The sequence below is a fragment of the Actinoplanes sp. NPDC051494 genome (genome assembly GCF_044454705.1).
GTDB lineage: Bacteria > Actinomycetota > Actinomycetes > Mycobacteriales > Micromonosporaceae > Actinoplanes.
In genome coordinates, this window is the sequence record NZ_JBITDZ010000003.1 from 771427 (window position 1) to 827550 (window position 56124).

The 56124-nt window shown below is 69.7% G+C and carries 53 protein-coding genes and 1 tRNA gene (1 of these 54 only partly in view); 22 read left to right on the plus strand and 32 right to left on the minus strand.

The features are described 5' to 3' along the window. Nucleotides 1–165 precede the first annotated feature (165 nt). Together ACIA6A_RS16070 and ACIA6A_RS16075 are read left to right on the plus strand one after the other, a co-directional pair. On the plus strand, nt 166–819 hold the full coding sequence (locus tag ACIA6A_RS16070) for a class I SAM-dependent methyltransferase (RefSeq protein WP_396098388.1): 654 nt from the start codon (nt 166–168) through the stop codon (nt 817–819). Between the two features lie 6 nt (nt 820–825). Beyond that, nucleotides 826–1986, plus strand: coding sequence for a PP2C family protein-serine/threonine phosphatase (locus ACIA6A_RS16075; RefSeq protein ID WP_396098389.1), 1161 nt, complete (start codon nt 826–828; stop codon nt 1984–1986). Here the strand turns inward: ACIA6A_RS16075 and ACIA6A_RS16080 are convergent. Next, nucleotides 1983–2444, minus strand: a complete 462-nt coding sequence (locus ACIA6A_RS16080) for an Lrp/AsnC family transcriptional regulator (RefSeq protein ID WP_396098390.1) — start codon at nt 2442–2444, stop codon at nt 1983–1985. The two genes, ACIA6A_RS16075 and ACIA6A_RS16080, sit on opposite strands and share 4 nt — an antisense overlap. Before the next feature lie 70 nt (nt 2445–2514). Here ACIA6A_RS16080 and ACIA6A_RS16085 point away from each other — a divergent pair, with 70 nt between their 5' ends. Continuing rightward, a complete protein-coding gene (locus ACIA6A_RS16085) occupies nt 2515–3489 on the plus strand; it encodes a DMT family transporter (protein ID WP_396098391.1) in 975 nt (324 codons plus the stop codon). On the opposite strand, the gene ACIA6A_RS16090 is transcribed toward ACIA6A_RS16085, so the two are convergent. Together ACIA6A_RS16090 and ACIA6A_RS16095 are read right to left on the minus strand one after the other, a co-directional pair. Then, nucleotides 3472–4158 (minus strand): phosphatase PAP2 family protein, encoded by a 687-nt coding sequence (locus tag ACIA6A_RS16090; protein ID WP_396098392.1) that lies wholly within the window; start codon nt 4156–4158, stop codon nt 3472–3474. The genes ACIA6A_RS16085 and ACIA6A_RS16090 overlap by 18 nt on opposite strands. Nucleotides 4159–4188: 30 nt before the next feature. Further along, entirely contained in the window at nt 4189–4878 is a 690-nt protein-coding gene (locus ACIA6A_RS16095) for a phosphatase PAP2 family protein (protein ID WP_396098393.1), read from the minus strand. A 331-nt stretch (nt 4879–5209) separates the two neighbouring features. Between ACIA6A_RS16095 and ACIA6A_RS16100 the strand changes: the two genes are divergently transcribed. Continuing rightward, the gene (locus tag ACIA6A_RS16100) at nt 5210–8281 is read left to right on the plus strand and encodes a hypothetical protein (RefSeq protein ID WP_396098394.1); all 3072 of its coding nucleotides are present in this window, start codon (nt 5210–5212) and stop codon (nt 8279–8281) included. A gap of 75 nt (nt 8282–8356) precedes the next feature. Here ACIA6A_RS16100 and ACIA6A_RS16105 read toward each other — a convergent pair whose 3' ends face one another. The 3 genes from ACIA6A_RS16105 to ACIA6A_RS16115 all read right to left on the minus strand — a co-directional run bounded on the left by ACIA6A_RS16105 (nt 8357) and on the right by ACIA6A_RS16115 (nt 10220). Further along, nucleotides 8357–9034 (minus strand): NADPH-dependent F420 reductase, encoded by a 678-nt coding sequence (locus ACIA6A_RS16105; RefSeq protein ID WP_396098395.1) that lies wholly within the window; start codon nt 9032–9034, stop codon nt 8357–8359. Between the two features lie 90 nt (nt 9035–9124). Then, complete coding sequence (locus ACIA6A_RS16110) at nt 9125–9844, minus strand: alpha/beta hydrolase (protein WP_396098396.1); 720 nt, start codon at nt 9842–9844, stop codon at nt 9125–9127. 25 nt (nt 9845–9869) lie between these two features. After that, nucleotides 9870–10220 carry a DoxX family protein gene (locus tag ACIA6A_RS16115; RefSeq protein ID WP_396098397.1) on the minus strand — a complete coding sequence of 117 codons (351 nt, stop codon included), beginning with the start codon at nt 10218–10220 and terminating at the stop codon, nt 9870–9872. Nucleotides 10221–10313: 93 nt separating this feature from the next. Here ACIA6A_RS16115 and ACIA6A_RS16120 point away from each other — a divergent pair, with 93 nt between their 5' ends. Further along, nucleotides 10314–10763 (plus strand): MarR family winged helix-turn-helix transcriptional regulator, encoded by a 450-nt coding sequence (locus ACIA6A_RS16120; RefSeq protein WP_396098398.1) that lies wholly within the window; start codon nt 10314–10316, stop codon nt 10761–10763. Between the two features lie 98 nt (nt 10764–10861). On the opposite strand, the gene ACIA6A_RS16125 is transcribed toward ACIA6A_RS16120, so the two are convergent. Further along, nucleotides 10862–11467, minus strand: a complete 606-nt coding sequence (locus ACIA6A_RS16125) for a TetR/AcrR family transcriptional regulator (protein ID WP_396098399.1) — start codon at nt 11465–11467, stop codon at nt 10862–10864. 99 nt (nt 11468–11566) lie between these two features. Here ACIA6A_RS16125 and ACIA6A_RS16130 point away from each other — a divergent pair, with 99 nt between their 5' ends. After that, the gene (locus ACIA6A_RS16130) at nt 11567–13000 is read left to right on the plus strand and encodes an MFS transporter (protein ID WP_396098400.1); all 1434 of its coding nucleotides are present in this window, start codon (nt 11567–11569) and stop codon (nt 12998–13000) included. Next, nucleotides 12993–13964 carry an alpha/beta hydrolase gene (locus ACIA6A_RS16135; RefSeq protein ID WP_396098401.1) on the plus strand — a complete coding sequence of 324 codons (972 nt, stop codon included), beginning with the start codon at nt 12993–12995 and terminating at the stop codon, nt 13962–13964. The genes ACIA6A_RS16130 and ACIA6A_RS16135 overlap by 8 nt, the downstream gene beginning before the upstream one ends. Before the next feature lie 43 nt (nt 13965–14007). Here ACIA6A_RS16135 and ACIA6A_RS16140 read toward each other — a convergent pair whose 3' ends face one another. Then, nucleotides 14008–14148, minus strand: a complete 141-nt coding sequence (locus ACIA6A_RS16140; protein WP_396098402.1) for a hypothetical protein — start codon at nt 14146–14148, stop codon at nt 14008–14010. Here ACIA6A_RS16140 and ACIA6A_RS16145 point away from each other — a divergent pair. Continuing rightward, nucleotides 14147–14275, plus strand: a complete 129-nt coding sequence (locus ACIA6A_RS16145) for a hypothetical protein (protein WP_396098403.1) — start codon at nt 14147–14149, stop codon at nt 14273–14275. The genes ACIA6A_RS16140 and ACIA6A_RS16145 overlap by 2 nt on opposite strands. 9 nt (nt 14276–14284) lie before the next feature. On the opposite strand, the gene ACIA6A_RS16150 is transcribed toward ACIA6A_RS16145, so the two are convergent. From ACIA6A_RS16150 to ACIA6A_RS16180, 7 genes are all read right to left on the minus strand, one after another. Next, nucleotides 14285–14992 carry a nucleotidyl transferase AbiEii/AbiGii toxin family protein gene (locus ACIA6A_RS16150; protein ID WP_396098404.1) on the minus strand — a complete coding sequence of 236 codons (708 nt, stop codon included), beginning with the start codon at nt 14990–14992 and terminating at the stop codon, nt 14285–14287. 10 nt (nt 14993–15002) lie between these two features. Further along, nucleotides 15003–15326 carry a hypothetical protein gene (locus ACIA6A_RS16155; protein WP_396098405.1) on the minus strand — a complete coding sequence of 108 codons (324 nt, stop codon included), beginning with the start codon at nt 15324–15326 and terminating at the stop codon, nt 15003–15005. Between the two features lie 74 nt (nt 15327–15400). Continuing rightward, nucleotides 15401–17599, minus strand: coding sequence for a DUF3488 and transglutaminase-like domain-containing protein (locus tag ACIA6A_RS16160; protein WP_396098406.1), 2199 nt, complete (start codon nt 17597–17599; stop codon nt 15401–15403). Further along, entirely contained in the window at nt 17593–18729 is a 1137-nt protein-coding gene (locus tag ACIA6A_RS16165; RefSeq protein WP_396098407.1) for a DUF58 domain-containing protein, read from the minus strand. Before ACIA6A_RS16165 ends, ACIA6A_RS16160 begins: the two co-directional genes overlap by 7 nt. Then, nucleotides 18726–19718 carry an AAA family ATPase gene (locus ACIA6A_RS16170; protein ID WP_396098408.1) on the minus strand — a complete coding sequence of 331 codons (993 nt, stop codon included), beginning with the start codon at nt 19716–19718 and terminating at the stop codon, nt 18726–18728. The genes ACIA6A_RS16165 and ACIA6A_RS16170 overlap by 4 nt, the downstream gene beginning before the upstream one ends. 4 nt (nt 19719–19722) lie before the next feature. After that, nucleotides 19723–22377: a fibronectin type III domain-containing protein gene (locus tag ACIA6A_RS16175; RefSeq protein ID WP_396098410.1), complete on the minus strand. Its 2655-nt coding sequence runs from the start codon at nt 22375–22377 to the stop codon at nt 19723–19725. Nucleotides 22378–22507: 130 nt separating this feature from the next. Next, nucleotides 22508–23614: a tetratricopeptide repeat protein gene (locus ACIA6A_RS16180; RefSeq protein WP_396098411.1), complete on the minus strand. Its 1107-nt coding sequence runs from the start codon at nt 23612–23614 to the stop codon at nt 22508–22510. A 182-nt stretch (nt 23615–23796) separates the two neighbouring features. On the opposite strand from ACIA6A_RS16180, the gene ACIA6A_RS16185 reads away from it, so the two are divergent. After that, entirely contained in the window at nt 23797–25659 is a 1863-nt protein-coding gene (locus tag ACIA6A_RS16185) for an adenylyl cyclase (RefSeq protein ID WP_396098412.1), read from the plus strand. Nucleotides 25660–25709: 50 nt separating this feature from the next. On the opposite strand, the gene ACIA6A_RS16190 is transcribed toward ACIA6A_RS16185, so the two are convergent. Then, on the minus strand, nt 25710–26336 hold the full coding sequence (locus ACIA6A_RS16190) for an HNH endonuclease family protein (RefSeq protein ID WP_396098413.1): 627 nt from the start codon (nt 26334–26336) through the stop codon (nt 25710–25712). 125 nt (nt 26337–26461) lie between these two features. Further along, the gene (locus ACIA6A_RS16195) at nt 26462–27109 is read right to left on the minus strand and encodes a TetR/AcrR family transcriptional regulator (protein ID WP_396098414.1); all 648 of its coding nucleotides are present in this window, start codon (nt 27107–27109) and stop codon (nt 26462–26464) included. Between the two features lie 115 nt (nt 27110–27224). Between ACIA6A_RS16195 and ACIA6A_RS16200 the strand changes: the two genes are divergently transcribed. Together ACIA6A_RS16200 and ACIA6A_RS16205 are read left to right on the plus strand one after the other, a co-directional pair. Further along, nucleotides 27225–28352 carry a sensor histidine kinase gene (locus ACIA6A_RS16200; protein WP_396098415.1) on the plus strand — a complete coding sequence of 376 codons (1128 nt, stop codon included), beginning with the start codon at nt 27225–27227 and terminating at the stop codon, nt 28350–28352. After that, complete coding sequence (locus ACIA6A_RS16205; RefSeq protein WP_396098416.1) at nt 28349–29029, plus strand: response regulator; 681 nt, start codon at nt 28349–28351, stop codon at nt 29027–29029. The genes ACIA6A_RS16200 and ACIA6A_RS16205 overlap by 4 nt, the downstream gene beginning before the upstream one ends. 47 nt (nt 29030–29076) lie before the next feature. On the opposite strand, the gene ACIA6A_RS16210 is transcribed toward ACIA6A_RS16205, so the two are convergent. Together ACIA6A_RS16210 and ACIA6A_RS16215 are read right to left on the minus strand one after the other, a co-directional pair. After that, entirely contained in the window at nt 29077–31020 is a 1944-nt protein-coding gene (locus ACIA6A_RS16210; protein ID WP_396098417.1) for a putative bifunctional diguanylate cyclase/phosphodiesterase, read from the minus strand. A gap of 76 nt (nt 31021–31096) precedes the next feature. Continuing rightward, nucleotides 31097–32380, minus strand: a complete 1284-nt coding sequence (locus ACIA6A_RS16215; protein WP_396098418.1) for an extracellular solute-binding protein — start codon at nt 32378–32380, stop codon at nt 31097–31099. A gap of 87 nt (nt 32381–32467) precedes the next feature. Between ACIA6A_RS16215 and ACIA6A_RS16220 the strand changes: the two genes are divergently transcribed. Next, nucleotides 32468–33319 carry a helix-turn-helix transcriptional regulator gene (locus ACIA6A_RS16220; RefSeq protein ID WP_396098419.1) on the plus strand — a complete coding sequence of 284 codons (852 nt, stop codon included), beginning with the start codon at nt 32468–32470 and terminating at the stop codon, nt 33317–33319. 31 nt (nt 33320–33350) lie between these two features. On the opposite strand, the gene ACIA6A_RS16225 is transcribed toward ACIA6A_RS16220, so the two are convergent. After that, nucleotides 33351–34964 (minus strand): methyl-accepting chemotaxis protein, encoded by a 1614-nt coding sequence (locus ACIA6A_RS16225; protein ID WP_396098420.1) that lies wholly within the window; start codon nt 34962–34964, stop codon nt 33351–33353. Nucleotides 34965–35110: 146 nt separating this feature from the next. On the opposite strand from ACIA6A_RS16225, the gene lhgO reads away from it, so the two are divergent. After that, nucleotides 35111–36286, plus strand: a complete 1176-nt coding sequence (lhgO, locus tag ACIA6A_RS16230; protein WP_396098421.1) for an L-2-hydroxyglutarate oxidase — start codon at nt 35111–35113, stop codon at nt 36284–36286. Here lhgO and ACIA6A_RS16235 read toward each other — a convergent pair. From ACIA6A_RS16235 to ACIA6A_RS16250, 4 genes are all read right to left on the minus strand, one after another. Then, on the minus strand, nt 36272–37270 hold the full coding sequence (locus ACIA6A_RS16235; RefSeq protein WP_396098422.1) for a tryptophan 2,3-dioxygenase family protein: 999 nt from the start codon (nt 37268–37270) through the stop codon (nt 36272–36274). The two genes, lhgO and ACIA6A_RS16235, sit on opposite strands and share 15 nt — an antisense overlap. Next, nucleotides 37267–37929 carry a tryptophan 2,3-dioxygenase family protein gene (locus ACIA6A_RS16240; RefSeq protein ID WP_396098423.1) on the minus strand — a complete coding sequence of 221 codons (663 nt, stop codon included), beginning with the start codon at nt 37927–37929 and terminating at the stop codon, nt 37267–37269. Before ACIA6A_RS16240 ends, ACIA6A_RS16235 begins: the two co-directional genes overlap by 4 nt. 70 nt (nt 37930–37999) lie before the next feature. Next, nucleotides 38000–39025, minus strand: a complete 1026-nt coding sequence (locus ACIA6A_RS16245) for a polysaccharide deacetylase family protein (protein ID WP_396098424.1) — start codon at nt 39023–39025, stop codon at nt 38000–38002. Between the two features lie 176 nt (nt 39026–39201). Further along, entirely contained in the window at nt 39202–39747 is a 546-nt protein-coding gene (locus ACIA6A_RS16250; RefSeq protein ID WP_396098426.1) for a hypothetical protein, read from the minus strand. A gap of 413 nt (nt 39748–40160) precedes the next feature. Between ACIA6A_RS16250 and ACIA6A_RS16255 the strand changes: the two genes are divergently transcribed. Next, nucleotides 40161–40248, plus strand: a tRNA-Leu gene (locus ACIA6A_RS16255). On the opposite strand, the gene ACIA6A_RS16260 is transcribed toward ACIA6A_RS16255, so the two are convergent. The 4 genes from ACIA6A_RS16260 to ACIA6A_RS16275 form a co-directional block, all read right to left on the minus strand. Then, nucleotides 40210–40434 (minus strand): hypothetical protein, encoded by a 225-nt coding sequence (locus ACIA6A_RS16260; RefSeq protein ID WP_396098427.1) that lies wholly within the window; start codon nt 40432–40434, stop codon nt 40210–40212. The genes ACIA6A_RS16255 and ACIA6A_RS16260 overlap by 39 nt on opposite strands. A gap of 345 nt (nt 40435–40779) precedes the next feature. Then, entirely contained in the window at nt 40780–41748 is a 969-nt protein-coding gene (locus ACIA6A_RS16265) for an FtsK/SpoIIIE domain-containing protein (RefSeq protein ID WP_396098428.1), read from the minus strand. A 755-nt stretch (nt 41749–42503) separates the two neighbouring features. Next, nucleotides 42504–42821: a hypothetical protein gene (locus ACIA6A_RS16270; RefSeq protein ID WP_396098429.1), complete on the minus strand. Its 318-nt coding sequence runs from the start codon at nt 42819–42821 to the stop codon at nt 42504–42506. 65 nt (nt 42822–42886) lie between these two features. Continuing rightward, a complete protein-coding gene (locus ACIA6A_RS16275; protein ID WP_396098430.1) occupies nt 42887–43081 on the minus strand; it encodes a hypothetical protein in 195 nt (64 codons plus the stop codon). 355 nt (nt 43082–43436) lie between these two features. On the opposite strand from ACIA6A_RS16275, the gene ACIA6A_RS16280 reads away from it, so the two are divergent. Genes ACIA6A_RS16280 through ACIA6A_RS16290 form a run of 3 tightly spaced genes read left to right on the plus strand, consistent with a single transcriptional unit; the run spans nt 43437 to nt 45102 of the window. After that, nucleotides 43437–44171, plus strand: coding sequence for a helix-turn-helix domain-containing protein (locus ACIA6A_RS16280; protein ID WP_396098431.1), 735 nt, complete (start codon nt 43437–43439; stop codon nt 44169–44171). Between the two features lie 9 nt (nt 44172–44180). Beyond that, a complete protein-coding gene (locus ACIA6A_RS16285) occupies nt 44181–44657 on the plus strand; it encodes an NUDIX hydrolase (protein ID WP_396098432.1) in 477 nt (158 codons plus the stop codon). Further along, nucleotides 44650–45102, plus strand: a complete 453-nt coding sequence (locus ACIA6A_RS16290) for a hypothetical protein (protein ID WP_396098433.1) — start codon at nt 44650–44652, stop codon at nt 45100–45102. The genes ACIA6A_RS16285 and ACIA6A_RS16290 overlap by 8 nt, the downstream gene beginning before the upstream one ends. On the opposite strand, the gene ACIA6A_RS16295 is transcribed toward ACIA6A_RS16290, so the two are convergent. Next, the gene (locus ACIA6A_RS16295) at nt 45103–45651 is read right to left on the minus strand and encodes an HD domain-containing protein (protein ID WP_396098434.1); all 549 of its coding nucleotides are present in this window, start codon (nt 45649–45651) and stop codon (nt 45103–45105) included. It lies immediately after the preceding gene. A 408-nt stretch (nt 45652–46059) separates the two neighbouring features. Between ACIA6A_RS16295 and ACIA6A_RS16300 the strand changes: the two genes are divergently transcribed. Both ACIA6A_RS16300 and ACIA6A_RS16305 read left to right on the plus strand, forming a co-directional pair. Next, nucleotides 46060–46791 (plus strand): XRE family transcriptional regulator, encoded by a 732-nt coding sequence (locus ACIA6A_RS16300; protein WP_396098435.1) that lies wholly within the window; start codon nt 46060–46062, stop codon nt 46789–46791. 1214 nt (nt 46792–48005) lie between these two features. Next, complete coding sequence (locus tag ACIA6A_RS16305) at nt 48006–48308, plus strand: STAS domain-containing protein (protein WP_396098436.1); 303 nt, start codon at nt 48006–48008, stop codon at nt 48306–48308. Between the two features lie 212 nt (nt 48309–48520). On the opposite strand, the gene ACIA6A_RS16310 is transcribed toward ACIA6A_RS16305, so the two are convergent. Then, a complete protein-coding gene (locus ACIA6A_RS16310; RefSeq protein WP_396098437.1) occupies nt 48521–49051 on the minus strand; it encodes a MarR family winged helix-turn-helix transcriptional regulator in 531 nt (176 codons plus the stop codon). 100 nt (nt 49052–49151) lie between these two features. On the opposite strand from ACIA6A_RS16310, the gene ACIA6A_RS16315 reads away from it, so the two are divergent. Continuing rightward, the gene (locus ACIA6A_RS16315; protein ID WP_396098438.1) at nt 49152–51314 is read left to right on the plus strand and encodes an MMPL family transporter; all 2163 of its coding nucleotides are present in this window, start codon (nt 49152–49154) and stop codon (nt 51312–51314) included. Nucleotides 51315–51714: 400 nt separating this feature from the next. On the opposite strand, the gene ACIA6A_RS16320 is transcribed toward ACIA6A_RS16315, so the two are convergent. Next, nucleotides 51715–52875 carry a cobalamin biosynthesis protein CobQ gene (locus tag ACIA6A_RS16320; protein WP_396098439.1) on the minus strand — a complete coding sequence of 387 codons (1161 nt, stop codon included), beginning with the start codon at nt 52873–52875 and terminating at the stop codon, nt 51715–51717. A 455-nt stretch (nt 52876–53330) separates the two neighbouring features. Further along, the gene (locus ACIA6A_RS16325; protein WP_396098440.1) at nt 53331–53492 is read right to left on the minus strand and encodes a hypothetical protein; all 162 of its coding nucleotides are present in this window, start codon (nt 53490–53492) and stop codon (nt 53331–53333) included. A 584-nt stretch (nt 53493–54076) separates the two neighbouring features. On the opposite strand from ACIA6A_RS16325, the gene ACIA6A_RS16330 reads away from it, so the two are divergent. Continuing rightward, a complete protein-coding gene (locus ACIA6A_RS16330; RefSeq protein WP_396098441.1) occupies nt 54077–55561 on the plus strand; it encodes a hypothetical protein in 1485 nt (494 codons plus the stop codon). 85 nt (nt 55562–55646) lie between these two features. Next, nucleotides 55647–56124: the start of a glucosaminidase domain-containing protein gene (locus ACIA6A_RS16335; protein ID WP_396098442.1), read on the plus strand. It continues 914 nt past the right edge of the window; 478 of the gene's 1392 nt are visible here — the first part of the coding sequence; the start codon lies at nt 55647–55649; its stop codon lies off the right edge, out of view.

Genomic DNA, 56124 nt, shown 5'->3' on the forward strand with positions numbered 1-56124 from the left:
CGCCAGGCCCCGCCGCGGGGGGCCCGCTCCCCCCCCCCCCCCCCCCCCCCCCCCCCCCCCCCCCCCCCCCCCCCCCCCCCCCCCCCCCCCCCCCCCCCCCCCCCCCCCCCCCCCCCCCCCGGTCCTGCACAGGATCTCCACACGTCCTGCCTAGGCTCTGCGCTTGTGGATCCGAAGACCGAGGAATTGCGGGCGGCGCATGACGCTCTCGCCGAGTTCTATGCCGCAAACCTGACCGACACGCTGGCGGAATTTCCGGTCGACCGGGCCGTGCTCGGGTTGTTCGCCGAGTTCGTCCTGGCCGCGGGTCTCGGCACCGACGTCCTGGACGTGGGGTGCGGGACGGGTCGTCTCGAGCCGTTCCTCGCGTCGCGGGGGCTGACTCCCCGGGGGGTGGATCTCTCGCCCGGGATGATCGAGGTGGCGCGGCGGGACCGGCCCGATTTCACGTTCGAGGTCGCCGACGTACGGGAGCTGCCGTTCGCGGACGCGTCGCTGGCCGGGGTCGTCGGCTGGTATTCGCTGATGTACCTCGCTCCCGGTGACCGGGCCGTGGCGTTCGCCGAGCTGGCGCGGGTCGTCAGGCCGGGTGGTTTCCTGGCGACCGCGTTCAAGGCCGGGGACAGTACGTTGCGGCGGGGCGGCAAGGGTGCCAACCTCGGTGTGGAGTTCGACGTCTACTGGATGTCACCGGCCGACATGGAGAGTCAGGTGAACGCGGCCGGCTTCACCACCGTGCACTGGGCGGGCCGTCCGGCGGGCAACGGATTGGGCGACAACCAGCCGCAGGGATACCTCCTGGCGGTTCGGGGAAGGTAGCTGTATATGGCTGATTCGATGGAAGCGGTGCGGCGGCTCCTGGATCTTCGCCACCGCAGTCGCCCGGAGGATCTACCCCCGGCCCTGGCCGCCGTGGCGTCGCTGATCGGTGCCACGAACGTCGTGGCCCTGATGATCGACTACGAGCAGATCTCGTTGTGGCCGCTGCAGGGCACCCCCGGTGACGACGCCGCGCGCAAGGTGAACGACACGCTCGCCGGGCATGCTTTCCGCACCGCGGAGACCACCCAGGAGGATTCCTGCCTGTTCCTGCCGCTGCTGCACGGCGCCGAGCGGCTGGGCGTGCTCGAGGTGTGGCTCGAGGAACAGCCCGACGAGCGGCTGCGGCGCGACCTGGTGGTCATCGCCGCGCTGGTGGCCGAGCTGATCGCGAGCCGGCGCTTCTACGGCGACGCGGTGGAACGGACCCGGCGCCGGATGCCGATGCAGCTGGCCGCCGAGATCATCTGGAACCAGCTGCCGCCGTTGACGTTCGCGGCCAACGACGCGCTGGTCACCGCCGTGCTGGAACCGTGCTACGACGTGGGCGGGGACGCGTTCGACTACGCGGCGAACGGCGACATCATCCATGTGGCCCTGTTCGACACCGTGGGGCACGGGATCAGTGCGAGTGCGCTGACCACGCTGGCCCTCAACACGTACCGTAACGCCCGGCGGTCGGGGCTGGACCTGGTGGACACGTACCGGTCGATCGACAAATGGATCCGGGCCCAGTACCCGGGTTCGTTCGTGACCGCGGTGCTGGCCGAGCTCGACACCACCACCGGCTGTTACCGCCGGATCGCCGCCGGGCACCCGGCCGAGCTGCACCTGCGCGGCGACCAGCCGCAGGAGGCGCTGCCGACACCGACCGCCCTGCCGCTCGGTCTCGGGCACATGGTGCGGCGCGGCCCCGGGGTGACCGAGCTGATGCTGGCGCCCGGCGACACGCTGGTGCTGTACACCGACGGGATCACCGAGGCACGATCGGCGGACGGGGAGCTGTTCGGCCTCGACCGGCTGGCCGCGTTCGTGCGCGACGAGCAGCGGGCACGGACCCCGGCGGCGGAGATGATGCGGCGGCTGATCCACACCATCGTCTCGTACGAGAACGGGGAGCTGCGGGACGACGCGACCGCTGCCGTCGTACAGTGGCGTCCGCTCTAGATCGGTAGTGGGCTCGTCGGTTTGATCTCCTGCAGGCGCAGCAGGGTGGTCAGGCGCTGGGCGCCGCCCTTGAGGGACAGCTGCATCAGCACGCTCTGCAGCTCGGCCACGTCACGGGCCACGATCAGCATCATCACGTCGATCTCGCCGGCCACCCAGTCGGCGGCGATCACCTGCGGGATGGACAGCACGGTCTGCTCGAAGACCTTGCTGCTGCGCGCCCCGTTGCGGGTGAGCGTGGCCGAGACGTACACCTGCAGGGGGAAGCCGGCCTGACCCGGGTCGAGCCGCGCGCAGATGGTGCGGATCACCCCGGACTGCTTGAGCCGGCGCACCCGGTTGAGGGTGGCGGCGGGGGAGAGGCCGACGATCCGGGCCAGGTCGAGGTTCGACCGGTCGGCGTCCTGCTGCAGTTCGTTGAGCAGTTGGACGTCGATTTCATCAAGTTGAACCGCCATGTGACCAAATATAGTTTCGTCCTGAGCCCAAGTCGACGAATTCTGTCTCCCCGCGTGGACGATCGGGATCATGCGTAACGACCGTCGCCTCACCCTGCTCGCCCTCGCCACCGCCGGCCTGCTCTGGGGCACCACCATTCCCCTGACCAAGGTCGCGCTGGCCGGTGTCGGCCCGGGCTGGCTCACGGTCGTCCGGTTCACCCTCGCCGCCCTGCCGATCGCGATCATCGCGCGCCACAAGCTGCGGGCGGCGATCTCACCGCGCGTCGTGGCCTGGGGGATCATCGGGTACGGCGGGGTGCTCACCCTGCAGAACGCCGGTATCGCGCGGACCAGCGTCAGCCACGCGGCGCTGATCGTCGGGGCGGTGCCGGTGCTGGTCGCCCTCATGGGCCTGGCGACCGGCCGCGGTGTGACCGGGGCCGGCAACTGGGCCGGGCTGGCGATCTCGCTGCTCGGCATCGGGGTCATCGCCGGGCACGGCGGCGGCGAGGCGACCCTGACCGGGGACGCGCTCGTCGGGGCGTCGGCGGTGCTGTCCGCGGCGTTCCTGGTGGCCCAGCCCAAGCTGCTCGCCGGGCGCAGCCCGCTCGCGGTCACCGGCGTCCAGTTCGCCGCCGGCGCTGTCGCGGTGCTGCCGATGGCGCTGGCCGGTGGCGCGCCTCCGGTGCCCGGCATGATGCCGGCGGTGGCCACGCTGATCCTCACCTTCGCCGGGACGCTGGCCCCGTTCGCGCTGTTCGCCTACGGCCAGTCCCGGGTCTCGCCGTCGGCCGCCGGCGCGTTCCTCAACCTCGAACCGCTGGTCGGCTTCCTCATCGGCGTGGCCCTGTTCGGCGACGCGTTCGGGTCCGCCCAGGCCGCCGGCGGGATCGCGGTCCTGGCCGGGATCGCGCTGACCTCGGTCTCGCTGTTCGGCGTGGCCCGTCCGGCCCGTCCGGCCCGCCGCACCGCCGTCCGGCAGCCGGAACTCCACGTCGAGGCCGGGATGCTCGCGGCGGACGCGGGGCATCCGGTCCTCGAGCCGTCAGTGGGCGTGCGCTAGTTTGTGCGGCCGCCGGGTCCAGGCGACGCTCCGGTCGAGGATCGCCCGCGCCATGATCCAGACACACAACCCGCCGTTGAGGAACGACGCGGTCACGTCGGTCGGGTGGTGCATGCCGCGGTACAACCGGCCCACCGCCACGCCGACCGGCACCAGGATCAGCAGCCAGCACAGCGCCTTGAGCCAGGTGCGGTTCGTCAGGGTCGCCAGCACCACGGCCATCCCGAGGTACAGCGCGACCGCGGCCGAGGTGTGCCCGGACGGGAAGCTGGACGTCGGCGGGGAGGCGTCCATGTGGCTGACCTCCGGGCGCATCCGGTCGATCACCAGAGTGGTGAAGAAGAAGATGAGCGCCTGGGCGGTGACACCCGCGCACAGGAACAGCGGCTCGCGCCACCGCTTCAGGGTCAGCCGCAGGATGATCGCCACCACCGCGGTCACCCCGATGATCACCGGGGTGCTGCCGATCGTGCTGAAGATGAACGAGAGCGTGTTGCCCACCGACTCCCGGTCACGTTCGAAGTCCCGGTTGACGGCGTCCTCGACCGTGAACGGCCAGGTGTTCTCCAGGACCTTCGTGATGAGCAGGCCCAGACCCACCATCACCACGAAGAGTACGGCGACAGGTGCGAAGATCCGCTTGAGGAACTGAACCGCTGCATCGGGCATGGACGCGCCAGTACCCGATCGGAACTCGTGTTACGCCTGTGCCTTCTCGGTGTGCAGGCTCGGGTCCACGCCCCGCTCCACCACCGGCAGCAGACCCCGGTGCGTGAAAGCCATCGTGGTGGCCGCGATGACCGCGACACCGAGCAGGATCCCGGCCGTCACATCACTGGTCCAGTGCACACCGAGGACGACCCGCGACAGCGCGGTCAGCAGGGTCACCGCCACCCCGGCCGTCCACAACAGCCAGCGCCGCCGCACGACCGGGAGCAGCACGAGCACGAAGACCCCGGCGGCGAGCGTGGCGTTCAGCGCGTGACCGGACGGGAACGAGTAGCCCGCCGCCCGCGCGACCGGGTCGAGGAACGAGGGGCGGTGCCGTTCGATGAGCAGCTTGATCACGATGCCGAGCAGGCCGCCGGCCGCCATCGTGGTGACCACCCACATGCCGGCGCCCCGGTGCCCGCGCCGCCACAGCCAGATCACCAGGCCCAGCGCGGCCACCCGCAACGGGTTCGGGTCGAAGATGTTCGTCCACCACACCGTGACGTCGACCCACTCCGGATTCCGCAGCGCCCAGTCGTGCACCGCCGCCGTGATCGACGCGTCCGCGTCGTGCAGTGGCGGCCATCCGCCGACCACCATGATCGAGAGCAGGGCGAACGGCACCAGCACCGCGACCGCGATCACGGCCACGGTGGTCAGCCGTCTCCCAAGGTTCATGAACCAGTCGTACCCCGGACACCTGCTTGTTACTCAGCTCGGAGTCCGCGCGCTGCGCCGTGCACGACGGCGCTGCTCAAGGCATAGTGATCCGGCAGGCGCGGCGCCAGGCCCCGCCAGGCCCGGCGCCGCGTCTGTGCCCCTTACCCGTCGTCTCGTCCGCGGTGCGAGCGGATCCGACTGCCCCTTTTGAGTAGCCGCAGCAGGGAAACACACGTATCCGGACGGTTCCGTCCGCCGGTACCGTCTCGGTCATGCCCTCTCCCTCGACCGCCCCGAAGCCTTCCAGAGCAACCTTGCACGGACCTTGCGCGGCGCACCGGCCCGTCGCGTGAGCATGGGCGCCCTCGACATCCGGGTGCTCGGTGACGTGCAGATCCTCGTCGGCGGAGAACCCCAGCTCCGGCGCACCCAGGAGAAGAAAGCGCTCGCCGTGCTCGTCGCGGCCCGCGCACCCCAGCGCCCCGAGGCGTTCCTCGACGCGATCTGGGACTCCGGCCACCCCACCGCCCGCGACGCGCTGCTCGCCCCGGTCATCGCCCGGCTGCGCCGCATCCTGCGCGAACACGGCCTCGACATCACCTCGGCCCGCCAGTCCCCCGGCTACCACCTGGTCGCCGGCCCGGACGCCGACCTCGTCGCCGCCGTCGACGCCTACCGCTTCGAACACGCCGCGCTCGCCGTCCTCGACCTGCTCGACGCCGGCGACCACGACGGGGCCGAGCAGCAGTACACCACCGCGGCCGGGCTCTGGACCGCCGGCCCGTTCGCCGAGTTCGGCCCCGAGTGGTCGGCCGGCGAACCGATGCGCGGCCTGCGCGGCGAGCTCGACCGGGTCCGCGAACGCGTCGTCGAACGGATGGCCCGGGCCGCCCTGACCCGCGGGCACTACGACCGCGCGGCCGCGTGGTCCACCCAGCCGATGGCCGCCGGCCTCGACCGGCGCGACGCGTTGTGGCTGCTCCACACGCTCGACACGCTGCGCCGCCACGGCGTGACCGCCGCCGAGGAACTCGTCGAGGACGGCAACAAGGACGGCCTCGACCCGGCGACCACGGCCCGCGCCTTCGACCTGATCAGCCTGCACGAGTACGGCATCGACGTGCACCGCCCGCTGACCGCGCCGCCCGGAGACCCCGGTCAGGCCGCCGCCTTCGACCCGTTCTTCGCCGACATGGGAACCCCTTTCGCCGTACGCCATGGTGGCTCCTCGCCCGATGGTCTGCTCTCCGGTCTGTTCGCGGGAGCGTCGGCGCGCGGCGCGGGGGTGCTGGTCGTCCGGTGCCGCAACCTCGACGACCTCTCCCCGTGGCGCACCATGGCCGGGCTGCTGTGGGCCCACGGCCGGCGCGACCTCGCGCTCGGCACACTCTCCCCGGCCCAGCGCAAACTCGTCATGGACTTCGTGGCCGCCGCCGAACCGGGCGGCACCCGGCCCGGCACCGACCACGACCTCGGGCAGCTCATCGCTCTGCTCGAGGCTCTGCTGCGCCCGGTGCTGCGGACCACGCCGCTGATCCTGGTCTTCGACGACGCCCACCTGATCAGCCCGGTCGCCCACCAGGTGCTGATTGAGCTCTCCACCCGGCTCAGCGACTGGCCCCTCGGCATCGTGACGATCAGCGCCGCGCCGGCCGCTTCCGCCGCGTCCCTCGCTCCCATCGCTCCCGCGGTGTCGTCGCCGTCCGCCCGGATGCCGGCCCCCGACGGGCCTTCGGCTTCTGACGCGGCGGAGGCCTACGCGGCCATGGCGGCGCGGATCGCCGGCGGTGAGCGGCTCACGACACCCGTGGCGGTGCTCATGGCCCGGCAGGCCCGGGCGGCGCGGCGACTGCTGCCCGCCGAGACGGTGGCCGCGGCGATGCTCGCCGCCGCGCGGGCCGAACGGCAGGGATACTCGGCGCGGGCCGCGATCGACTGGGCCCGGGCCGGCCTGGAACTCGGCGGCCCCGCCACGGTGACCGCCGACCTGTTCATGACACTGGGCGACGCCCACGGTGACCTCGGGGAAGCCGCCGAGTCCTCCCGGCAGTACCGGCACGCGTTCGAGGCCGCCGACGGCCTGCCCCTGCTGCAGGCGACCGCGGCGGTCCGGCTCGCCCGGCAGTGGTCCGACCCCGGCCTGGTCGACGAACAGATGGTCTTCGAACTCCGCCGGGCGCTGCGAGCGTTGCAGCCGGTGCCGGGTCCGGAAGCCGATTCGGTACGCCTGCAGCTGCAGGCCCACCTCGCCCACAAGTCCACGATGGCGGTGACCGCCGAGGTCCGGCCCCCCGGTTCCGACCCCGAGGCCGGGCCCGAACTCGCCCGCAGGACCCTGCGCCTGCTCACCGCCGACCACGATCCGGCGGTGCGCTGCGAGGTGCTCAACGAATGCCGTTGGGGCCTCTACGACCACGCGTCCCCACGCGAACTCGTCGAGGTCTCGGAACGGCTCCGGGAAGCCAGCATCGCGGCCCGCTCCCCGTACTTCGAGAGTGAGGCCCTGCTCGCCCTGATCATCGACCACATCCGCCTCGGCGGCCTGCCCTACGTGCACGCGGCTCTGAAGGACCACCGCAAACTCGTCGCCGAACACCCCCGCCCGCAGGGAGAATGGCTGCAGGGCGTCCTCGACACGACGATGCATCTGTGGCGCGGCACGTTCGACGGCGCGGCGGCCTGGTTGTTCGGCCCCGGCCGGCAGGCGGTCGACGAGCTGCGCGACCGCCCGGTGGTGCCCGCCGACAACTTCCGGCAGACCTGGCAGGGGCAGTCCTTCTGGCTGCTGCGCGAACTCGGCCGCTCCGAGGACCTGTTCGCCCAGGAGCTGACCGGCGACATCGAACTCGACGCCCACTTCCCGATCTGGCCGGCCAGCCTCATCATGGCCTGCTGCGACACCGGCCGGTACGAGGAAGCCTCCGACCGGCTGGCCGCTTTCCTCATTGCCCACCGCGACCTGGCCGGCTGGCCCCCACACGGCTGGGCCGTCCCGACCGCGGCCCTGCTCGCCGAGTCGGTGTCGGCCCTGCGGGCGGCCCGTCCCGGCGACCCGGTGACCGCGACGATCAGCCCGGTCCTGCGCCGCATGCTCGCCACCCACCGCGACGAACTCGTCCTGGCCGGCTGGCCGGTCGCGGTGATCGGCCCGGCGGCCCGCTTCAGCGGCCTGCTGGCCCTGGCCGACAACGACCTGCCGGCCGCCCTCGACGACCTGGCCCGGGCGGCAACCCTGGCCCAGGACTCCCCACCCACCCTGGCCCGGATCCGTTACGACCAGGCCCAGGCCCTGCTCCGGCGCGGCACCCCGGAGGACCGCACCGAGGCCACCATCCTGGCCGAACGCAGCCGTGCCGCGGCCCAACGCCTCGGCATGGCCAAACTGGCAGCCGACGTCGTAGCCCTGCAAGCCGAACTCTGAGCCGGCCCGCCTGAAAGTGGAGCCGGCCTCTGGTTCGGGCCGGCCCCACTTTCGGCTTCGTGCCTGTCCCGGCGGTTACTGCCCGGGGCGGACCGCCTCGGCCAGGGCGGCGCGGATCTTGTCGGCGCCGGCCGGGGTCGCGGCGGGGTCGCCGTAGGTGCCGTAGGGCGGACCGTAGACCGGCTGCCCCGGCTCGAAACGCCAGCTGTCGGCGAGCGTGCCGACGTCCACCGCGTCGTAGCCGATCGCGTTCAGGAAGGCCGACGCGGTCTGCTTCGCGTCGACATCGTCGCCGGCGATGGGCAGCGCGGTGCGGTCCGCGGCGCCTTCCGGCCGGTTGAGTACAGCGAGGTGCACGTAGTTGATGTTGTTGAACACCTTCACCACCCGCGCTTCGCCGAGGAACTTCTGCTCCAGGGCGGCGCTGGTCACCGACCCGTTGTCGAGCTCGGCGAAGTGCCCGTCCCGCTGCGGGTAGTAGTTGTTCGTGTCGAGCACGACCTTCCCGGCCAGCTCTTTCACGGGCAGGTCCTTGAACGCCTTGAACGGCACGCTCACCACCACGATGTCCCCGGCCTCGGCGGCCTCGACCGCGGTGCCCGCCTTCGCGCGGGAGCCGAGCTCGGTGACCAGCTCGGCCAGCGTCTCCGGCCCGCGCGAGTTGCTCACCACCACGTCGTAGCCGGCCGCGACCGCGAGGCGCGCGACAGCGCTGCCGATGTAACCACTCCCGATGAATCCAACAGTCGTCATATCCGGAGCAACCGCTCCGCTCTGCGGGTATTCCCGGGGCTGCCCGAAATGTCACCCTGGCCACACCCGCCGGGCGCGCCGTGGGCCGGGTCAGCCGAGCTTGAGCAGCAGATCGGTGAGTTCGGCCGGCATCGTGATCATGCAATCGTGGCCGGTGGGCAGCTCCCAGACCTGCGTCGGGTCGCCGTTGGGCTGCACCGGGGCCACCGGGCGCCGGTTCGGCGGGGCTCCGGTCGTGCACTCGATGTGCGTACGGGGAATCCTCGCCGTCGCCGGGTTGTCCAGCCGGACCGGCTGCTGGAAGCAGCGGACCGCGTCGTCGGAGAGCATGCTGCGCAGCCAGGCCTGGTCCGTGGGGTCGGTGACGCCGAACAGGCCGGCGGGTGGCGGCATCTCCGGCAGCGGCGGGATGCGCCACGGGGTGCCGGTCAGCGCGGCCCGGTCGATCAGGAATTGCGTCATGGGGATGACGTCGACCGCGGACTCGCCGTCCTCGGGGACCATCGCGTCCAGGTAGACCAGCTGCCCGATCCGCTCGGGGATCTCGTTGGCCACGGAGCTGATCACCAGCCCGGCGTAACTGTGCCCGACCAGCACCACGTCGCTCAGGTCCGACCCGGTGATCAGCCGTACGACGTCCGCCACGTGGGTGTCGAGGCCGACGTCCGGGCCGAGCAGGTGGGCCCGGTCGCCGTGGCCGGTCAGTGACGGGGCGAGGGCCCGGTGCCCGGCGTCGGTCAGCAGCGGGATGACGCGCTTCCAGGCTTCCCCGGTGTGCCATGCGCCGTGCACCAGGACATAGGTGGACATGTCTTCTCCTCGGTGAGGGTGAGGTTCAGGCGGAGGCGACGGCGAGTGCGAGCGTGATCACCGCGAGGGCCAGGAGCAGGGCGGGCATCGGCAGGCCCTTGACGTCCTTGACCCGCACGTGCGTGATCACCGCGCCGGCGAAGTAGAGGACGAGGCCGGCCGCCGCGGCGATGCCCAGCGGCCGCCACGCGATGCCGATCCACAGGCCGATCGCGCCGGCCAGGTTGAGCAGGCCGAGAGGCACGAACCACGACGTGGGTACGCCCGCCGTGGCCAGGCCGGCGACCACCCGGTCCACCCCTCGGATCTTGGCGACGGCGGAGCCGGTGACTGCCAGCCCGTACCCGGCGGCGGCTATGACGTAGGCGACGAACATGGGGCACTCCCGATGGTGGTGGTCTAGTAATCGTTTGAAGCGTACAACGATTATTTGGTTCCAACAATCTTGCCCCCGGGTATGGTGGGACACATGGCATCGACTGCGCGCACCGCGCTCCCGCCCCAGCTGGGCGTGCTCCTGGCCGGCCGCGGCGCGGTCGCCGGTGCCCGCGTCCGCACCGCCCTCGCGGCCCGGGGCCTGACCATGCGGTCCGTCTTCACGCTGACCCACCTGGCCGACGGGCCGGTCAACCAGCAGGCGCTGATCGACCTGCTCGGCGTCGACCCGAGCGCGCTGGTCGCGGTCCTCAACGAGCTGGAGGCGCTGGGCCTGCTCAACCGGCAGCGCGACACGGCGGACCGCCGGCGGCACATCGTCACGATCACGCCCGAGGGCATCAGGACACTCGCGGACGTCGACGCGATCCTGGGCGGCGCGGACGACGACCTGTTCGCCGCACTGTCCACCGAGGAGCGGCGGCAACTCGAGCGGTTGCTGGAAAAGGTCGCCGACACGGACTCCTGCGGCGACAAGTACTGACCGGGCGGCTCGGCCGTCGAGGTGGTCGTCCCGGTTCGTGGCGTTCTCGGCCGGCCCGCGCTCCGAATCCTGGTGCGGTCGCGAGCCGTTCTCGTCGTTCAGCGAATGGCGTTGCGCAATGTGCGGAACAGTTGTCCTAGGCGCTGACGATGGTGCAGGGCTGTCTCGGCGAGGGCTTCGCCGGCCATGAGGCGGCGCGCGTTGTCGGTGAGCACGGTGGTGTAGCCCGATATGAAGAAGGCGGCTAACAGCGTGCTGTCACCGTCGAAGTCCGGATCGCGTTCGAGTTCGTCGGTCAGCAGGTTCTGCAGGTCAGCGGCGATTTCTCGGGCCCGGGCGATGAGGGGGGTGGAGCCGGCCACGGTGCGGAAGAACGGGGTGGACTCGGCGGCGATGCCCGACAGCCCGTGGTGGTCCTCGGTCAGCCGCAGCATCAGGGCCTCCAGTGAGTCCAGCACGTCGGTTCCCGCGGGACGATCGCGGACCGCCGAGCGCAGCATCTGCATGGCGTCCTCGGCCCGGTCCAGCAAGAGGTCTTCCTTGCGCGGGAAGTGCTTGAACACGGTGACGGTGGAGACTCCGGCCGCGCGGGCGACGGCGGCCACGGTGACGGCGTCGAACCCCTGGTCAAGGAACAGCTGGGTGGCGATCTGCGAGATTCGCGCCCGTGTCTGCGGTCCCCCGCGGGCATCGGTACGTGGCATGTGGCCCCCTCCTTGGCTGCCGCCAGCATAGTGGTTGTGCAACTAACCTTAGTGAGTTAACTTAGTGGCATGTCCACCGCTGAGGTTAGCCCCACCGATATGGCTCGATCCGAATCTCTGGGTGACAGATGGGTCGCCCTGACCGGGCTGTCCGCGGTGTTCCTGTTCGAGATGCTCGACAACTCCATCCTCAACGTCGCGCTGCCCACCATCGGCCGTGAGCTGCAGGCGACGACGACCGCGCTGCAATGGGTGACCGGCGCCTACTCGGTCGCCTTCGGCGGGCTGATGCTGCTGTTCGGGGCGATCGCCGACCGGTTCGGGCGGCGCCGGGTCATGCTGACCGGATTGATCCTGCTGGGCGCCGCGAGTCTCGCGACCATGGTCGTGTCGACCGCCGGGCAGCTCATCGCGGTACGGGCGTGCATGGGAGTCGCGGCGGCGATGACCACCCCGGGCTCCATGGCGCTGGCCTTCCGGTTGTTCCGGGCCGACGACCTGCGGGTGCGGGCCATCACGGTCATCTCGACGGCCGGGCTGGTGGGTCTGGCGATCGGCCCGACGGTAGGCGGTTTCGTGCTCGCCGTCGCCCCATGGCAGGCCCTGCTCCTTGTCAATGTGCCGATCGCGGCACTCGCGTTCGCCGGGATCCGCCTCGGCGTCGCCGCGGACGACCCGAGCAGCCTGCACGCCGACCCACTCGACATCCCGGGCGCGGTGCTGGGCACGGCGACGATCATCCTGGCCCTGGTCACGCCGACTTTGTTCGTGGACGAGGGCGCCGGCTCGTGGGCGCCTCGGGCCACCGCGGCGGCAACGATCGCCGCGGCCGCGGCCTTCGTCCGGCGCGAGCGGACGGCCCGTCACCCCCTGCTCGACCTGCGGCTGCTGGCAGTACCGCTGGTCTCGAGCGGCCTGGCCTACAAGGCCGCCGCCGGTCTGGCCGTCGCCGGCCTCGGCTACCTGGTGACACTGCTGCTGCAGTTCGCCTGGGGCTGGTCCCCCGCGATGGCGGCCGTCGGCATGCTGCCGCAGGTCATCGTGTTGCTCGCCGGCGGTCGGCTCGTGGCCCCCTTCGTGCGGCGCGTCGGCCTGGAACGGGCGGCCTGGCTGAGTGCCGCCGCGGTCGTCACCGGACTCGCCGCCTTCGCCGCACTGAACAGGTTCGGCTATCCCGGGGTGCTGGTCGCGCTTGTGCTCGTCGCCGCCGGTATGCGCGTCGTCGGGGTCGTGGCCGGCAACAACGTGCTGCGTGGCCTGCCGGAGAACCGCACCTCGATCGGCGCGGCCCTCGTCGACATCTCCAGCGAACTCGCCACCGGCGTCGGCATCGCCGCCACCGGCACCATCCTGGCCGCCCTGTTCACCGGCAGCCTCACCGCCTCGAGCTGGAGCACCGCACAAGCCGGGCAGTTCCAGCAGGCGATGACCATCGCGGCCGGCACCCTCACCGCCGTCGCGGCCGCACTCGTCACCTACGGCCTCATCCGCTCGCACACCACCATTTCCGCCAAGGAGACCCACCATGTCTGACGTCCTGCCGCGCCCACCGTTCGACCCCGAACTCGACGTGTTCCTCACCGCCATGCACGAACGCGGCCCCTTCACCCTGACCACCGACATGCTGCCGCGCATGCGGATGCTCGACACCACCGAACAAGCCCTCGACCAGCGGCTGCAGGCCCGCGGTTGGGAACGCCGCACCCTCACCATCGCCGGCTACCAGGATGCCCCCATCAACCTGGCGGTCATCAGCCGTGCCGGGCGCACCGGTCCGGCCACGTGCTTCTACACCATGCACGGCGGCGGCATGATGTTCGGCCACTACCTCGGCAACCTCGACTCCTACGACGACTGGCTGCTCACCCACGACGATGTCGTCCTGGTCAGCGTCGACTACCGCCTCGCCCCGGAGCACCCCGACCCCTATCCGGTCGAGGACTGCTACGCCGGCCTGCTGTGGACCGCCGCCCACGCCGACGAGCTGGGCATCGACCCCGCGCGCATCGTGCTGGCCGGGCAGAGCGCCGGCGGCGGCCTCGCCGCGGGCACCGCACTCCTGGCCCGCGACCGGCAGGGACCACCACTGTTCGGCCAGATCCTGATCTCCCCGATGCTCGACGACAGCGACTCGACCGTCTCGACCCACCAGATCGACGGCGTCGGTGTCGCCGACCGCGCCATGACCCGCTTCGGCTGGACCGCCTACCTCGGCGACCGGCGCGGTGGCGACGACGTGTCCCCCTACGCCGCCCCGGCCCGGGCCACCGACCTGACCGGCATGCCACCGACCTACCTCGACTGCGCGAGCGCCGAGGTGTTCCGCGACGAGACCGTGGCCTATGCCAGCAGGCTCTGGCAGGCCGGCATCAACGCCGAACTGCACGTCTGGCCCGGCGGATTCCACGGCTTCACCAGCATGATGCCCCAAGCGGCACTGTCCCGGACCGCTACCGCCGCACTGACAACCTGGACCAACCGACTGCTCGCTGGATGACCTGTCGACGACACGTCGACCCCGGTCGGCCGTTGGTCATCCGTTACCGCTTGCGGTGCCGGCGCAGCGGGCCGGGGCGGATGCTCCACCAGAGCTTCCGCCACCAGGAACGGTCGGACCGGAGCGCTTCCGCGTACGCGACGGCCTGCTCGCCGGCCCGCCGGCGGCACATTGTCACGATCATGGCCGAGGGCACCAGGACGCTCGCGGACGACGACCTGTTCGCCGTACTGTCCACCGAGGAGCGGCTGCGACTCGAGCGGTTGCTGGAAAAGGTCGCCGACACGGACTCCTGCGGTGACAAGTACTGACCGGACGGCTCAGCTGTCGAGGTAGTCGTCCCAGTTCGTGGCGTTCTCGGCCGGCCCGCGCTCCGATTCCTGGTGCAGTCGCGAGTCGATGTCGGCGGCCCACTGCTGCGCCCACCAGACAACAGCGTTCGCCTCGTCGTAGGTCAAGCCGTAGTCCAAGAAACGTCGCGCACCACGTAGCTCGATCGACGCCAGGCGGCTCTGGAGGGCGGCGGGAGACCACGCCGGCTGGTGGATGCGACCGAGTCGTTCCAGGTCGAGCAGTGTATATCCGCCTCGAACCGCTGCGGCATGCACATCGACGAAGTCTCGGTGCGCTGCGCGGTCATGAAGTGCCGCGACCTTCATCCCGACCGCATCGTCCAGGTCCAGGACCGGCCCGACGGCCAAGAGGGCGGGTGGTCCGATCGCTTCCTTGAGCACATCCACCGCGCAGGACCGGGTGCTGTCGGTGACCGACAGTCGGGCCATGCGCGGGGTGACTTCGACAACGGAAACGGTGAAGCCGGCAGCGTGGAAAGCGTTGAAGAGCCGGTCGACGATCTCCGGCATCGGCATCGGCATCGGGATCGCGGTCGCGGTGGCGAAGTCGACGTCCTCCGACGGGCGAGTGGTGAGCTCGTGCGCGCTGATCGCGTATCCCCCGGCGAGAACCAGACCGAGATCGTGACCGGCGCGGAACACGATATCGGTCAATGTCCGGTGAAAGTCCTCCATCGCGATGCGGTCACCCCTGAAGAAGCTGCGGCATCTTCTGTTCCCAGACGTCGGTCAGCTCCCAGGTGGTCAGCCTCTTCACCTTCCACCAGTCGAGGCGCAGGAGATCTCCGTTGATGTAGAAGGCGTTGTCGTCGCGGAGACCGCAGCTCAGCAGCAGGGTGTACAGGTTCAGCCGTTCCGGCGGGTCGGTGACATCGAAGTCGGGCGGCCCGGACCAGCACAACCGGTTGGGCAGGACGATGACGCCGGTTGTGGGCCCGCGCAGCTCATCCCAGCGAGGGACGCGGTCCGCCGCGGTGCTGAACCGGGAGGGAAGGACTTCGCTGGTCATGCAGGTCATCGTATCCCCGCGGACGATGGCACGGCACCGGCAGCGTCACGGGATCCGCCGGCGTGCTCTGATCCCTACTTCCGGACGTGCCAGCGCAGCGGGCCGGGGCGGATGCTCCACCAGAGCTTGCGCCACCAGGAACGGTCGGACCGGAGCGCTTCCGCGTACGCGACGGCCTGCTCGCCGGCCCGCCGGGCCTGGTCGTCGTCGGCCGCTTCCGGGGCGAAACCGACCGTGTTCACGGCCGCCACCAGGTCGTCGAGCGGGGCGGCCAGGCGGATGGCGAACGCCGCGGCCTCGGTCGCCGCCAGGTGCCGGGGGACCGGCCGGCCGGCCAGGCGCAGCGCGTCGGTGAACTCCAGCCAGGCCCCGGTGACGCGCTGGGCCGGCGCGCCGGTGGTCAGCCGTCGGCGGCGCAGGCCGCGGCGCAGCATCAGCATCGTCAGAGCCACCGCGCCCGCCAGCAGCACCAGCGTGCCCGACGAGCCGGAGGCGACCAGCACGGTCGAGACACCGCCGGGCGCCGCTGCCGGGGGTTCGGCCAGGGCCGGTGGGGCCGACGCGCTCGGGGTGTCGGTGGCCTTCGGCGGGTCGGACGTCGGCGGGGGCTCGGACGGCTTCGGGGTGAAGTCGTCCTCGACCGGGCGGGGCGCCTCGTCGCTCTTGGGCATCGGGTCGAACGCGACCCAGCCCAGGTCGTCGAAGAGGACCTCCGGCCAGGCGACCGCGTCGGCGCCGGTGACCTCACCGCCGGCCCGGGGGGTGTCGAAACCGACCACGACCCGCGACGGCAGGCCAGTGAGCCGGGCCAGCAGCGCGAACGACGCCGCGAACTGCTCCGACGTGCCGGTCTGGCCGCCCTGGTTGCGTGGTCCGAACAGGAAGAAGTTCAGGTTCGGGTACGCGTGCCCGCTCGGCGCGTCCGCGACCCGCTTGTAGTGCTCGGCGAGGAACTCCTCGATGGCGACCGCCCGGTCGTACGCGGCGCCGTTGCCGTCGGCCAGCTGGTTCGCGAGACGCTGGATCTCCTCGGGCGCCCCGGTCGCGACCCTCAGATACCGTGCCACCGCGTCACCGTTGGGGACGTCCGCGGTCGGCAGCAGGTTGACGTCGGGCTCCGGGGTGTCCGACGTGACGGTGTACGTCAGGCCCGGCACGAGCGATTCCGGGCGGATCACCGTGCCGGTCGTGGCGTCGTACGCGATCCGGGTCCCGTCGACACCGGTGGGCGTGGGCAGCACCGGCAGCAGCCGCCCGGTCAGCCCGTCGACGGTGATCCGCTGCGTGACCCGGGTGACCTCGACCCCGGGCAGCGTGGCCGGCGCGGGCAGCACCCGGCCGGCGTTGCGGTAGGTGGCGCCCACCCGCCACGTGATGCCGTCGTAGTCGGGCAGCACCGCCAGCCGCAACCGGGCGGTGCCCTTGCCGGTGCCGCTCGCGTCGACGTCCAGCAGCTTCTGCTCCGGCGCCAGCGCCCAGCCCGAGATCCGGTTCAGGGGACTCTCGTCGAGGCTGTCGACCTGCGGCGGTTCGACGTACCGGCGGGGGTCGACCGGGGTGGCGGACACCCGCGCACCGACCCACGGGCCGACCGCCGCGACCAGAGTGAGCAGGACCACCAGGCCGAGAGCCGCGCCGGCGAGCGTGCGGGCCCGCACCGCCGCGCGGGCCGGGGCGGGCACGGCGTCCAGCCCGGTCGCGGACGCGGGACGGGCGGTCACCGCGAGCGCGAGCACGACCAGCCCGGCGAAGACCAGCGTCGGCCATCCGGCACTGCCCGCGTTCGGCCCGACGACGTAGAGGGCGCCACCGTAGAGCGCGGCGGCGGGCACACACCCGAGCAGCACCCGGCGGGCCCGCAGCGCGACCTCACCGCCGGCGAGACCGGCCAGCCAGGCGGCGATGACGGGGACGACCACGGTGTCCGGCGTCGACTCGACCGGGATCATCGCGGTCAGCAGCCGGGGGATCCCGTTGCGCAGGGCGTCGGTGACGATCCCGGAGAGCGGCCCGGCGACCTCGGCGTGGTCCGCCGCCAGCTTCAGGGCCCCCGCCGTGTACGCGGCGAGCAGCACCACCGACAGCGGAGCGACACTCCACGACGGCAACCGCCGGGCGGCCACCCCCACCGCGACCGAGCCCAGCGCGGCGCCGGCGACGAGCCGCAGCAGCAGGTCGTCGGCATAGATCCGGCCCAGCACGACCCCGGAGAGCGAGATCGACACCACCAGCACGATGGGTACGACGGCAGCCCGCGCCCACCGCGTCACCATCCCCGCACCCCGTCCCACGCGGCGGCGAACCGGTCGCCGTCCTCGGCCTCGATGACGATCACCCCGCCGCCGGGGGAGACCGGGGCCGCGTCCGGATCCCCGAGCAGACCCACGATCACCACCGGGTACGGCCCCCGCAGAGCACTGACCGCGCCCAGGTCACCACGTCCTCCCGGGCCGGTCAGATAGACGAGGGTGTCGCCGAGCCTGTTCTGCCGAAGGCTGCGCACGGTCGTGGTGAGGTCCCCGTCGGACAGCGATGCCTCGGTGAGCACGTCGAGGAACGGCCCCCGCGCGGGCCCGGAGACCAGGTGCAGCTCGATCGGCAGATCCTCGCGCACCGCGGCGGCGACGATCGACGCGGCGGCCTCACAGGCGGCCTCGAACGACTCCGGGTCACGGCCGGGATGGGCGCTGCGACGGTCGTCGAGCAGCACGACGATGGTGGGCTCACTGGTGTCGAGCTGCTCGCGCACCATCAGCTCCCCGACCTTCGCCGAGCTGCGCCAGTGCACCCGCTTCAACTCGTCACCGATCACGTACTCGCGGAGCGCGTCGAACGTGATCGTCCCGTGCGGCACCTTGTCGATCCGGCCGTCCAGGCTCCGGGCCATCCCCGCCGGGACGGCACGCAACAGGTGGATGCGGGGGTGCACCCAGACCGTGGTGCTGCCACCGTAGGTCCGCGACAGCGTGAGCAGCCCGAGCGGATCGGCCCGGGTCACCCGCAGCGGCCCCACCTGGACGACACCACGCCGGCTGGTGGGCACCGGATACTCGACGGTGGTGTCCTTGCCGGGCCGCAACCGCAGCAGTGGTACGGGCACGGTGGCGCTGCCGCACCGGTCGGCGGCGACCAGGTTCGCGGCCCGGAGCCTGCTGGTGTTCCGCACGGTCAGCGTCATCCGGGCGGCCTCGCCCCGGGCCACCCGGTCGGGATCGGCGGCCCGCTCGACCCCGAGCCGGGGCCGCCACACCGCGAAGACCACCCCGCACACGACGGCGACGCAGGCGGCTGCCCCGAGCAGCGCAAGATCGGGATACCCGAACCGGAACCCGAGCAGCAACAGCCCGCCGGCGGCCGCGATCACCCCGAGCCCCCGGGAGGTGATCCCCCGCAGGGCGGTCACGCTCCGACGTGGGGGTTGTCGGGGAGCGGGACGGCGACCGAGTGGACGGCGTCGTCGAGGACCTCGGCCGCTGTCACACCGCGGAGCTGGGCGTCGGGGGAGAGCAGGACCCGGTGGGCGAAGACCGGGCCGATGAGGGCCTTGAAGTCCTCGGGCAGGACGTAACCGCGGGCGTTGATGAGGGCGTACGCCGACGCGGCCCGGGTCAGGGCGATGACGCCCCGGGGGCTGACGCCGACGCGGACCTGGGGGTGGTTGCGGGTGGCGGCGGCCAGGCGCACCGCGTACGTGTAGAGGGCGTCGGCGATGTGGACGCGCTGGGCCATCCGGACCATCTCGCCGACGGTGGCGGTGTCGGTGACCGGTTCGAGGGTGTCGGGGGAGCGGCCCGCGGCGCCGCGGAGGACCTCGACCTCGACCTCCTCGGAGGGGTAGCCGACGGACAGTTTGACCAGGAACCGGTCGAGCTGGGCCTCGGGCAGCCGGTAGGTGCCGTCCATCTCGACCGGGTTCTGGGTGGCGACGACGAGGAACGGCTGCGGCACCGGGTGCGGGACGCCGTCGACGGTGACCCGGCGTTCCTCCATGACCTCGAGCAGCGAGGACTGGGTCTTGGGGGAGGCCCGGTTGATCTCGTCGGCGATGACAATGTTGGCGAAGACCGGGCCGGGGTGGAACTCGAAGCCGCGGGTCGCCTGGTTGAAGATGGTGACGCCGGAGACGTCCGAGGGCAGCAGGTCGGGCGTGAACTGGATGCGCCGCCACTGGCCGCGTACCGCCGAGGCGAGCGCGCGGGCCAGCGTGGTCTTGCCGACGCCGGGCACGTCCTCGAGCAGGACGTGCCCCTGGGCGAAGAACGCGGTCAGCGCGAGGCGTACGACCTCCGGCTTGCCCAGCACCACCGTGCCGATCCGGTCGGCGAGCTGCGCGGCGATGCCGGCGAAGCCCTGGATGTGCTGGGGCGGGAGCATCTCGGGTGTCACGGGCATGTCCTCAGCAGGTGGGCAGGTCGTTCACATCGTCGCCACCATCGAGGTTGAGCCACGCGAACGGGATGTAGTTCTTGCCTTTGTAGTTGATCTGGATCCACCAGGTCGACTTCTTGTTGTCGTTGTAGACGTAGGAGTCGATCGAGGTGCCCTTCTTCTTGCAGTAGGCCTCGAACCGGGTGCCGTCGGCGGCCCAGCCGACCTGCTTGTCGTTGTCCTGCTCGGCGACGCTGAAGATCTCGTTGCCGTTGCGCTCGCCGGCGATCTCCTTGTTGCAGTAGGTCTTCTGGTCGCCGGAATCGCCGTTCTTGCAGGTCGCGGTGCCGTACAGCGCGGCGGTCTTCTGGGCCTTCGCCTTGGTGGCCGTCCCGGCGGCGTTCTTCGCCGAGACCGTGAATGTGTAGGACGTGCTCGGCTTCAGACCGGTCACCTTCAGGCTGGTGCAGCTGCCCGCGGCGGTGCCGCCACCGGCCGAGGCCGCCACCGAGCAGGTCGCGGTGCCACCGCCGGCGTCGACGGTGAACGTGACCGTGCCGCTGTCGTAGGTCGCGGAGGAGCCGGTGATCGTCACGATCGGCACGGCCACCGTCTTGGCGGTCGCGGTGCCGGCCTCGCTCTCGCCGGCCTCGTTGACGGCCTTGACCTCGACGGCGACGGTCTCCCCGGCGCCGAAGCCGGTCAGCGTGGTGTTCGTCGCACCGGTCACCTCGGACGTCTTGCCACCGGCGGTGACCAGGTATTTCGTGATCGGGCGGCCGTTGTCCACCGGGGCGGTCCAGGTGACCTGGACGGTGCCGGGCTGGTCGCCCACGGTCGCGGCGTCCACGCCCTCGACCCGGCCGGGCGTGCGGAACGGCACGACGCTCGCGCTGACCGGGGAGGCCTTCGAGCCGGCACCACGCTCGTTGATCGCGACGACCGTGAACGCGTACTGCTTGCCGTACTCCAGGTCGCCGTCCTTGGTGGTCAGCGACGTGGCGTCCTTGACGTCGCCGAGTGGCGCGCTGCCGCCCTCGCTAATCGCGGTCACCGAGTAGTGGTCGATCGTGAGGCCCTGGCCGTTGGCCTCGGGCCAGCTGACGACGATGGTGCCGTCCGGTTTGGCCTCGGCGGTGGCCGCGGTGGGGGCGTCCGGCACCTCGGCGGTCGGCTTGACCGCGTTGCTCTTCTTGGCCGGGCCGTCGCCCTTCTTGTTGACCGCGTGCACGGCGAACTCGTAGGTCTCGCCGTTGACGAGGTCCGGCACGTTCAGCGAGCGCTGGTCGGCACCGACCTGGAACGTCTCGCCGGCGCCCTCGACCACGTAGCGGGTGATGGCGGCACCACCGTTGGACGCGGCCTGCCAGGTGACCCGGGCCTCCGCGTTGCCGGCGGCGGCCCGCACGTTCTTCGGGGCGCCGGGTGCCTTGATGGTCGGCTTCCTCGGCTTCGGCGGGGCGGGCGGCGGCGACGGCGGGGCCGGCGGGACCGGCGGCGGGTCGCCACCGAGCACGTCGTCGGCGTACTTGTCGACCGAGCGGGCCTGGTGGGTGGTGTCCACGACCTGGGCCTTGTCGGAGCCGGGCGCGTTGATGAAGAGGTAGTTCTCCCGGACCTCGAGCTCCAGCGGGCCGCCCGGCTTGGTGAAGTCGATGGCCTTCTTCTCCGCGCCGGAGCGGTCGAAGACGTGCACCGAGCCGGTGGCCGTGTCGGCGACGTAGAAGTAGCCCTCGTAGGCGACGGCGGGCTGCAGCTCGTCGCCGTCACCGGGCACCGGGAAGCTTGCCGTGGTGGTCTCCCCGGTGACGCCGAAGACGCGCCGGGTGTCGGGGACAGTGACCGCCACGACGTCGCCGTCGGTGTGCTCGGGCAGCGTGCCCGGGCCGTCCAGCGGCAGGGTGACCTTGTGCGTGACGGTCTCGTGGATCGTGACGAGGTCGTTGGTGGTGCGGTCGAGCACGGCGACGCCGTCCTCGAGCGTGGAGATCGTCAGGTCGTGGCTCGCGGCGGCGACCGACTCGGTGCGGACCTGGGTCGGCCCGGTGGCGGCGGCCTCACCGGAGCCGTCGGTGCCGTCGTCGTCCAGCACGGCGGGGGTGATCGCCGAGACGGTGCCCTCGCTGGGCACCGCGATCCACAGCCGGCCCTTGCCGTCGAAGGAACCGCCGGTGATGCCGGGCGGGTAGCGCAGGGACTCACCGACCGGGGCGAGCGAGCGCGGGTCGAGCTGCCGGATCTCGCCCTGCACGGAGTCGATGACGAACGCGGCGTCCTTGTCGAGCGCGATGTGCACGCCGATGCCGGCGGAGGTGTCGAACCTCGCCGCTTCCTGCAGCGACGTGAGGTCCATCGTGCTGACGAGACCGGTCTGCACGTCGCGCAGGATGACGAAGCGGTCGTTCTGCGCGACCTGCATCTGGTGCCCGCGCGCCCGGCCGACGTCGGCCCGGGTGTCCACCCGCGCGGTCACGCCGTTGATCCGGGAGACCTCGCCCTTGCCCTTGCTCCAGGCCCAGGACGCGGCGTCGAAGCTGGCGACGGCCTGATCGGCGGAGCCGAGACCCAGCACGGTGAGGCCGAGCCCGGCGACGAGCGCGGCGACGGTGCCGATGGTGACCAGCCCGCCCCGGCTGCGCCAGGGGCGCCTGGACCGTGGTGTCACGGCGTCTGCACTGCTCACGGCCTGCGTACCTCCCCGTATTCGCCGGCTGCGTCCCCGCAAGGACGTGGGCCATCATAGGGGGATCCGGGTGGCTGCGGACACCCGGCGAGTCACACCTGTGGATAACTCTGATCGCCCAGAGTGATCATCATCTCGTCGGAACGGAACTGGGCTCCCCACTCGCGCGGGTGGTGCACGCCTGTTCCGAGGGCGAGAACTTCGTGGTGCTGTACACAGCCACGATCACGAAGCAATAGTCCAGGTCAGCGTTGAGACCCTTGAGGTTGAACGTGGTCGTGGAGGGCCCGACCGTACCCATCGGCTTGAGCTGTTCGCCGGAATGGGCGCCGGTGACGATGAAGTTGACACGGCCGCTCGCGGGGTCCGCCCAGGACAGCTTGATCGACGATCCGTAGTCGCTTAGTTGCAGATTCGTAGGCGCCGGGCCGTCCAGAGTTGGCACATCCGACGCGTCGTCCTTGTCACCCGGTTTGGCGAGGACGGTCACCAGGGCGACGACGGCGATGACCACACCGAGGACCGCCGCGATGGCCGCGAACAGCGCCGGGGCCCGCACCCCGAACCCCGACTTCGTGGGAGCCACCGGGCCGGGCGCCGCGAAAGGCGATTCAGAAAAAGAAGGCTGCCGCTGTACGGGCACCGGGCTCGCGAAAGCGGGCGGCGCAACCGGCGGGGGCGCGGAGAAGGGGGGCGCGGGTGCCGGGGGCGTGGAAAAAGCGGGCGTCGGCGGTGAGGCGGGGGTCGGGGGGAAGTGGACGACCGGGCGCTCGGCGGGCGGATCCGGCAGCTCTATCCGTACCGTGGCGGGGTCCTCGCCCAGATAGGCCCGCGCCCGGGTGACCTGCCAATGGTCCGGGCCGAGGACCGCTGGGCCGTTCGCGGCCACGCGGCCGAACGCCCGGCGCGCCTCGTGCCGGTTCTCCATCTCCTCGGCGACCACGCCCAGCTCGTAGGAGATGCCCAGCATCAGCGGGTCGCTCTCGCCGAGGCGCCACTGACCGGCCGCGTACGCCTCCTCGAGCACCCGTCGCGCGGCCGGCGCGTCCCCGCCGCCGTGCATGATCACGGCCAGCTGGTGGGCGGTGCCGAGCACCTCGGGGTCGTCCTCGCCCAGATTGACCTTCCCGAGCTCGACGGCGTGCTCGAGCAGGGCGCGGGCCTGGGCGGGGTCGCCGGAGTCGACGAGGGCCTGGGCGCGCTGACGGGTGGCGTGGAGGGGGAACGGCTGGGACACCCAGCCATGCTGCCTGGAACGGCGCCATCCTGCCAGTACGCAAAGTGATCACAACGGGCATGGACCGTTCGGGCAGGGCTTGTTCCGGAACCGTGGCGTGGTGTTGACATCCGGGCCGGTCTATCGCTTGCTGTGATCCAGTGCATTGCAGCACTGTTTCGTTCACGAAAGGACCACCCCGCATGACGACACGCCCTTCCGGGCGCCGGCGCCTCGGCCGGATTCTCGCGGTAGGACTCGCGGTGCTGACCACCGGCTCGCTGACCGCCAATCCCGCGTCCGCGGCCCCCGCCACGGCCGCGGCCGCACCCAGTCTCGGCTCGAACGTCACCGTTTTCGACCCCGCCATGCCGGTGGAGCAGATCCAGGCCACCCTTGACGCCACGTACGCCCAGCAGGTCGACAACGAGATGGGCACCGCCCGGTTCGCGTACCTGTTCAAGCCGGGCACGTACGGCACCACCGAGAAGCCGCTGCAGATCAAGGTGGGCTACTACACCGAGATCTCCGGGCTCGGGGCGGCTCCCACCGACGTGGTCATCAACGGCAAGGTCGAGGTCTACAACCGCTGCCTCGCCGACGGTGGCACCAGCAACTGTCTCGCGCTGGTGAACTTCTGGCGGACCCTGTCCAACCTCACGATCAACATCAACGGCGCGGGCCAGGACGGCTGCCGGGCCGGGGCCAACTTCTGGGCGGTGTCGCAGGCGGTCTCGCTGCGCCGGCTCAACGTCACCGGCGGCAACTTCTCGCTGATGGACTACTGCACCGCCGGCCCGCAGTACGCCAGCGGTGGTTTCATCGCGAACTCGAAGTTCCCGACCGTCATCAACGGGTCGCAGCAGCAGTGGCTGACCCGCGACAGCGAGGTCGAGAGCTGGTCCAACGGCGTGTGGAACCAGGTCTTCTCCGGTGTCGTCGGCGCTCCGGACGACGCGGCGTTCCCCGACCCGCCGTACACGACGGTCGAGAAGACGCCGGTGAGCCGGGAGAAGCCGTTCCTGTTCGTCGACGCCAAGGGTAAGTACAACGTCCAGGTGCCGGCCGCGAAGCGCAACACCAGCGGCACGTCGTGGACCGGCGGACGCACGCTCCCGCTGAGCGATTTCTTCGTCGCCAAGCCCTCCGACCCGGTGTGGCTGATCAACGCGAACCTCGCTCTCGGTCGCAACCTGCTGCTCACCCCCGGCGTGTACGACGTCGCGCAGAGCCTCGCCGTGCGCTACCCGAACCAGGTCGTGCTCGGCATCGGGCATGCGACGCTGACCGCGGTGAACGGCGCGACGCCGCTGACCGTGGCCGACGTGCCCGGTGTGGTCGTCGCGGGCGTCACCGTCGATGCCGGCACCAGGGAATCGAAGACGCTGCTGCGCGTGGGCGTCAAGAACGGTTTCGGGATCAGCTCGCCGAACAACCCGACCACGCTGTCCGACGTGTACTTCCGCGTCGGTGGCCCGCACATCGGCAAGACCGACACCGCGCTGGAGGTCAACAGCGACAACGTGCTCATCGACCACACCTGGGTGTGGCGTGGTGACCACGGCGTCGAGGGCTTCACCGAGGGCGTGAACGGTGACACCCAGCGCTGGCGCACCAACACCGGTCGTTACGGCGCTGTCATCAACGGCGACAACGTCACCGCGACGGGCCTGTTCGTCGAGCACTTCCAGAAGTACAACACCGTCTGGAACGGCGACAAGGGCACGACGATCCTCTACCAGAACGAGCTCCCGTACGACCCGCCGACGCAGGCTGACTGGATGAACGGCACGGTCGAGGGATACGCCGGTTACAAGGTCGGGGACAGGGTCCGCAACCACACGCTGTACGGCGCGGGCGTCTACGTCTTCAACCAGAACAACCCGTCCATCCACACCGAGAACGGCTTCGAGGTCCCGAACCGTCCCGGCGTGAAGCTGCACCACATCATGACGGTCAACCTCAGCGCCGGCACCATCGACCACGTCGTCAACGGCGTGGGCGCGGCCGCCGACCCGCCGAGCAGCGGGGTCCCGGTCTACCTGACCGAGTACCCCGCACCGTGAGCGGATAGTTCGGGTGGGCCGGAGCGATCGTGCTCCGGCCCACCCGAGCTTCAGCAGGTGGCGAGCATCGAGGTGAGCGCGGTCTTCTCGGCGCTGGTGACGGTCAGGGCCCAGACATACTTCACCTTGACCCACATCCGGGCGTACGTGCAGTGGTAGCTGGACAGCGGCGGCTTCCAGGAGTCCGGCGACTGGTCGCTCTTGGACTGGTTCACGTTGTCGGTGACAGCCATCAGCTGCGGGTTGGTCAGGTCGTTGGCGAAGCTCTGGCGCTTCGTGGTGGTCCACGCCCAGGCACCGGAGATCCAGGCATTCTTGAGCGGCACCATGTGGTCGATGTCGACGTCCGAGGCGGCGGTCCAGGTCGCCCCGTCGTACGGGCTGTACCAGCTGCCCGAGCTCGACGCGCAGGCCGAGTCGACGACGACGCCGCTGCCGTCACGCTTGAGGACGGTCTCGCGGGTGTTACAGGTGCCCGAGATCGTGATCCAGTGCGGGAACAGATCCCGGTCGTACGTCGTGGTGTGGGTCGAGGCGGCGACGGTCAGGGAGGTGAGATAGGTCTTCGCGGTCGCTGCCGTCGGAATGCCCGGCGGGGTGGCGCCCGCCGGGGAGACGAAAGCGAACTGCAGGAAGACCGACAGCAGTACGGCGACTGTGATGCGACGTCTCGTCATGAAAAGAAGTTTCAGAGTACGGACGCGGTCGCGAAACATGTCAGTTTGGGTATTCCACCGGGGTGTGGCCGTGGCACCAGCCATGACGGCACCGGAGCGGCCCGCGGCGGCCGTCGCCCGGCCGGTCAGTCGCCTGAGGTGACCGGCGCGGTGAGCAGACCGGTGATCGCGTCGGTCAGGGCGGCGGCGGTGCCGGCCCAGGCGGCCACCGGGTCGCCGTTGCCCTCGGCCAGAGCGCGTTCCTGCTCGGCGCAGGTGTGCACGATGAGGTTGCGCATCATGTGCTGCCGGGCCGCCAGGGCGTCCGGTGGGAGTTCCGGCAGGCAGCGGGCCAGGCCCTCGGCCACGGCCTGCATGGTCGGGGCCTCCAGCGCCTCCTCGATGATCACCGCGCGGTGCAGCGGGTCGGTCATCACCTGCGCGGCGAACCGGGCGTACCAGGTGGGCCGGCCCAGACCGGCGAGGTGATCGGTGAACGGGTGGACCAGGACCGTCACCAGGATGCGGGGCTCCTGGCTGCCGTCGTGGCGCAGCAGCAGCCGGCGGCGCCGCTGCTCCATCGGGTCCAGGTGACGGCGCGCGACGGCCCGGATCAGGTCCGCCTTGGTGCCGACGTGGTAGCCGACCGCGGCGTTGTTGCCCTGGCCGGCGGCCTCGCTCACCTGACGGTTGGAGACGGCGAGCAGGCCCCGCTCGGCGAACAGGCGTTCGGCCGCGGTCAGGATCAGCTCCCGGGTGTTCTCCGCCCGTGGGCTCCTCAGCTCGTTCATCATGCTCCTACGCTGCAGATACTCCGGCACCATTGTCGGGTACCTACCGCGGTCGCGGTACCCGGGATCCCGCGGCGGGCCGACGACATCGGCGCGCGAAGCTTGCGATCATGAAGCCATGAAGAGCCGGGCCCTCGACGCGATCGTGCTGGTCGTCATGCTGGTCACGGCCGGGCTCGGGTACGACGCGGCGATCACCTCGGTCCCGGTGCTCCTCACGTTCACGCTGCTGGCGTGGCTGCCGCTCGTGGTCCGTACCCGATGGCCGTTGCCCGTGCTCGTGGTTGTCGTCCTGGTCGAGGCCGCCCATCTGATCGTGCTGCCGGCCATCGATCATCTCCCGGATTCCGGCACCAACATGGGGGTCTACCAGCCCACCCCGATCGCCACGATGATCGCGGTCTGGACCGTGGCGAGCCGCCGGTCCCGCACGGCCGGCTGGTGGGCGGGGTCGGCGGCGGCGGTGACGCTGCTCGTGGTCGGGGTGACCGCCCAGCCGCTCAAGCTGCTCGCGCTCAACATGGTCGTGCTCAACCTGGTGCTCATCGCGACCGCGATCGGGGTCGGGGCCACCGCGCGCCGCGAGCGGCGGGAACGGCTGGCCCACGAGCGGCGGGAGGACGCCCGGCAGCAGGTCGTCGCCGAGCGGCTGCGCATCGCCCGGGACCTGCACGACGTGCTCGCGCACCACCTGACCCTGGTCAACGCGCAGGCCGGGGTCGCCGGTTACCTGATGCGCACCGACCCGGCGGCGGCCTCGACGGCGTTGCACGACATCAGCGAGCACACCCGCAAGGCGCTCGACGAGCTGCGCGCCACGGTGGGGCTGCTGCGCCAGGCCGACGACCCGGAGGGCGACCCGACGCATCCCGCCCCGGGGCTCGACCGTCTCGGTGACCTGGTCGGCCCGGGGATCTCCCTGCACGTGCAGGGGTCGCCCCGCCCGCTGGTCCCGGCGACGGACCTGGCGGCGTACCGGATCGTTCAGGAAGCCCTCACCAACGCACGTAAGCACGCGGCCGGCGCGCGGGTGGGGGTGGAGCTGCGCTGGTTGGAGCGTGACCTGCGGATCCGGGTCGAGAACGGCCCGGGTCAGGCCCGGCAGCGGGAGCACGGTGGCGGTCACGGACTGATCGGCATGCGGGAACGGGCCCGGGCCTGCGGCGGCGAACTGACCACGCATCGCAGCGAGAACGGTGGCTTCGTCGTGCTCGCGATCCTCCCTCTGGAAAAGGACACACCATGACGATCCGGGTGCTGCTGGCCGACGATCAGGCGTTGTTGCGGGCCACGTTCCGGCTGCTCATCGACTCGGCGCCGGATCTGGAGGTGGTCGGGGAGGCGGCGTCCGGGGACGAGGCCGTGGCGGTGGCCCGCGCGACGCCGGTCGACCTGGTGCTGATGGACATCCGGATGCCGGGCACCGACGGCATCGAGGCGACCCGCACGATCACCGACGATCATCATCTGTCCGGGGTACGCATCCTGGTGCTGACCACGTTCGAGACCGACGACCTGGTGCTGGCGGCGCTGCGGGCCGGGGCCAGCGGTTTTCTCGGCAAGGGGGTGGAGCCGGAGGCGTTGCTGGCCGCGATCCGGACGGTGGCGGCGGGCGAGGCGCTGCTGTCACCGGGCGCGACCACCGCGCTGATCGGGCAGGTCCTGGCGAAGCCGGAGCCACCCCGCGGTGCCGCGCTGACCGGGTTGTCCGAGCTCACGGCCCGCGAACGCGAGATCACCGCGCTGGTGGGCGCGGGGTTGTCCAACAACGAGATCGCGGCCCACCTGTTCATCAGCCCGACCACCGCCAAGACCCATATCAACCGGGCGATGATGAAGGTCGGTGCGCGGGACCGGGCCCAGCTGGTGATCTTCGCGTACGACCACGGGCTGGTCGTCCCCCGCGCCCCGGGCCGGCCCTAGCCCGGATCGTCCGGCGCGGGGCTCAGTCGTCGTGCCGGCGTCACGGGTCAGGTCGGGGCGCTGGTGCTGGCCCAGGCGAGCAGGTCGGCGGCGGGTAGCGGGCGCGACATGAGGTATCCCTGGGCGATCTCGCAGCCCAGGTCGCGGGCGATGGCGTAGGTCTGCTCGTCCTCGACGCCCTCGACGACGACCACGAGTTCGAGGGCGTGGGCCAGCTCGATGATCGCGCCGATGATGGCCCGGCCGCTCGGGGTGGTGGTCAGCTTGGTGGTGAACTGACGGTCGATCTTCAGTTCGGTGAGCGGCATGGTCTGCAGGTAGCTCATCGACGAGTAGCCCGTACCGAAGTCGTCGATCGACAGTTTCAGGCCGAGCGCGCGCAGCTCGGTGAGGACCGCGGTGGCGCGGGCCGGGTCGGCGATCATCGCGCTCTCGGTGATCTCGATGGTCAGGTCGGCGGCGGTGGTGCCGAACCGCTCCAGCATCCGGGCGATCCGGGCGGGCAGGCCGGTGTCCAGCAGGCAGCCGGCGCCGACGTTGACCGCGATCGGCACCGAGAAGCCGTCCTCGCGCCACCGGCGGTGCTGGTCGAGGGCCGCGGTCAGGACGGCGTCGGTGAGGGCCGGCATCAGGCCGCTCTGCTCGGCGGCGTCGACGAACTTGTCCGGGAAGAGCAGGCCCCGGGTGGGGTGGCGCCAGCGGACCAGGGACTCGACGCCGCTGAGCCGGCCGTCCGACATCCGGACCTTCGGCTGGTAGTGCAGTTCCAGCTCGCCGACCTCGATGGCCCGGCGGAGTTCGCCGACGACGGAGAGGCGCTCGAAGCTGTGCTCGTCGGCGGCCGGGTCGTAGTAGCTGACGCCGAGGTGGCCGCGCTTCGCGGCGTACATGGCCACGTCGGCGTGCTGCAGCAGCTCGGCCGGGGTGGTGCTCGACTGCGGGTAGAGCGCGGCGCCGATGCTGGCGCTGACGTCGACGGCGTATCCGTCGAGGTCGGCGGTGCCGTTGATGGCGATCAGCAGCCGGTCGCCGATGGCGATGAGGTCCTCGGCCGAGGCGACCTCGGGCAGCAGCACCGCGAACTCGTCGCCGCCGAGCCGGGCGACCAGGCTGTCCTTGCGCACGGTGGTGGCGAGGCGGCGGGCGACCTCCTGCAGCAGCAGGTCCCCGGCGTGGTGCCCGAGCGTGTCGTTGACCTCCTTGAAGCGGTTGAGGTCGAGCAGGAAGAAGCCCACCCCTTCGCCGGTACGGTCGGCCGCGTCGATCTCCTCCCTGATGCGCTCGGTGAGCAGCTCCCGGTTGGCGATGCCGGTCAGCCCGTCGTGCGAGGCCCGGTAGCGGTTCTCGGCGGCCTGCCGTTCGGTGCTGTTCTGATAGGTGAGCAGCACGAAGGCGCAGGCCAGCACGAGGACCAGGTCGATCGCGGACATGATCTCGACGGCGCGCAGCAGCCCTTTGCTCCGGGTCTGGCTGGTGTTGAGCAGGCTGCTGATCTCCTGGTCGTTGCGGTCCGCGTTGTCGGACGCCTGTTGCCGCAGGTTGCCGGCGCTGCGGGCGGCCTGGTCGGCGTCGGCGCGCATCCGGGCCAGATCGGCGGCTCGGTCGGTGTCGACCAGGTTGCGCAGCGTGTAGCTGTAGCCGTCGTAGGTGTTCAGCAGCGCCCGGGCCCGGGCCGCGTCGTCGCTGCCGGCGTGGTCCATGATCCAGCGCACATCCGCCGCGGCGGAGCCGATCGTCGCCGCGAGGATGTCGGCGTCGGCCTCACCGGTGTCCGCGAGGTAGTCGGTGAGCGTCTCGTACTCGGTGCTGATCTTCCGGTAGGCGCTGCCCCAGTGCTGGCTGACCTGCTCGCGCTGGGCGACCTGGGCGGCGGAGCGCGCCGCGGTCTGGGTGCTGACCACGGCCAGGCCGGCGAGGAGAGCGAGGCCGATGAGGAGCGCGGCGATGGCGCAGCGGGCGACGGCCCGGCGCTTCATCCACTGCAGCGACATCCACCCTCCCGTCTCGGCTCCCGGACACTCTGATCGGCCCGGCCTGGACGGGAATGAGAACTACTCTGAGTGCCTTTTAGTTCACTCCCTGTTGTGTGGCGAGGTTGCGGGCCGCCTCGACCGCCTCCGACCACCCCCGTCCACTGGACGTGGCACCGGCGTCCACCTCACCGAGCTGCTGGAGGAAGATCTCGGCGAGCGCGGTGTCGGACGGGGCCTCGTACGCGCGGGGGGCCTTCTTCGCCGAGCCGGCGAAGACACCGACCGTGACCTGGCCGCCGAAGAACGGATCGGCCCCGGTCAGGGCCGGCAACTGGTAGGCGGCCGGCGCCGCCGGGAACAGCGCGGCGTCGGTGAAGTTGCGGGCCTGGTTCTCCGGCGTCAGCAACCAGCGGATGATCTCGAACGACAGCTCGTGACCGCTGCCGGCGGCCGGGATCGTCAGGAACGACCCGCCGGTGCTGGCGCCGCCGGCCGGCCCCTCGGCCACCCGCCACTTCCCCGCCTGGTCCGGGACCGCCAGTTCCACGTCGGCCGAGCGCCAGGCGGCGCCCAGCTCGGTCGCCAGCCTGCCGGCCGCCATCGCCGCCTTCCACCCGTCCTCGTCGTCGGTCGGGATCGCCGCGCTGAGGTCCCGGTCGACGAGCTCCACGGCCAGGTCCCAGGCCAGCCGGACATGATCCCCGTCGCCGACGAAATGGTTGCTCTCGTCGACGAAGCGCTGCTCGCTCTGGCCGACGGCGGTGGAGAAGACCTCCGCCGCGTTGCGGACCAGGCGGACCTTCGGCAACGCCGCCCGCAGCGTCTCGCCGGCGTCGAAATACGCCTTCCAGGTCGGCATCGCCCGGCTCACCGCATCCGGCTCCGCGGGCAGGCCGGCCTCGGCGAACAGGTCGGTGCGGTAGAACATCGCGGTCGGGCCGATGTCGATCGGCAGCCCGACCTGATGCCCGTCGATGGTGCTGCCCTGGCGCATCTTCCAGGACAGGAACTCCCCGGCGACGTCATGGGCGCCGAGCTCGTTGAGATCCACGAACTGCGCGGCCCGGGGCAGCACGGCGGCGATGTCCTCACCCTTGACCCCGGCGATCGCGGGAACCCCGTTGCCGGCGGCCAGCACCGGCAGCAGCTGATCGAGATAGTCGCCGGTCAGGATGCTGGTCGTCAGCGCGGTCCGGTCGGCGAACGCGGTCACCGCGTCCGTGATGACGTTCTCGCTGAAACCGCCCGGCCAGCACCACCACGCGGTCGTCCGCGAGGCGTCCCCCGCGTCACCGCCGTCGCAGGCGGCCAGGGCAGCGAGCGGGGCCAGGGCGCCCAGACGCAGCAGGCCCCGGCGACTGAACGACCCGGCCACCACGTCTTCGAACCTAGGCGACCGGCCCGCGCGGCCGGGGGGTAATGACAGAACCTCTCAGCACCGGCCGGCCCTGCCTAGGCTGGGACCGTGGACAACCGCGAGGAGACCCGTACCTTCCTGAGCTCGCGCCGGGCCCGGCTCACCCCGGAACGGGCGGGACTGCCGGCGTACGGCACCAACCGCCGGGTCTCCGGGCTGCGCCGCGGCGAGGTCGCGATGCTGGCCGGCGTCTCCGTCGAGTACTACACCCGCCTCGAACGCGGCAACCTCAGCGGCGTCTCGGAGAGCGTGCTCGACGCGGTCGCCCGGGCCCTGCAGCTCGACGACATCGAACACGCCCACCTGCACGACCTCGCCCGCGCCGCGAACACCACCCCGGGCCGGGTGCGCCGCCGGGCCGTCCAGACCGGGGTCCGCCCCGGCGTGCAGCGGATCCTCGACACGATGGCCACCCCGGCGTACGTCCGCAACAGCCGTTTCGACCTGCTCGCGACCAACACCCTGGGGCAGGCGCTGTACTCCGAGGTGCTGCGCGACGGGGGACCGCCGGCCAACAACGCCCGGTTCATCTTCCTCGACCCGCGCGCCCGGCAGTTCTGGGTCGACTGGGAACGCGTCGCCCGCGACAGTGCCGGGGCCCTGCGGATCCAGGCCGGCAAGAACCCGTACGACCGGGAGCTGTCCAACCTCATCGGCGAGCTCTCCACCCGCAGCGAGCAGTTCCGCATCTGGTGGGCCGAGCACGACGTGCACGTGCACAGCCACGGCGTCAAACGCTTCCGGCACCCGGTGGTGGGCCTGCTCGAGCTCGCGTTCGAGGCGATGGAGCTGCCCGAGGGCCTGACGATGATCGCCTACAGCGCCGAGCCCGGCAGCTCCTCGCAGGACGCGCTCACGATGCTGGCAAGCTGGTCGGCGACGGCACCCACGCCGGCGTAAGCACCGCCGCCCTCTTCCCGGCCTGACCCGTTCACACCCGGAAGGTGCCGACCAGGCTCTGCAGCTCGCCGGACATCCGGGCCAGTTCGCTCGCGGCGCGCTGGGTGTCGGCGACGCTCTCCGTGGTCAGGCGGGTCGCGGTGGCCAGGGACTCGATGCCGCTGGCGATCTGGTTGACGCCGCCGGCCGCCTCGGTGACGCCGCGGTTCATCTCGCCGGTCGTCGCGGTCTGCTCCTCGACCGCCGCCGCGATGGTGGTCTGGTAATCGCTGATCCGCGCGATGATCTCGCTGATCTCACCGATGGCGGTGATCGCGGTGCCGGTGTCGGCCTGGATCGCGGTGACCCGGGCGTGGATGTCCTCGGTCGCCTTCGCGGTCTCCTGGGCGAGGTCCTTGACCTCGGAGGCCACCACGGCGAAGCCCTTGCCGGCGTCCCCGGCGCGTGCGGCCTCGATGGTGGCGTTGAGGGCCAGCAGGTTGGTCTGCTCGGCGATCGCGGTGATCAGCTTGATGACGTTGCCGATCTCCGCCGACGAGGTGCCGAGCGCGGAGACCGTACGGTTCGTCGTCTGGGCCATGTCGACCGCCTGCGACGCGACCTCGGCGGCCTGGTTGGCGTTCTGGGCGATCTCCCGGATGGACGCGCCCATCTCCTCGGACCCGGCCGAGACGGTGTCGACGTTGCGGCTGACCTCCTCGGCGGCGGAGGCCACGGTGTCCGCCTGGGCGCTGGAGTTCTCGGCGCTCTGGGCGATCTGCGAGCTGGTCGCGGACAACTCCTCGGCGGCGGCGGCCAGCGACTGCGAGGCCGTACCGAGGGCCTGGACGGTCTGGCGCATCGTGGCGATGGCGCCGTTGACGGACTGCGCCATGACACCGACCTCGTCGCGGCTGGTGACCGGCACCGTGTCGGTGAGGTCGCCGTCGGAGACCTTGGCCAGCACCCGGTTGACGTCGTTGAGCGGGCGGATGATCCGGCGCACGGTCACGAGACCGATCGCGGCGGCGATCAGGAATCCGATGACCAGGGTGGCGATCATCAGCGTACGGCTGCTGTGGTAGGCACTGGTGTTGGCCGCGGCCGCGGCCGAGCCGTTGGCCGCCTCGAACGCGTTGAGCTCGTCGAAACCGGCGTTGATCTGGTCGATCAGCGGCTGGGCCTGGGCGTCGTAGGTCGTCTCGAAGGCTTCGTTGTCGCTGCCGGCGGCGGCGTCGGCCAGCGTGCCGTCGCGGACCTTCGCCCAGGCGGCCAGCCCGTCCTGGATCTTGGCGATCGGCGCCTCCTGCGCGGGGTCGAGCCCCTGCTCCGCATAGCCCTTGACCCCGTCGACGACCAGCTTGTCGGCCGCGAGCGCCTCCTTGATGAGGGCCGCGCCGGTCGCGTCGCTGCTGGCGATGTCGGCCTGCATGATCGAGCGGATCTCGTCGTCGAACGCCCCCTGCGCCGCGGCGAGCGCCTGCGACGGCTGCAGGTTGCCCGCGAAGATCTCCTGCGAGTTCGCCGCGGACCGGCTCAGACTGGTCAGCCCGGTCCCGGCGACCACACCGCCGGCCAGCAACGCCGCGCCGAGCGCGACACTGATCTTCACGCCGACCTTCAGGTCACCGAACCAGCCGGTCAGCCGGGGACGGGTTTCTGTCATAACGATCTTCCTCCTGGATTATCGAAGCCTCCTTAAATCGGCATCCCGGACCCCGTACCTAAGCGATTGGCTTATCGCACCCGAGCGGAAACCGCATCGGGTGCGGGGCGGTTGTCACGTCCCGGGTCCTGCACCATGCTTTCCGGATGGCTGATGAGACCATCGGTGTGGTGGGTGCCGGCATCGTCGGGCTCGCCGTCGCGCGCGAGATCCTGCGCCGCCGGCCCGGCGCGCGCGTCGTGGTGCTGGAGAAAGAGGACCGGGTCGCGGCGCACCAGACCGGGCACAACTCCGGTGTGGTGCACGCCGGTATCTACTACAAGCCCGGCAGCCTGAAAGCGACGCTCTGCACCCGCGGCGGCGCCATGCTGCGGGAATACTGCACAGACCGGAAATTGCCGTACGACGAGTGCGGCAAGCTGGTCGTGGCGGTCACCGAAGAGGACGTCGTACGCATGGACGCGCTGGCCGCCCGCGCCGGCGAGAACATCGTCCCGGGGTTGCGCCGGCTGGACGCGGCGGGGATCCGGGAGCTCGAGCCGCACGCCACCGGGCTGGCCGCGCTGCACTCACCGCACACCGCGATCACCGACTACGTCCGGATCGCCGAGTCCTTCGCGGACGACATTGTCGCAGCCGGGGGCGAGATCCGGTGCGGATTCCCGATCACCGGCATCGGCCCCGGTCTCGACCTCGGCGCCGGCCTCACGGTCGATCACCTGATCATCTGCGCGGGGCTGCAGAGCGACACCGTGGCCGGGCTGGCCGGAGCCGCACCGGCACCGCGGATCATCCCGTTCCGCGGCGAGTACATGCGGGTCGTGCCGGCCAAGAGCACCCTGGTGCGCGGGCTCATCTATCCGGTGCCGGATCCGCGCTACCCGTTTCTAGGCGTGCACTACACCCGCCGGGTCAACGGTGACCTCGAGGTCGGCCCGAACGCGGTCCTGGCCACCGCCCGGGAGGGCTACCGGCGCCGCGACCTCAGCGTCCGCGACCTGTACGCGACCGCGAGCTGGCCGGGCTCCTGGCGGATGGCGGCCCGGCACTGGCGCACGGGTGTCAAGGAGATGTACGGGTCGGCGTCCAAGCACGCGTACATGCGCGCGGCCCGCCGGTACGTGCCGGAGATCGGTGCGGGCGACGTGGTCCGGGCCGGGGCGGGTGTCCGGGCCCAGGCGGTGGACCGCGACGGCGCCCTGGTGGACGACTTCCGCATCGACCGCCTGGGCCCGGTCACCGCGATCCGCAACGCACCCTCCCCGGCGGCCACCTCGTGCCTGGCGATCGCGGAACACGTCGTGGACTCACTGCGGCGTTGAGCCGAAGATCGGGATGGACCGGGTCCGCTCCAGGTAGGGCGTGCCCTCCGTGTAACCGGTGCCGGTCCGGCCGGGGCCCAGCATCCGGACCGCCAGCCGGTGGTGCGTGCGCCGCCACCGCGTGACAGCGGCGGCGAACTCGGTCATGGCGGGGGTCTGCTCACCGTACGAGTCCTGCACCGTCGTCTGCCCGGCCAGCACCTCGGCCAGGACGTCGGGGACGCTGAGATACGCGGCGGAGTCGAGCCGCCCGGGGTCCGGGCGGCGCGCGAGGCTCTCCATGAGCTTGTAGTGCCGCGACTGGATGGCGCTGGCCCCCTCGGTGTACTGCCGGAAATGCTGGAAAGCCTTGACCTGCATCGTCGCCAGCACCGACCACAATGGACTCATTTCGCGCAGCAGAGCCGTCGCGTGCCGCAGATGGACCGCCGCGTCACCGCCCTCGCGCCGGCCGCGGATCGTGGCCCGCAGCTCGTCGGTGATCCGCGCGAACGTCAGCTCGAAAGCCTGCAGCACCCGGATGAACAGATACTCGTCGTGCACGGTGTCGACCGGCAGCATGCTCGCCCGCAACCGGAACCGCCGCGCCTCGGTCATCGCCGGCAGGTCATGGCGCTCGATGACCCGCCGGGCGTGCCGGACCCGCTTGGCGACGGCTTCGGCGCCCGGCGGCAGGCTGCCCGGCGGATCGTGCAGTTCGTGGCGCACCAGGTCGGCGATCAGGTGCCCGGCGTCATCCGGTTCGAGCAGCGGCAGGGCGAGGTAGCTGCGGTAGTCGTACCGTCCGTCGAACTTGTCCAGCAGCACGTCGAGCAGCAGGCGTACCTGCCCGCGGGCCCCCGGCCGGGCGCCGGCCAGAGCCTCCAGCAGGGACCGCGGCACCCAGTGCTTGCCTACCTCGCGATAGGCGTCGAGGACCTCGGCGTACGGGAAATCGCCGCCCCGGATCGTCCATGCCCGGACCGCCGCCTCGGCCGGGCTCACCGGGCCGCCTCGGTCAGTTCGGTGCGTACGGCCCACAGGCGCGGATACAGCTTGTGCGTGATCAGTTTCGCCAGCGCGTCCACCGGTGTGCCGTGCGTGCCCAGCACCGCGTGCCCGATGATCCGGGTAGCGATCTTGTAGTGCTCGGTACGCCACAGTGCGATCCGTTCGTCCAGCTCCACCAGCGACTCGGCCAGCCGGTAGAAATCCCCGGACGGGTCGCCGCGATAGAGGCCGGCGAGGGTGTCACCGGTGGCCGCCAGTCGTACCTCGAACGCCCGGCCCAGCTCCCGCCCACCGCGCCGCAGTCCCTGCCAGCCCGGCGACTCGGCGCCGGAGCCGTTGCCCAGGGCGGGCCGCAGCCGGGCGAAGTCCGCCGGCGTCAGGTGCCGCAGGATCTCCAGCTGCCCGGTGATCAGCCGCAGCGCGGTGCAGGCCCGCTGTACCAACAGCTCGGCCTGCCCCGGCTGCCCGGCCGCGACCCGTTCCGCCGCCCTCAGCACCTGGGCGATCGCCAGCTTCAGCCACAGCTCGGTGCTCTGGTGCGTGATCTGGAAGAGCAGCTCGTCGGGATGGATCCATTCCTCGGGCGTGCGCTGCAACGCGAGCAACTCATCGGTGCGCATGTACTGGGCGTATTCACTGTTCTCCGGGGGCACGGGATCTCACGCTATCGACAAATGTCGATGCCATATATCCCTCGGGAGAGTGACGCCCGGCCCGGAGCCCTCAGGTCGTCGTGCAGCCGGTGACCTGGGGGCGCGCGCCGGCATTGCCGTTGGTCATGGTGGTGAAGCCGAAGGTGTTGCCGCTGCCGTCCGGCCTGACGGTCATCGTGTTGCCGCCGTTGCTCCAGCTGAACGTGCCGCTCCAGGTCGTGGACACCTTCTGCGGCGCGGTGAGGTTGATCGTCACGGTCCAGGTGCTGGAACCGGCGACCGAGACCGTGGTGTTGTAGCGATCGCCCCAGACGGTGCCGGGGATGACGGTCGCGGTGCAGTTGCCCCCGGCCGGCGGGGTCGTGGGCGGGGTGGTCGTGGGTGGGGTCGTCGTGGGCGGGGTGGACCCGCCGTCGGGTGCGACGGCCCGGCCGGTCGAGGGCGAGATCATGCCGGCGCACAGGTTGCGGGCGGCCAGGCCCTGGGCGATCCGGGGGATGGCGGCGAGCGTGTTGGCGGGCCAGTCGTGCATGAGGATGATCTGGCCGTTGGTCAGCCGGGCGTTGGCCGCCACGATCGCGTCGGTGCTGGCATTGTTCCAGTCCTGCGAGTCGACATCCCAGATGATCTCGGTCAGGCCGTACTTCTGCTCGACGGCCTTCAGCGTCGCGTTCGTCTCGCCGTACGGCGGGCGGAACAGTCTCGGGGTGCCGCCGCCCGCGTTCGCGATCGCCGTCTGGGTGCGGGAGATCTCCGAGTCGATCGCCGCCTGACTCTGCTGGATCAGGTGCGGGTGGGAGTAGCTGTGGTTGCCGACCCACATGCCGGCGTCGACCTCCGCCCGGACCAGCGCGGGACTCGCCGCCGCGTCCTGGCCCTCGTTGAACATCGTGGCCCGCAGGCCGTTGGAGCGCAGAGCGGACAGCAGGTTCTGGACGCTGCCGGACGTCGGGCCGTCGTCGAAGGTCAGCCCGACGTACCCGTTGCAGGTGGCGGCCTCGGACGGGGCAGCGCCGACGGTGACCAGGGCCGCGGCCGCGACGACGGCCGCTCCGAGGAGCGCGGTGTTCTTCCATGGTGCGCGCAGATGAGCCATTGCTTGACCTTCTTCGCGTGAGGGATTTGGCCCGACGTTACGGAGAAGTTTCGGCAAATTCAAGATGGTAGATATACCTGCTGACCTGGCAGTTTGTGATCATCAGTGGCCCTTGATCGGCACCCGAAAGTCTCAGATCGTGCCGGAACTTTCGGCCAACCATCAGAAGTTGCAGCTCAGCCGCCGGACGACCGCAGCCCGCTGCTGCCCGCGGCCGGCCCGCCGCTGGACCGGCCGACGACATTGGTCTTGACGGTCCCGTTGCCGACCCGGCCGGCGGTGGGCAGCCGGTACGCCTGGCGGCTCTCGAGGTCGCCCGGAGCGAAGTAGTCGCCACCGTCGAGCTGGGTGCCAGGCTTCAGGCCACGCGGATAGCCGGAAGAATGCCAGAGAAAATAGAACGCGGTGTCCTGTGGATCGCACTGATCCTCATCGACGACCTCGCCGTCCTCATCGGCGCAGTAGAAAACCTCGTCAGCCGCCTCGTCAGCCGCCTCGTCGTCGGCTGGCTCGTCTTCCACGGCCTCCGGCGCTTCGTCCTCGACGTCCGGGGCCGGCCCGGAACCATAGACGTACGAGCTGTCCCAGCCCTCGACATCATCCGCCGGCGTCGACGAGTCACAGGCCGCGGTGCCACCCGCGGCGAGCGCCAGAAAGGTCGCCGTCAACACGACATTCCGGGACCGGAACCGGCGCACCGCCGGCCCACTCGTCTTCGTCATGGCCGGAGCGTAGATCAACACGACAACCAGCGGAGACGCCGCCGGCAAACGGCCCCGAGCCCCGCCGCGACCGGGCCGGGGGCGCGATCTGCCGCGCGAAGTCACCGACAAGCCGCATGACGGGTAGCCGCCGGCTCGCTGCCCCGCCGCCTTTGTCGTCGGTGATCGTCCTGGCACCCGGGCGGCCCGCGGCCCAGCTCTGTCTCCGAGCCGAGCTGTCGCCCACCCGGCCGTCGCAAAATCCCAGTTCAGCGGCATGCCCCGGCCGCCCGCCAACCCCCGGCGCGCGTGAGGGTGGGGTGTGTTCAACCCGCCGGAAGGGCCGTGTAAAGTTCTCTCCTGTGCGGCACCGAAGGGAGCCGGGAGCGGGTAAAAATCCGGTTCCGACCCCAGGTATGCTTCACATACACCTTGTCCGGGTGGCGGAATGGCAGACGCGCTAGCTTGAGGTGCTAGTGTCCTTTATCGGACGTGGGGGTTCAAGTCCCCCTCCGGACACCAACTAAAGACACGATCGTTCGCCGGGGTGGCTACCTCGGCGATCATTGTTTCTAGGCCCGGTTGATACGTCAGCCGCAGCCCGATCCGGCTGTGGATTTCCCCCTTGTCGCGCGGGTCAGCGTCGCGGAGCAGCGCAAACAGGTCGTTGAAGGCCTCCGTGATGGTGTCGAGCTGGTCATCGGTCATCCGTTGGGGTGGCACCTCGGTCAGTCCGAGCCGCGCCTGTGCCGCCTTCTTCGTCGCGGTGGTCTCGCCGATCCAGCCGGCGATGAGCGCGGTCGATGATGCGCCACAACGCGTCGGCGGCGGATTCCGGGAGAGGGACGTCCAGAGACGTCTTGAGCTGCCCGTTCTCGATTTCAGCGTCGTACGCGTTCGTATGCTGCGATTTCTCCTCTCATCGTTCGGCTGTTCCGAAGTGATCGTGGGCCTCCTTTCGTCAGAGTGGGGGGTTGTCCGCGCGGTCGTCCGTCCGTGCGTCGATGGGCGCAGACGCGCGCGAGCGGACGGACGACCGCGCGGACGATCGGGTCAGGCTCGCCAGTGCCCGCGACTGACTTGGCGGGCTCGGCCAGCTGTGGCGAGAGCTTGAAGCTGGTTGTAGATCCATGTGCGTCGCATGCCGGTGAGGTGCATGAGTTCGGGAACTGTCAGTCCCTCGTCGGGTGCTGCCGACAGCGCTTGCTCAAGATCAGGAACGGTCTTGACTTCAACCTGTGGGGCCTCGTGGCCGATCGCGGCCTGTGAGAGTGCGTCCAACTCCGGACGCTGGTCGGCGTACCGAGCGGCAGTCGTCCGGACGTCGTCGTCAGTGACCAGGTAGGCGCGGGCGCGGCGGGGATGGTTGTGGTCGTCGGCGAGAAGGTAGAACTTCCCGGGTGCGTCGAGGGTGTGCGCGTGCCAGCCTGCGCCGAGCATGCCCTTGTCGAGGATGAGGTCGACGTCGCGGCGTTCCCGGACGCGCAGGCAGACGCGGACGCTCATCTGTGAGCGCAGTGCCCCGCCGCCCATGGCTTTCTGTGTCGGACGTTGGGTCGCGGCGAGCAGGTCGACGGCGACCGCACGTCCTCGCCGTGCCACCGATTCCGTGTGGGAGACGGCGGTCGGTGAGGTGTCGGCGAGTTCGGCGTACTCGTCGATGACGATCACGAGAGCCGGTGCCCTGGTAGTGGGTTTCCACGTCCGGGTGTTGTCGTGGCCGGCTGCGTTGGCGCGGGCGTCAAGCACAGCGACGGCATCGGCGAGGAGTTGGGTGGCCTCGTCCGGTGTGGTGGCGAGACGGGCGAGGCATGGTGCCCAGGGCCGTAACTCCATGCCGCCCTTGAGGTCGATGCCCCAGAGGACGACGTCGGAGCAAGCGGCGAGGTTGCCGAGAACGACGTTCAGTACGCCGCTCTTGCCTGAGTCGGTCGTGCCTCCGATCAGAGCATGTCGCCGAAGGAGCGACACACGAACGGTTGTGGCGTCCTCGAAGACGCCCAGGTCGATCGGCTCGGTCAAGGACCGGGCCGTGGGTCCGGGCCAAGGGATGGCGCCGGTGTGTGGGTCGACCGCGAGGACCCGCATGGTACAGCGGCCGGCATGAGCGGGGTCCTGCTCGATCCGGACCGCTCCGGGTCGTGTCCCCAAGGCCGATTCGATCGCCGGCACGCGAGCCACAACGTCGGTGAAGTTCTGTCCCGGCCGAAGCTTTAGACGGGCACGCCATCCCCACGCGTCCACGACGGCTGACATGATGCGCGACCCGGTGAGGCCGATCGCCTCCGCGACGTCGGGCCAAGCGTTGATGACGCGATCGACCCTGACGCGGGTTCGACGGCGGCGATGGGTCCACCACGGCACAGCGAGCACGCATGTTGCGGCCACGAGAACGGTTGGTAGGGGTGTGTGGACGGGGCTCACTGCGGTGGCGGCGGTGAGCCAGGCACCCGCGATCGCTGTGGCCGCCGCTGCGTAGACGCGCTCGGCTGAGCGGTCGAGACCCCAGGGCCAGCCGCTCCGCCCCGCCCCGAGTGCCGCTGCGGACGTCAGAACGGCAACCAGGAGCCAAGCTTCAGGGTGAGTGGTGTGCAGCAAGAGCCCGATGAACCAGAGGGCTACTGCGGCCGTGGCCGGCGCTGACTCCGACCGATACCTGAAGAGAGCCCGCCCGATCGCAGCGATGGCGCCTATCAGGAGTGGCTCATCCGGTACGAGCAGGAGGGGTTGCGGCTGGCGACGGCTCCACCGGCGGTGCCGGCGCCCGTACGCCCTCATCAAGCGGACTCGGCGGTGTCGGGCGACTCCCAAGGCCGGTGCTCTGCCACCGCGTCGCGGAGGTAGGCCAGGGGGTCGGCCTCGCCGTCGTGATCGGCACCAAGGGTGGCGCGGGCGGCGGCGAGCAGATCAGCGAAGTCCCATCGTGTACGGGCCAGCAGGTGTACGAGCCGCTCATTTTCGGCGAGCAGCACAGGGATGTCGGCTACCGCGGTCCAGATGGCGACTGGCGTCATCCGTCCGTAGGCGGCGTTCAGGTGGGCGGTGACTGCCTCCCGGTCCAGGGTGGGGCGAGGGATGTGGGTTTCGTCAGTCATGGGGCTGGTTGTGTTTCCTTCCGTAAGGGGATTCGAATTGCCTTGCCTTCGGCGCGCTGCCGGACTCACAGGTCCAACCCGGCGATGAAGCGAGCCAGGGAACGCATGCCGTCACCGATCTCCGGACCGATCGACGACGAGGCAAGGAAGTACCCGAAGGCCGCGCAGACGGCGGCCTGCCAAAGCGGCATGCGGGCGTACTTCCAGAGCAGGAAGACGAGCGCTCCGAGCAGGATGACGGCGGAGACGGCGACGGTCATGCGGCACCGCCTCCGCGGTGGCGGCGAGCCCGGCGGGTCCGGGTGGCGCGATCCGCACCACTGTGGCTGCCGCGCGCCTGGTGGCGACGAGCCCAACGCGTACGAGCGGCGCACTTGAGGCACAGCGCCGGGTGCGCGGTCCCGAGTCGGGCGCCGCACGGGCAGGTCGGAACCTCGTTGCGGGGGAGTGGGATGTTCATCGCTGATCTCCTCTCAGTTCGGCAGATGCGCTGGGGGCATCTGCATGCCATCGAGAATGCGATCAATCGACGGGACGTGATCAGGTCATGGCTGGACGTATCGAAGACGTCTCCCATAACCTGGTCGGGCTGCCGGACGTCCTGACGGGAAATAGATGCCGAACGAGCGACTACGCACCGCAATGTTGGAACACGGGGTCACCCCGTCCGATCTGGCGGCGGCGCTTCGTGTCGATCCGAAGAGCGTCGAACGGTGGATCAGCGGTCGGACACCGTATCGGCGACACCGGTACGCGGTCGCGTCGCGCCTCGGGGTCGACGAGGTGTACTTGTGGCCTGACGTGCTGAGCGCTGACCAGGTCGCCAGCGCCAGTGAGAGCGAGATCATCAACGTCTATCCACATCGGTGGTCGGTGCCGTCTGACCTGTGGTGCAACGTCTTCGCCACCGCTGAGGAGGAAATCGGCGTCCTCGTCTACAGCGGGCTTTTCGTGTCGGAGGACGCGGGCATTCAGCGGATCTTCCGGAAGAAGGCCGAGGAAGGCGTACGCGTACGCATCCTGCTCGGTGACGCCACCAGCGAGGTGGTCGCACAGCGCGGGTCGGACGAGGGCGTGGACGGCCTCCAAGCTGCCAAGATTCACAACGCCCTCGTGCTGTACCGGCCACTGCTGGACGTCGAAGGCATCGAGTTCCGGCTCCACCGCACGGTGCTCTACAACTCCATCTACCGCGCCGATGAGCAGCTACTCGTCAACACACACATTTACAGCTTCCCCGCGGCGCAGGCACCGGTGCTCCATCTGCGGCGGACCGCCGGCGGTGGCATGGTCACGACCTACCTGGAAAGCTTCGAGCATGTCTGGGACGAAGCCACACCGCTGAAATGAGGACCAGTCATGGGTAAGCGGATCGACTACTACGACGACCCGAAGGCGCCCGCGGCGACATCCCTCGTACCGTCGGCCAATGCCGTTGTCGTCAACGACAGGGGAGAGATCCTCTTCATCCAGCGCTCGGACAACGGCAACTGGGCAATCCCTGGTGGGGCGATGGACCTCGGCGAGTCGCTCCCCGAGACCGCGGTGCGGGAGACGGCAGAGGAAACGGGTGTCGACGTGGTCATCACCGGCCTGGTCGGCATCTTTACCGACCCCCGGCATGTCATCCACTACACCAGCAATGACGAGGTACGACAGGAGTTCTCCGTCGTGTTCGCTGCCCGTCCGATCGGTGGAGCTCCGACCACCAGTGCCGAGTCAACGGAGGTCCGGTGGGTTCCGAGGAGCGAGGTCGGGTCGCTATCGATGGACCGCTCGATGCGCATGCGGCTCGACCACTTTCTGGCCGCATCGGAGACCCCGCACCTTGGATAGCGACTGGCTCGGAGCCTTCGCGGACTCGTTCGCCGCTGTGGGGACGGTGGGAGCGTTCGTCATCGGATTCCTGCTGCTGCGCCGGGAGCACCATCGGGAAGCTGACCGGGCCGAGGACGAACGACGAGCCCAGGCCGAACGCATCAGTGCGTGGGTCGAACTCACCCTCAAGATCGACGGCAACCGCGAACTCGCCTTCCACATCCACAACGCGAGCGCGATGCCGATCTACGAGGTCGAGTTGCCGTTACCGGCCCGCGGTGACGAAGAACCACGCTCGGAGTTCGTCGGTCTAGTTCCGCCAGGTCAGACCGTGCAGCGCCTGGCGCCGGCTGACTGGCTCCGGTCGTACGTCGACCCGGAACCCGTACAGATTGAGTTTCTCGACAGCGCCGGCCGACGCTGGAGCCGCGACGAGCAGGGAGCACTGTCCCGCGCTGAATGATCAGTGTTCGGCCAGGGCCGCCGTGATCACATGTACCGAGTTGATGATCAGGGGCCTTGCCTCGCGGATCGACTCGGCGACGAGATCACCGTCGCCGTAGCGGTCCAGGATTTCCGCAAGACGACGCTCGACTTCCACCGGCTCACCGTCCGGCGTGGTGGTCATGTCGGCGTACGTCATCGCGTCTGACAAAACGCCCTCGACCGGCGGAAACTCGCTCAGGAGCTGGTCGGAGATCCCGCGGTTGCGACCTTCGATGTAGGCACAGGAGTGGTGGGCCACCAGCCGGCAGACCAGATCATCCACCCGAGCGACGTCGCGGAGGTAGCGTGCGCCGTCGAGCTGGTGCATGCCAGTGACTACGAGATCCGGGGCGTACCCGACGTCATGGAGCCAGGCGGCGGACACCATCGCCGGTCCGTCATCGCCGACCAGGTGAGCGACCGACTCGGCCTTCCGGCCGACGCCCTGACTGTGTGCCCACCGGCGGGGGATCGACTCGGCCAGCAACAGACGCGCGAGGTCACGGGCACGTTCGATCTGATCCACACGGGCAGATTAGCGAACACCTCTATGCAGCGCGCTACTCGTCACCTGCCGGTGTCCCCTTGCGGCCGTTCATCAGCGCATCGGCGAGTCGGCCCGCGACCTCAGCGTCTATGTCCCCGACACGCACGACCGTGGCACCACGGGAGTTGGGAACGTCCTGCAGATGAGGGAACTCCAACCCGACGTCGAAGCCGGCCTCTTCGAGCGCAAACGCCAAGTGGTCCGCAGCTTGACGAGCCGACCGCTCAGAGCGACTGTCTCTCTGCATGACCCACACCGTCCGCTCTCGATCGCTGGCTCGTCTGGTCCGAGTCTCCTGATCGGGTGACAGAACGTGAACCACAGCGTTAGGACGTCCAGGGACTTCTTGGTTACGATGGCCACTTCGCCAGCGATGGGAGTCGTTGCGTGAGACATCCACTCGCCCGAGCGCTAGGTAGCGCCGGGATAACCACAGTTGACGTCGCCGCGCGTCTCGACGTCGATCCGAAGACCGTCCAACGCTGGATCAGCGGCCGATTGCCATACCCCCGGCACCGTGACGCGCTGGTCAACCTCACCGGCTGGCAGGCCCACGACCTCTGGCCGAGCCTGCCCCGCCCGGCCGATCCCGTCACGGAGGCCGACGAGGTCCGCATCATCTACCCGCACCGCTCAGAGGCGCCATCCGACTCCTGGGCCCGACTGCTGAGCCGAGCCCAGGAGGAGATTGACATCCTGGCGTACAGCGCACTGTTCCTGGCCGAGAACGCTTCGGTACCTGCCCTGCTCCGCAGAAAGGCAAGAGCCGGCGTACGCGTACGTATCGCGCTCGGTGATCCAGCCGGGAAGCACGTCGCGGACCGAGGCGCCGAGGAGGGGATCGGCGCCGGCATGAGCGCGCGAATCCGAACCGCGCTCGTGAGTCTCGTCCCGCTCACCTCAGAGCCAGGGGTAGACCTAAGGCTCCACGACACGGTGCTCTACAACTCCACCTACCGCAGCGACGCCGAAATGCTCGTCAACCCGCACGTCTACGGCCGCCTCGCCGCCCACGCACCCGTGCTGCACCTGAAGAGCCGAAGGGACGACGGCATGGTGGCAACTCATCGAGCGTCGTTCGAACGAGTCTGGGGAGCAGCAAAGCCGGCAAAGGACTGACCACTCAGATCCGCCGCAACCCCCGCCACACCCGCCCGACGCCGAGGAAGAACGCCATACCGGTCAAGGACACCGAGCGCTTCGTACCGCCCCCGGCACGGCTCCGGCTCCTCGCAACTGACACACAACCCGCCCGGCGTTACTGTCAGGTGCTGGTACAGAACAGTCTCCGCCCGTGCGATATGTGCGAGAGCGGCTTGACTGAGATAGAAGCTCGCACCAGTGGCTTGCATCCTGGCTTCAACGACCTCGATCGTCTGTACGGAACCGGGTACGTCTGGTGCTGTTCTCTCCAGATTTTGTGACGCGTCCAACTCGGTATTGACTACTGTAGGTGGCAAATCCTTCGCAGTAGCGAGTCTGTCAAATATTGGAGTTCGCTCTAGTTCATGAACTTCCTGTTTCATCGAATCCTCTAATCGCGACTACAAGCGTGAGAGGTAATGGATGGTGGCGCTACGGGTACCTTCCTGACAAGACATTCCTTATGCACTTACCGCTGCCTCACCTGGAATTCCTGGGATGATATTCCAGGGACGGTTGATTCGGATCCATTCCTCGACGTCCCCGGCAAGCCAGATTCTCCCAGAATTGATTTCAGCTACAGGTCCCGGAAAGCCTTGGATGCGGGTTATTTGGTAAGCGCGCATGCGGCTCACCTTTAAGAGGCTCTGAATTTCACGGGCGCCGAGAAGGCGCAATGGAACTGCGGAAGGTGGGTCATCAGGTGCGGCAGTGGATGAATCTGGAAAGTTCTCGGGCTTGGGTTGATCCATGACAATCCCTCAATCAGTTAAGCGCGTCGGGACACCCTGTGACTCCGCAATTTCGAAGCGTGGCAGTCAGTGACTTCGCGTTACGCAGTGATTACGAACAGCGGGCGATAGGGCAAGCGTTACAGCCCAGCCGCCCGGATCGCGATCACGGACGGCCGGGGCCTCGCGTCACCGGCCCCAACCTGGTGTGATTCGGTAGCCGGCTATCCATGACGATTCCAACGACTCTGCCGCGCAAGAACCACGTGCGCCAGGACGTCTTGTCACTCCTGGGCGTCCACAGACGTCCCTTGCTTTTTCATGCTGGCCGATGCGTGAAAGATTGTCCGTTTTACCTGAAGCCTTGACTGCCGCGTGACTGATCTGCTGGCTAGCCAAGTTGTATATTCTGAGTCCAAACTCCTCGGTCAAATAAATAGAAGCACTTGACCGGGTGTCGTGCGGAGAAGGGTCTGCTGCACCGATCCCGTACGGTTGATCGCAGCCGGCGAGCTGGCCCGCGACACCACACCACTGTTACAGCCCACGGTCATCGACCTGCTGCGCCGGCACCGCCCCTGGCACATCGACGTCGACCTCGCCGGCGTCACGTTCCTCGACGCGGCCGTGATCAGAGCCCTGCTGACCTGCCGGGCCGACGCCCACCAGCTCGACTGCCGGCTCACCCTGAGCAACCCCTCAACTTCTCATCCACCGGATCGTGCACGTCGTGGGTCTCCTGCGAACATTCGGCGTGACTGAGCCCCATGCGACCGTTTAGCGCGGGCACCTGTCCCGGGCGAGGCCCGGCCGCGACTAGCTCAGCGGCACCAGGTCGTCGTCGAGGTCGTCGGCACCCTTGTACCCGCCGGGCAGTGTGACGGCGATCCAGACGTCGTCGCCGAGCGGCTGCGCCGCCGCGCGTAGCTGTACCACGGTGGGGGTCGGTGGACAGGCTGTGCTGCGGATCTAGCTCAATTCCTGTCTTCGCCGGGCAACGTGGAGCTGGAGGTCTCGCGAAGGTGCTCGTTGCGGTCGGCGGTGACCGCGACGATGGTGGTCAGCAGACCTTCCAGTTGCGTGAGAGCAACCTCATCGTAGCCGTCGAGAACCTGGTCCATCTGCTTGCCGGTGGGGGCGAAGAACGTCTCGGTGCGGGAGCGCGCTTCGGGGGTCAGGCGGAGTCTGACGATGCGCCGGTCGGCGTCCTCCCGGCTGCGGGTGACAAGTCCGGCGTTCTCGAGGCGGTTCAGCAGGGTCGCTGTGGCGCCCGAGGAGTGGCCGATGCGGTCGGACAGCCCTGCTGGCGTCAACGGTTTGCCGACGGTCTCGGCCCACAGTATTTCCGAGGTCGCGACGGCGTCGTTCACGTGTACGCCGAGCGATCGGGCCAGGTGCCGGGTGAGCTCGAGATGAGCGTCGGTGTAGGCGCGCATCAGCTGCAGCACCCTGGACCGCTGACCAGGGCGGAACAGGGTGTCGCCTTCCTCACTGTGCTCTTCCATGCCGTCACTTTACTCGACTAGAAAGCTCCTCTAGAGTCGAGAAACTCTAGAAGCGAGTAATCTGGCCACCAGGCCGGCTCGTCGACGAAAGGGATCTGCCGTGGAGAAATTCGCCTATGCCGTCCTGAGATTCCGATGGTGGGTGGTCGGATTCTGGATCGTCGCCATGCTCGCCGGGGGTTTCGCCGCCGCCCGGGTGCCCGAACGGTTGACGGCCGACTTCTCCGTCCCCGGCCAGGAAGGATCGGACACGCAAGCCGACCTCGCCCGGATCTACGGCATCGACGGCGGTGCCGCCTCGGTGCCGGTGCTCACCGCACCGGAGGGGAAGAAGATCGAACGAGCCGAGGTGGCCTCCATCTCTGCGGCGCTCCGGGTCCTACCCGGCCGGCTGGTGCTCGACTACGGCAGCACCGGGGACCAGCGGTTCCTGACCGATGACGGGCGCGGCACGTTCCTGCTGGTCTTCGCACCGCCGGCGCAGGGGGTGATCACCACGGGCCAGAGCCTCGAGCCGACCCTGACAGCGGCGGCGCAGCAGCAGGGGCTGGACGCGACGATCATCAGCTATCAGCAATTGGTAACCGGCGATGCCGCGCCCGACGAGGGGGCAGGCATTCTCGCGGAGACCCTGATCGGCGCGGCCGGCGCCCTGATCGTCCTGGTGTTCGTCTTCGCGTCGTTCCTGGCCTTCGTGCCGCTGATGATCGCGGCCGTGTCCATCCTGTCGACCTTCCTCGCCGTCCTGGTCCTGACCACGTTCACCGAGGTGTCAGGCGTGGTCCAGTTCCTGATCGCGCTGATCGGCCTGGGGGTGGCAATCGACTACTCGTTGCTGGTGGTCTCCCGCTGGCGCGAGGAACGAGCCGGGGGAAAGTCCAACGACGACGCTGTCATCACCGCCATGGCCACAGCGGGGAAGGCGGTGCTGGCCTCCGGGATCACCGTGGCCATCAGTCTCGTAGCGCTGGTCGTGGTGAACGTGCCACTGGTACGGAGCATGGGTTTCGGCGGCATGCTCATTCCCCTCATCAGCACGTTGGCGGTGCTCAGCCTGCTACCCGTTTTGCTGAGCCTCGCCGGGCCACGGGTCGACTGGCCGCGCATCCGCAAGGAGAAGAACGCCTCGGCCGCTTGGCTGGCCTGGACCCGCCGGGTGATCCGCTACCGCTGGATCGCCGCCGGCACCGCGATCGCCGCGCTGACGGTCGCTATCGTCCCGCTCTTCGGGCTGCAGATCGGCTCATCGGGTTCCGACTCGCTCGCCCCCAGCGGCGCGGCCCACGACACACTGAAATCACTGCGGTCCGGCGGTGTCGACGACGGCGTACTCACCCCGATGCCGTTGCTGGTCGAACCCGGCGGTGACGCCCAGGCCTTCGCCGCCGCGGCACGATCCGTGGCCGGCGTACGGATGGCGATCGTCAGCCCGCCCGCCGCGAACGGAGCCACCGCGGTGATCGTGGTCCCCGACCACGAAACCGTGGACAACTCGAGCGTCGATGTCGTGACCGCGATTCGGAAGGCGACCAGCGACCTACCCGGCTACGGGGGAGTAACGGGCCCGGGCGCACAGGTGATCGACTTCCAGAAAGCGGTGTACGACAAGTTCCCGTACGTCATCGCCCTGATCGCCCTGGTCGTCTTCGTGCTGCTGGTGCGCGCCTTCCGATCGCTGCTGCTGCCGCTCAAGGCGGTGGTGCTCAACCTGGCCAGCGTGGCGGCCGCCTTCGGGATCGCGACCTGGTTCTGGCAGGACGGCAACGGCTCCCAAGCGGTCTTCGGCATCGCCGGAACCGGAGCGATGACCTTCTGGCTACCGGTCCTGATCTTCGCGTTCCTGTTCGGCCTCTCGATGGACTATGAGGTGTTCATCCTGGACCGTATGCGCGAAGAATACGACCGCACCGGCTCCACCGCGTACGCCGTCGAGCACGGCTTGGGTCGAACCGGACGCCTGGTCACCTCGGCCGCCCTGATCCTGTTTTTCGCTTTCGCCGCCTTGGGCTCAGCCCCCCAGACCGACATCAAGATCCTGTCCACCGCCCTCGGCGTAGGAATCCTGCTGGACGCCACCATCGTCCGGGCCCTGCTGGTGCCGGCAACGGTGTCGCTGTTCGGCAAATACAACTGGTGGCTCCCAGCCGCAGTCGCCCGACTCCTATGGGTCGAACCTTCCCCAGTAAAGCCGGACGTCAACCTCTCCAGAGCCCCGTCCCGGCCCAGCGACACCAATACGCCCGAGCCCACAATCCTGGTCTGAGCCCAGCACTCATTTCCTTTACAGCCTCCCTGGCGGCTCGTGCGGCGGCCGGCTGATCGGGGTCAGCCCCAACGTCAGGGCTGCGGGCGGCCGAGCTGGTACGGCCGACACTGACACGTGTTGCCGACGAACCGGTAGCGTGCAGCGTTCCGGGGCGGGTTCGGTGAGTGGTGCAGGCGTCCCTCGCGGTGATGCGCGATCGTGACGGGCCTGTCGGCAGGGCGGGCAGCTCGGGATGCCGGTGTCGACCGTATCGGCATCGACCAGGCCATGCATGAGACATACCGGGTAGTCGTCGCGCAGGCGCGGAATAAGGACGCTCCAGCCGACGAGTGTGGGTGGCCAGCTGGACATGCTGGCCACCGTACGGCGCGGGGCTGAGCTGCATCGGTGGGACGGGTCAGAGTCCGTCGGCGACGGCGGCGGTCACTTGCAGCCAGGCGGTGCGGCTGGTGGGGGTGAGTGCGTCGAAGGCGACCGGTCCGCCGGCGACCAGGGCCGGGTCGTGTGGCACCTCGAGGACGGCACGGGTGAGTTTGCCGAAGTGCCGGTGCAGTCGGTCCCGTAGCGCGGTGTCGGGTGTGCGGGTCGGTGCGGCCAGGACGGTGACGGCGTTCTCGACCAAGGTTTCGCGGCCGGTGGCGCGTAGCGCATCTGCCAGCCATGCCGCGCTCTGTGAGGTGTCCTCGCGGATGGTGGAGACAATGACGAGCTGGTCGGCGGCGTCGATGGCGGCCTGCCAGTTGGAGGCGCGCATGTTGTTGCCGGTGTCGATGCACAGGATGCGGTAGAACCGGCTGAGGGTGCGGTGCAACCTCTTGAAGGCGTCGGCGTCGATGCTCGCCGCGGAGGCGGCGTCTTCGTCGCTGGCGAGCACGTCGAACTGCGCGTCACCCTGCGACCGGACGTAGTTGTCGAGGTCGCCGACGCGGGCGCTGCGGACCTCGTCGAAGCGGTCCAGGTCGCCGAGCAGGTCGACGGCGGTGTTGACGTGCCGTGCCGGGGCGGCCCGCCAGCCGAGGGTGCCGCGGGTCTCGTTGTTGTCCCAGGCGAGGACGTAGCCGCCACGGTGCACCCCGAAGGTGGCGGACAGCAGCAGGGTCGCGGTGGTTTTGTGGGCGCCGCCTTTGGGGTTGACGACGACGACCGTCTTGGGTCCGCGCAGGCTGCGTTGTACGGACTGCACGGCGAGGCGGTGGCGCATCTCGGCGGTACCGGGTCCGGGGGCGATGAGGCCGCCGGTGGCGCGTCGGACGGTGGCCCGCCAGCCGGTGCGGGCCGGACCTGTTGGTGGGGCCGGCCGGTCGGCGAGCAGGTCGTCCAGGGTGGGTACCGAGGCCGAGTTTTCCTGCCGAGGTGCTGGGGTGGTACGTGGTGCCGGGGCGGTGTCGGTGGGTGATGGTTGGGGCTCCGCGGCCGGGATGGGTACTGGTCGGGGCTCTACGGCAGCGGTGGGGGTGTCGTTCGGCTGCTGTTTCTGCTGCGGCGGTGGCGGGGTGGCGTCGGTCGTGGTGACCTGGTCCTCGTAGAACGGCCAGATCGGGTTGGTGGGCTCGGACATGCTTCCTCCAGGTCAAGGAGCCGGTGCCGTGGCGGGCTCAGGCAGTGGGGGGGGGGGGCGTTCGCCGACGCCGCGGGACCGTCGATCGCGGTGAGGGAAACATCCTCGGCGGCGGCGGGTGGTCGACGGGGCGGGGGTGTCGGTCAGGGCGACGGTGTACTGCTCGGTGCCGGAGTCCACGTGTTCGAGCAGTTCGTCGAGACGGTGCCGTAGGACAGCGGCTTGACCCACGCCGGCGGCCCGGGGCAGAGCAGATCCATGGCTTCGCGTGCGGCTGTGGCCTGTATGTTGCTGGGGCTCTCGCGTGTCACTCTCGTTCCTCCCCATGCATTGATGATCTATGCAGCAATAGCTGAGGGTAGCGGTGACGATCATCTTCGGTGACTCTTCACGGTGTGACCAGTGCGGAACTTTGTCGAGTGGGCCCACCGTGGACGGTGGTGCCGCCGCGTGGGTCATTGCAGGTCCTGGTCGACATGCTCGAAGATGATGTGGCCGCTCACGGTGTAGCTCTGGGGGCTGCAGCCGCACTCGCGGATGGGCGCGTGCGGGGCGCCGTCGTCGGGGATCTCGTGGTGCTCGTCCCTCCCACCGAACTCCGGGAGCCACACCGACACCCCATGCCGTTTCAGGCTGGGTGTGATCTGCGGAAAGCAGTACCCAGCGTGTTCAGTGATCGGTGAGCGCAGTCACAGTTTCGTCGGGAAGTTGCCGATCGCCGCGAGTTTGCGGCCATTCTCTCGGTCTGTTCGATCGCGTCGTGGCGAGTCAGGGGGTCGGGCCCCCAGACCTGCGGGTCGGCGTACAGCCTGAACAGCTCCGGTAGATCCGCTCGGCCCGGCATCCGCAGGAACAAGCGGTCAGTCGAGACGGCATCCGCTTCGCCTCTGAAATCAGACACGCCCATCTTGGGCCAACCGAGACGCAAGTCCAAGCTCCCTCACTTCCTGTGCGCATTCTTGGGCTGAGGGACGTGCGGAGGTGTGCAGCATGACCGTGACGACGCCGCTCGCGGGATTGAGGCCGGCTGTCGCCCGCGCCTCGCGGTAGGCGCATTGGTCGCCGGGTGGTAGAGCGCAGGTGGTGTGGCTGATATGCCGAAAATATACCGTCGATGGCTACAAATCTTCCGCGCGGCCGGCTCGGGCTGAAGCACCTTTCGAGTGGGCCCCGTCATCGGACTCCGTGGAAGGGATCGCAGATGCACAAGACCCGGTCGTGGCTGAGAAGGCCGCTGATCGCCGCACTGGTCGTGGCGACGTTCGCCACCTCGACCGCAGCCCTGACGTCTCCGGCGGCCGCCACCACGGCGGACATCGCCTCGCTCGCTCTGGACAACGTCGGGCACAAGGCCTGTCAGACGAATAGCCTGGGCGGTTCCTCCTACTACTCGGCCTGCACGGGCAATGGCGGTCAACCCGAATATTGGTGCGCCGACTTCGCCCGGTGGGTGTGGGCTCAAGAGGATGTGGACCACACCTCCGATCTGACCGCTGCCGCGCGAAGCTTCTACAGCTATGGCGTCGAGTACGACACCTTCTCCACCACCGGCCCCCAGGTCGGCGATGCCGCGGTGTTCAGCAAGACGGGCAGCGATCCGACGACGGCCAACACCAACGAGATCCATCATGTCGGTCTTGTCGTGTCGGTCTCCGACGGTCAGGTCCAGATCGTCAGCGGTGACTGGGGTGGCACCGGCAGCACCCAGGCGGAGTTCGCCCGGTCGTCCAGTGTGGTGAAGAACGCCAAGATCTCGGCCACGCCCGGCTACAAGTCCGAATTCGGCCGCTACCTCGTCGGCTATGTCACGCCGGAGGGAGCCACCGCACCGACGGGCCGCCGTAACAGTGGTTCGGTGGTCTACGTGCCCGGCAACAACTACCAGGTGTTCGGCATCAAGGGCCAGGCCGGAACGTCCGGTGGGGCCCTGTACCAGGACACCTGGAATGCGACGTGGGGTGGTTGGCACAGCCTGGGCGGCAATCTCGGTGGCTCGCCCGCGGTGACCTACCACGACGCCCGTTATGACGTTTTCGCGGTCAACGACGGGGGCACCGCCACGACCGGTTCCGTGTTCCAGCGCACCTACCAGAACGGCGCCTGGGGCGACTGGCACTCGATCGGCGGAGAGTTCAACAACCAGTTCGGGGCCGCCGCCATCTACGAGAACGGCAAGTATCACGTTTTCGCGGTGAGCCCGTTCGGCACCCTGATGCAGCGGGTGTGGAACGGCAGCTGGGGTGATTGGCAGAACCTCGGCGGTGTGTTGCACGGCACCCCCGCGGTCACTTACACCGGCGGCCGGTTCGACGTCTTCGGGACCGGCAGCAACGGTGAGATGTATCAGAAGAGCTACACCCCGTCCGCCGGTTGGGGCGACTGGCATTCGCTCGGCGGAGATTTCAAACTCGGCTTCGGCACCGCAGCCGTGGTGGACAGCGGTGGTGGTTACCACGTCTTCGGCATCAACCCCGCGGGCGCTCTTGAGGAGCGTAACTACCACGGCAGCTGGGGTGACTGGCTGAACATCGGCGGCAAACTCACCGGCACCCCGTCGGTCACCCTGCACGACGGCCGGTACGACGTCTTCGCGATCAGCCCGACCGGTGGTTACGCCATGTATCAGAGGTCGTACGCCAACGGCAGCTGGGACGACTGGCACTCCATCGCCGGCGACTTCCGCTGAACCCGGGACGGGCCGACCATCGGCCGGCCCGTTCCACTCCGCCTCCCCATCGAAAGGCACGAAAGTGCGTCGAGTATGGAACTTCATGGCTGTCGCTCTCGCCGGCGCCGCATCGGTCCTCGCCCCCCAGGCCGCCTTCGCGACTCCTGGGCAGGACCAGTTCATCGCCAGTTCGGTCGGTCCGGCCCGGACCACCCACGACGACTACGACGTGCCGACGTCGGTCACCATCGCCCAGGCCGCTCTGGAGTCCGCGTGGGGCACCAGTTCGCTGTCCACCAACGACAACAACTACTTCGGCTTCAAATGTGTGTCGTCCGGTGAGCCCGGCCCCATCGCGACCGGCTGCCACGCCTATCCGACCACCGAATGCACCCCGACCTGCCACACGGTCACCGCGTACTTCCGGGTCTACGCCTCCCGAACGGATTCGTTCCGTGATTACGGCCGGCTGCTGACGACGAGTTCGGCCTACGCGTCGGCGCTGCCGTTCCGGCATGACCCGGATGCGTTCATCGAACACGTGGCCGAGCTTTACGCCACCGACCCGGACTACGCCGACA

Coding starts and splice junctions, on each gene's coding strand:
- ACIA6A_RS16075 (WP_396098389.1), top strand. CDS start 826: ATGGCTGATTCGATGGAAGCGGTGCGGCGGCTCCTGGATCTTCGCCAC.
- ACIA6A_RS16080 (WP_396098390.1), bottom strand. CDS start 2,444: ATGGCGGTTCAACTTGATGAAATCGACGTCCAACTGCTCAACGAACTG.
- ACIA6A_RS16085 (WP_396098391.1), top strand. CDS start 2,515: ATGCGTAACGACCGTCGCCTCACCCTGCTCGCCCTCGCCACCGCCGGC.
- ACIA6A_RS16090 (WP_396098392.1), bottom strand. CDS start 4,158: ATGCCCGATGCAGCGGTTCAGTTCCTCAAGCGGATCTTCGCACCTGTC.
- ACIA6A_RS16095 (WP_396098393.1), bottom strand. CDS start 4,878: ATGAACCTTGGGAGACGGCTGACCACCGTGGCCGTGATCGCGGTCGCG.
- ACIA6A_RS16105 (WP_396098395.1), bottom strand. CDS start 9,034: ATGACGACTGTTGGATTCATCGGGAGTGGTTACATCGGCAGCGCTGTC.
- ACIA6A_RS16110 (WP_396098396.1), bottom strand. CDS start 9,844: ATGTCCACCTATGTCCTGGTGCACGGCGCATGGCACACCGGGGAAGCC.
- ACIA6A_RS16115 (WP_396098397.1), bottom strand. CDS start 10,220: ATGTTCGTCGCCTACGTCATAGCCGCCGCCGGGTACGGGCTGGCAGTC.
- ACIA6A_RS16120 (WP_396098398.1), top strand. CDS start 10,314: ATGGCATCGACTGCGCGCACCGCGCTCCCGCCCCAGCTGGGCGTGCTC.
- ACIA6A_RS16125 (WP_396098399.1), bottom strand. CDS start 11,467: ATGCCACGTACCGATGCCCGCGGGGGACCGCAGACACGGGCGCGAATC.
- ACIA6A_RS16130 (WP_396098400.1), top strand. CDS start 11,567: ATGGCTCGATCCGAATCTCTGGGTGACAGATGGGTCGCCCTGACCGGG.
- ACIA6A_RS16135 (WP_396098401.1), top strand. CDS start 12,993: ATGTCTGACGTCCTGCCGCGCCCACCGTTCGACCCCGAACTCGACGTG.
- ACIA6A_RS16145 (WP_396098403.1), top strand. CDS start 14,147: ATGGCCGAGGGCACCAGGACGCTCGCGGACGACGACCTGTTCGCCGTA.
- ACIA6A_RS16140 (WP_396098402.1), bottom strand. CDS start 14,148: ATGATCGTGACAATGTGCCGCCGGCGGGCCGGCGAGCAGGCCGTCGCG.
- ACIA6A_RS16150 (WP_396098404.1), bottom strand. CDS start 14,992: ATGGAGGACTTTCACCGGACATTGACCGATATCGTGTTCCGCGCCGGT.
- ACIA6A_RS16155 (WP_396098405.1), bottom strand. CDS start 15,326: ATGACCAGCGAAGTCCTTCCCTCCCGGTTCAGCACCGCGGCGGACCGC.
- ACIA6A_RS16160 (WP_396098406.1), bottom strand. CDS start 17,599: ATGGTGACGCGGTGGGCGCGGGCTGCCGTCGTACCCATCGTGCTGGTG.
- ACIA6A_RS16170 (WP_396098408.1), bottom strand. CDS start 19,718: ATGCCCGTGACACCCGAGATGCTCCCGCCCCAGCACATCCAGGGCTTC.
- ACIA6A_RS16185 (WP_396098412.1), top strand. CDS start 23,797: ATGACGACACGCCCTTCCGGGCGCCGGCGCCTCGGCCGGATTCTCGCG.
- ACIA6A_RS16190 (WP_396098413.1), bottom strand. CDS start 26,336: ATGACGAGACGTCGCATCACAGTCGCCGTACTGCTGTCGGTCTTCCTG.
- ACIA6A_RS16195 (WP_396098414.1), bottom strand. CDS start 27,109: ATGATGAACGAGCTGAGGAGCCCACGGGCGGAGAACACCCGGGAGCTG.
- ACIA6A_RS16200 (WP_396098415.1), top strand. CDS start 27,225: ATGAAGAGCCGGGCCCTCGACGCGATCGTGCTGGTCGTCATGCTGGTC.
- ACIA6A_RS16205 (WP_396098416.1), top strand. CDS start 28,349: ATGACGATCCGGGTGCTGCTGGCCGACGATCAGGCGTTGTTGCGGGCC.
- ACIA6A_RS16210 (WP_396098417.1), bottom strand. CDS start 31,020: ATGTCGCTGCAGTGGATGAAGCGCCGGGCCGTCGCCCGCTGCGCCATC.
- ACIA6A_RS16225 (WP_396098420.1), bottom strand. CDS start 34,964: ATGACAGAAACCCGTCCCCGGCTGACCGGCTGGTTCGGTGACCTGAAG.
- lhgO (WP_396098421.1), top strand. CDS start 35,111: ATGGCTGATGAGACCATCGGTGTGGTGGGTGCCGGCATCGTCGGGCTC.
- ACIA6A_RS16245 (WP_396098424.1), bottom strand. CDS start 39,025: ATGGCTCATCTGCGCGCACCATGGAAGAACACCGCGCTCCTCGGAGCG.
- ACIA6A_RS16250 (WP_396098426.1), bottom strand. CDS start 39,747: ATGACGAAGACGAGTGGGCCGGCGGTGCGCCGGTTCCGGTCCCGGAAT.
- ACIA6A_RS16260 (WP_396098427.1), bottom strand. CDS start 40,434: ATGACCGATGACCAGCTCGACACCATCACGGAGGCCTTCAACGACCTG.
- ACIA6A_RS16270 (WP_396098429.1), bottom strand. CDS start 42,821: ATGACTGACGAAACCCACATCCCTCGCCCCACCCTGGACCGGGAGGCA.
- ACIA6A_RS16275 (WP_396098430.1), bottom strand. CDS start 43,081: ATGACCGTCGCCGTCTCCGCCGTCATCCTGCTCGGAGCGCTCGTCTTC.
- ACIA6A_RS16280 (WP_396098431.1), top strand. CDS start 43,437: ATGCCGAACGAGCGACTACGCACCGCAATGTTGGAACACGGGGTCACC.
- ACIA6A_RS16285 (WP_396098432.1), top strand. CDS start 44,181: ATGGGTAAGCGGATCGACTACTACGACGACCCGAAGGCGCCCGCGGCG.
- ACIA6A_RS16310 (WP_396098437.1), bottom strand. CDS start 49,051: ATGGAAGAGCACAGTGAGGAAGGCGACACCCTGTTCCGCCCTGGTCAG.
- ACIA6A_RS16320 (WP_396098439.1), bottom strand. CDS start 52,875: ATGTCCGAGCCCACCAACCCGATCTGGCCGTTCTACGAGGACCAGGTC.
- ACIA6A_RS16330 (WP_396098441.1), top strand. CDS start 54,077: ATGCACAAGACCCGGTCGTGGCTGAGAAGGCCGCTGATCGCCGCACTG.